The organism is Streptomyces sp. NPDC036984 (assembly GCF_055607665.1).
Genome location: NZ_JBVJRL010000008.1, coordinates 115,344 through 169,374, shown reverse-complemented (window position 1 = coordinate 169,374; position 54,031 = coordinate 115,344). Strand labels below are relative to the sequence as shown.

The 54,031-nt window shown below is 71.1% G+C and carries 54 protein-coding genes, 3 tRNA genes and 1 riboswitch (1 of these 58 running past the window's edge); of the genes, 25 read left to right on the top strand and 32 right to left on the bottom strand.

Annotated elements, in window-relative coordinates; translation table 11 throughout:
• A protein-coding gene (locus ACZ7DL_RS17555) for a GlxA family transcriptional regulator (RefSeq protein WP_470775048.1) crosses the window boundary here: on the bottom strand, positions 1 to 561 show its 5' portion. It extends 396 nt beyond the left edge of the window; the window shows 561 of its 957 coding nt (coding positions 1-561); the start codon lies at positions 559 to 561; the stop codon falls past the left edge of the window.
• A gap of 185 nt (positions 562 to 746) precedes the next feature.
• Between ACZ7DL_RS17555 and ACZ7DL_RS17550 the strand changes: the two genes are divergently transcribed.
• Positions 747 to 1,223, top strand: coding sequence for a hypothetical protein (locus ACZ7DL_RS17550; RefSeq protein WP_470775047.1), 477 nt, complete (start codon positions 747 to 749; stop codon positions 1,221 to 1,223).
• A 6-nt stretch (positions 1,224 to 1,229) separates the two neighbouring features.
• Here ACZ7DL_RS17550 and ACZ7DL_RS17545 read toward each other — a convergent pair whose 3' ends face one another.
• Complete coding sequence (locus ACZ7DL_RS17545; protein ID WP_470775046.1) at positions 1,230 to 2,768, bottom strand: MFS transporter; 1,539 nt, start codon at positions 2,766 to 2,768, stop codon at positions 1,230 to 1,232.
• A 63-nt stretch (positions 2,769 to 2,831) separates the two neighbouring features.
• Positions 2,832 to 4,145, bottom strand: a complete 1,314-nt coding sequence (locus ACZ7DL_RS17540; protein WP_470775045.1) for a DUF445 domain-containing protein — start codon at positions 4,143 to 4,145, stop codon at positions 2,832 to 2,834.
• 196 nt (positions 4,146 to 4,341) lie between these two features.
• Between ACZ7DL_RS17540 and ACZ7DL_RS17535 the strand changes: the two genes are divergently transcribed.
• On the top strand, positions 4,342 to 5,676 hold the full coding sequence (locus ACZ7DL_RS17535; protein WP_470775044.1) for an SGNH/GDSL hydrolase family protein: 1,335 nt from the start codon (positions 4,342 to 4,344) through the stop codon (positions 5,674 to 5,676).
• Between the two features lie 44 nt (positions 5,677 to 5,720).
• A complete protein-coding gene (gene rdgB / locus ACZ7DL_RS17530) occupies positions 5,721 to 6,323 on the top strand; it encodes an RdgB/HAM1 family non-canonical purine NTP pyrophosphatase (protein WP_470775043.1) in 603 nt (200 codons plus the stop codon).
• Positions 6,324 to 6,327: 4 nt separating this feature from the next.
• Here the strand turns inward: rdgB and ACZ7DL_RS17525 are convergent.
• Both ACZ7DL_RS17525 and bcp read right to left on the bottom strand, forming a co-directional pair.
• Positions 6,328 to 6,414, bottom strand: a tRNA-Leu gene (locus ACZ7DL_RS17525).
• Between the two features lie 39 nt (positions 6,415 to 6,453).
• Positions 6,454 to 6,921, bottom strand: coding sequence for a thioredoxin-dependent thiol peroxidase (gene bcp / locus ACZ7DL_RS17520; protein WP_470775042.1), 468 nt, complete (start codon positions 6,919 to 6,921; stop codon positions 6,454 to 6,456).
• A 103-nt stretch (positions 6,922 to 7,024) separates the two neighbouring features.
• Between bcp and ACZ7DL_RS17515 the strand changes: the two genes are divergently transcribed.
• The 3 genes from ACZ7DL_RS17515 to ACZ7DL_RS17505 all read left to right on the top strand — a co-directional run bounded on the left by ACZ7DL_RS17515 (position 7,025) and on the right by ACZ7DL_RS17505 (position 8,214).
• Complete coding sequence (locus ACZ7DL_RS17515; protein WP_470775041.1) at positions 7,025 to 7,354, top strand: DUF3618 domain-containing protein; 330 nt, start codon at positions 7,025 to 7,027, stop codon at positions 7,352 to 7,354.
• Between the two features lie 22 nt (positions 7,355 to 7,376).
• Entirely contained in the window at positions 7,377 to 7,736 is a 360-nt protein-coding gene (locus tag ACZ7DL_RS17510) for a GroES family chaperonin (protein ID WP_171155827.1), read from the top strand.
• A gap of 57 nt (positions 7,737 to 7,793) precedes the next feature.
• Positions 7,794 to 7,857: riboswitch (guanidine-III (ykkC-III) riboswitch) on the top strand.
• A 36-nt stretch (positions 7,858 to 7,893) separates the two neighbouring features.
• Complete coding sequence (locus ACZ7DL_RS17505) at positions 7,894 to 8,214, top strand: DMT family transporter (protein WP_225810301.1); 321 nt, start codon at positions 7,894 to 7,896, stop codon at positions 8,212 to 8,214.
• A gap of 9 nt (positions 8,215 to 8,223) precedes the next feature.
• Here the strand turns inward: ACZ7DL_RS17505 and ACZ7DL_RS17500 are convergent, their stop codons facing one another.
• Positions 8,224 to 11,043 (bottom strand): transglycosylase domain-containing protein, encoded by a 2,820-nt coding sequence (locus ACZ7DL_RS17500; protein ID WP_470775167.1) that lies wholly within the window; start codon positions 11,041 to 11,043, stop codon positions 8,224 to 8,226.
• Between the two features lie 1,431 nt (positions 11,044 to 12,474).
• Here ACZ7DL_RS17500 and ACZ7DL_RS17495 point away from each other — a divergent pair.
• The 4 genes from ACZ7DL_RS17495 to ACZ7DL_RS17480 are packed head-to-tail and all read left to right on the top strand — an operon-like array spanning position 12,475 to position 15,776.
• Entirely contained in the window at positions 12,475 to 13,275 is an 801-nt protein-coding gene (locus tag ACZ7DL_RS17495; protein ID WP_470775040.1) for an ABC transporter permease, read from the top strand.
• A 10-nt stretch (positions 13,276 to 13,285) separates the two neighbouring features.
• Positions 13,286 to 14,116 (top strand): ABC transporter permease, encoded by an 831-nt coding sequence (locus ACZ7DL_RS17490; protein WP_470775039.1) that lies wholly within the window; start codon positions 13,286 to 13,288, stop codon positions 14,114 to 14,116.
• A gap of 1 nt (position 14,117) precedes the next feature.
• Complete coding sequence (locus ACZ7DL_RS17485; protein WP_470775038.1) at positions 14,118 to 15,080, top strand: ABC transporter ATP-binding protein; 963 nt, start codon at positions 14,118 to 14,120, stop codon at positions 15,078 to 15,080.
• A 9-nt stretch (positions 15,081 to 15,089) separates the two neighbouring features.
• Positions 15,090 to 15,776: a DUF1707 SHOCT-like domain-containing protein gene (locus ACZ7DL_RS17480; RefSeq protein WP_470775037.1), complete on the top strand. Its 687-nt coding sequence runs from the start codon at positions 15,090 to 15,092 to the stop codon at positions 15,774 to 15,776.
• Between the two features lie 15 nt (positions 15,777 to 15,791).
• Here ACZ7DL_RS17480 and ACZ7DL_RS17475 read toward each other — a convergent pair whose 3' ends face one another.
• From ACZ7DL_RS17475 to ACZ7DL_RS17465, 3 genes are all read right to left on the bottom strand, one after another.
• Positions 15,792 to 16,193: a hypothetical protein gene (locus ACZ7DL_RS17475; RefSeq protein ID WP_470775036.1), complete on the bottom strand. Its 402-nt coding sequence runs from the start codon at positions 16,191 to 16,193 to the stop codon at positions 15,792 to 15,794.
• 115 nt (positions 16,194 to 16,308) lie between these two features.
• Complete coding sequence (gene rph / locus ACZ7DL_RS17470; protein WP_470775035.1) at positions 16,309 to 17,043, bottom strand: ribonuclease PH; 735 nt, start codon at positions 17,041 to 17,043, stop codon at positions 16,309 to 16,311.
• Between the two features lie 78 nt (positions 17,044 to 17,121).
• A complete protein-coding gene (locus tag ACZ7DL_RS17465) occupies positions 17,122 to 17,355 on the bottom strand; it encodes a PTS sugar transporter subunit IIB (RefSeq protein WP_014672981.1) in 234 nt (77 codons plus the stop codon).
• Between the two features lie 187 nt (positions 17,356 to 17,542).
• On the opposite strand from ACZ7DL_RS17465, the gene ACZ7DL_RS17460 reads away from it, so the two are divergent.
• Positions 17,543 to 18,844, top strand: a complete 1,302-nt coding sequence (locus ACZ7DL_RS17460) for a PTS transporter subunit EIIC (protein ID WP_470775034.1) — start codon at positions 17,543 to 17,545, stop codon at positions 18,842 to 18,844.
• Positions 18,845 to 19,027: 183 nt separating this feature from the next.
• Positions 19,028 to 20,293, top strand: coding sequence for a PTS transporter subunit EIIC (locus ACZ7DL_RS17455; protein WP_470775033.1), 1,266 nt, complete (start codon positions 19,028 to 19,030; stop codon positions 20,291 to 20,293).
• Positions 20,294 to 20,397: 104 nt separating this feature from the next.
• Here ACZ7DL_RS17455 and ACZ7DL_RS17450 read toward each other — a convergent pair whose 3' ends face one another.
• Complete coding sequence (locus ACZ7DL_RS17450) at positions 20,398 to 21,150, bottom strand: MBL fold metallo-hydrolase (protein ID WP_470775032.1); 753 nt, start codon at positions 21,148 to 21,150, stop codon at positions 20,398 to 20,400.
• A 238-nt stretch (positions 21,151 to 21,388) separates the two neighbouring features.
• On the opposite strand from ACZ7DL_RS17450, the gene ACZ7DL_RS17445 reads away from it, so the two are divergent.
• Complete coding sequence (locus ACZ7DL_RS17445; protein WP_470775031.1) at positions 21,389 to 21,850, top strand: type II toxin-antitoxin system PemK/MazF family toxin; 462 nt, start codon at positions 21,389 to 21,391, stop codon at positions 21,848 to 21,850.
• A 67-nt stretch (positions 21,851 to 21,917) separates the two neighbouring features.
• Here the strand turns inward: ACZ7DL_RS17445 and ACZ7DL_RS17440 are convergent, their stop codons facing one another.
• From ACZ7DL_RS17440 to clpS, 8 genes are all read right to left on the bottom strand, one after another.
• On the bottom strand, positions 21,918 to 22,364 hold the full coding sequence (locus ACZ7DL_RS17440) for a hypothetical protein (RefSeq protein WP_470775030.1): 447 nt from the start codon (positions 22,362 to 22,364) through the stop codon (positions 21,918 to 21,920).
• A gap of 195 nt (positions 22,365 to 22,559) precedes the next feature.
• Positions 22,560 to 23,510, bottom strand: coding sequence for a PLP-dependent cysteine synthase family protein (locus ACZ7DL_RS17435; protein ID WP_470775029.1), 951 nt, complete (start codon positions 23,508 to 23,510; stop codon positions 22,560 to 22,562).
• Between the two features lie 17 nt (positions 23,511 to 23,527).
• Entirely contained in the window at positions 23,528 to 23,806 is a 279-nt protein-coding gene (locus ACZ7DL_RS17430) for a MoaD/ThiS family protein (protein ID WP_470775028.1), read from the bottom strand.
• Between the two features lie 119 nt (positions 23,807 to 23,925).
• Entirely contained in the window at positions 23,926 to 24,021 is a 96-nt protein-coding gene (locus tag ACZ7DL_RS17425) for a putative leader peptide (RefSeq protein WP_360740339.1), read from the bottom strand.
• A 114-nt stretch (positions 24,022 to 24,135) separates the two neighbouring features.
• A complete protein-coding gene (locus tag ACZ7DL_RS17420; protein ID WP_470775027.1) occupies positions 24,136 to 24,558 on the bottom strand; it encodes a M67 family metallopeptidase in 423 nt (140 codons plus the stop codon).
• Between the two features lie 134 nt (positions 24,559 to 24,692).
• Complete coding sequence (locus tag ACZ7DL_RS17415; protein ID WP_470775026.1) at positions 24,693 to 26,129, bottom strand: amino acid permease; 1,437 nt, start codon at positions 26,127 to 26,129, stop codon at positions 24,693 to 24,695.
• Positions 26,130 to 26,459: 330 nt separating this feature from the next.
• On the bottom strand, positions 26,460 to 27,065 hold the full coding sequence (locus ACZ7DL_RS17410; RefSeq protein WP_470775025.1) for a DUF2017 domain-containing protein: 606 nt from the start codon (positions 27,063 to 27,065) through the stop codon (positions 26,460 to 26,462).
• Between the two features lie 12 nt (positions 27,066 to 27,077).
• Positions 27,078 to 27,386, bottom strand: coding sequence for an ATP-dependent Clp protease adapter ClpS (clpS, locus tag ACZ7DL_RS17405; protein WP_189294522.1), 309 nt, complete (start codon positions 27,384 to 27,386; stop codon positions 27,078 to 27,080).
• Between the two features lie 65 nt (positions 27,387 to 27,451).
• Between clpS and ACZ7DL_RS17400 the strand changes: the two genes are divergently transcribed.
• Together ACZ7DL_RS17400 and ACZ7DL_RS17395 are read left to right on the top strand one after the other, a co-directional pair.
• On the top strand, positions 27,452 to 28,798 hold the full coding sequence (locus tag ACZ7DL_RS17400; RefSeq protein WP_470775024.1) for a nicotinate phosphoribosyltransferase: 1,347 nt from the start codon (positions 27,452 to 27,454) through the stop codon (positions 28,796 to 28,798).
• Positions 28,799 to 28,893: 95 nt separating this feature from the next.
• On the top strand, positions 28,894 to 29,487 hold the full coding sequence (locus ACZ7DL_RS17395) for an isochorismatase family protein (protein ID WP_470775023.1): 594 nt from the start codon (positions 28,894 to 28,896) through the stop codon (positions 29,485 to 29,487).
• Between the two features lie 46 nt (positions 29,488 to 29,533).
• Here the strand turns inward: ACZ7DL_RS17395 and ACZ7DL_RS17390 are convergent, their stop codons facing one another.
• Both ACZ7DL_RS17390 and ACZ7DL_RS17385 read right to left on the bottom strand, forming a co-directional pair.
• Complete coding sequence (locus ACZ7DL_RS17390; RefSeq protein ID WP_470775022.1) at positions 29,534 to 29,860, bottom strand: hypothetical protein; 327 nt, start codon at positions 29,858 to 29,860, stop codon at positions 29,534 to 29,536.
• A 121-nt stretch (positions 29,861 to 29,981) separates the two neighbouring features.
• On the bottom strand, positions 29,982 to 32,339 hold the full coding sequence (locus tag ACZ7DL_RS17385; RefSeq protein ID WP_470775021.1) for an immune inhibitor A domain-containing protein: 2,358 nt from the start codon (positions 32,337 to 32,339) through the stop codon (positions 29,982 to 29,984).
• Positions 32,340 to 32,706: 367 nt separating this feature from the next.
• On the opposite strand from ACZ7DL_RS17385, the gene ACZ7DL_RS17380 reads away from it, so the two are divergent.
• Positions 32,707 to 32,943, top strand: coding sequence for a hypothetical protein (locus ACZ7DL_RS17380; RefSeq protein WP_470775020.1), 237 nt, complete (start codon positions 32,707 to 32,709; stop codon positions 32,941 to 32,943).
• Positions 32,944 to 33,037: 94 nt separating this feature from the next.
• On the opposite strand, the gene ACZ7DL_RS17375 is transcribed toward ACZ7DL_RS17380, so the two are convergent.
• Together ACZ7DL_RS17375 and ACZ7DL_RS17370 are read right to left on the bottom strand one after the other, a co-directional pair.
• Positions 33,038 to 33,799 (bottom strand): RDD family protein, encoded by a 762-nt coding sequence (locus ACZ7DL_RS17375; protein ID WP_470775019.1) that lies wholly within the window; start codon positions 33,797 to 33,799, stop codon positions 33,038 to 33,040.
• Between the two features lie 73 nt (positions 33,800 to 33,872).
• Entirely contained in the window at positions 33,873 to 35,576 is a 1,704-nt protein-coding gene (locus tag ACZ7DL_RS17370; RefSeq protein WP_470775018.1) for an RDD family protein, read from the bottom strand.
• Between the two features lie 232 nt (positions 35,577 to 35,808).
• Between ACZ7DL_RS17370 and ACZ7DL_RS17365 the strand changes: the two genes are divergently transcribed.
• Complete coding sequence (locus ACZ7DL_RS17365; protein ID WP_470775017.1) at positions 35,809 to 36,222, top strand: SsgA family sporulation/cell division regulator; 414 nt, start codon at positions 35,809 to 35,811, stop codon at positions 36,220 to 36,222.
• 11 nt (positions 36,223 to 36,233) lie between these two features.
• Here ACZ7DL_RS17365 and ACZ7DL_RS17360 read toward each other — a convergent pair whose 3' ends face one another.
• Positions 36,234 to 37,640 carry an FAD-binding oxidoreductase gene (locus tag ACZ7DL_RS17360; RefSeq protein WP_470775016.1) on the bottom strand — a complete coding sequence of 469 codons (1,407 nt, stop codon included), beginning with the start codon at positions 37,638 to 37,640 and terminating at the stop codon, positions 36,234 to 36,236.
• A gap of 92 nt (positions 37,641 to 37,732) precedes the next feature.
• Here ACZ7DL_RS17360 and ACZ7DL_RS17355 point away from each other — a divergent pair, with 92 nt between their 5' ends.
• Entirely contained in the window at positions 37,733 to 39,208 is a 1,476-nt protein-coding gene (locus tag ACZ7DL_RS17355) for a tetratricopeptide repeat protein (RefSeq protein ID WP_470775015.1), read from the top strand.
• A gap of 23 nt (positions 39,209 to 39,231) precedes the next feature.
• Here the strand turns inward: ACZ7DL_RS17355 and ACZ7DL_RS17350 are convergent, their stop codons facing one another.
• Complete coding sequence (locus tag ACZ7DL_RS17350) at positions 39,232 to 40,089, bottom strand: phage baseplate protein (protein ID WP_470775014.1); 858 nt, start codon at positions 40,087 to 40,089, stop codon at positions 39,232 to 39,234.
• Between the two features lie 35 nt (positions 40,090 to 40,124).
• The gene (gene hppD / locus ACZ7DL_RS17345; protein ID WP_470775013.1) at positions 40,125 to 41,270 is read right to left on the bottom strand and encodes a 4-hydroxyphenylpyruvate dioxygenase; all 1,146 of its coding nucleotides are present in this window, start codon (positions 41,268 to 41,270) and stop codon (positions 40,125 to 40,127) included.
• Positions 41,271 to 41,392: 122 nt separating this feature from the next.
• Here hppD and ACZ7DL_RS17340 point away from each other — a divergent pair, with 122 nt between their 5' ends.
• The 5 genes from ACZ7DL_RS17340 to ACZ7DL_RS17320 all read left to right on the top strand — a co-directional run bounded on the left by ACZ7DL_RS17340 (position 41,393) and on the right by ACZ7DL_RS17320 (position 45,718).
• Entirely contained in the window at positions 41,393 to 41,872 is a 480-nt protein-coding gene (locus ACZ7DL_RS17340) for an Lrp/AsnC family transcriptional regulator (RefSeq protein WP_470775166.1), read from the top strand.
• Between the two features lie 22 nt (positions 41,873 to 41,894).
• Positions 41,895 to 42,542 (top strand): ABC transporter permease, encoded by a 648-nt coding sequence (locus ACZ7DL_RS17335; protein ID WP_470775012.1) that lies wholly within the window; start codon positions 41,895 to 41,897, stop codon positions 42,540 to 42,542.
• Positions 42,535 to 43,782: a betaine/proline/choline family ABC transporter ATP-binding protein gene (locus tag ACZ7DL_RS17330; RefSeq protein WP_470775011.1), complete on the top strand. Its 1,248-nt coding sequence runs from the start codon at positions 42,535 to 42,537 to the stop codon at positions 43,780 to 43,782. Before ACZ7DL_RS17335 ends, ACZ7DL_RS17330 begins: the two co-directional genes overlap by 8 nt.
• Positions 43,779 to 44,693 carry an ABC transporter permease gene (locus ACZ7DL_RS17325; protein WP_470775010.1) on the top strand — a complete coding sequence of 305 codons (915 nt, stop codon included), beginning with the start codon at positions 43,779 to 43,781 and terminating at the stop codon, positions 44,691 to 44,693. The genes ACZ7DL_RS17330 and ACZ7DL_RS17325 overlap by 4 nt, the downstream gene beginning before the upstream one ends.
• Positions 44,694 to 44,836: 143 nt before the next feature.
• Complete coding sequence (locus tag ACZ7DL_RS17320; RefSeq protein ID WP_470775165.1) at positions 44,837 to 45,718, top strand: glycine betaine ABC transporter substrate-binding protein; 882 nt, start codon at positions 44,837 to 44,839, stop codon at positions 45,716 to 45,718.
• Between the two features lie 43 nt (positions 45,719 to 45,761).
• On the opposite strand, the gene ACZ7DL_RS17315 is transcribed toward ACZ7DL_RS17320, so the two are convergent.
• From ACZ7DL_RS17315 to ACZ7DL_RS17300, 4 genes are all read right to left on the bottom strand, one after another.
• Positions 45,762 to 46,553, bottom strand: coding sequence for a S16 family serine protease (locus tag ACZ7DL_RS17315; protein ID WP_470775009.1), 792 nt, complete (start codon positions 46,551 to 46,553; stop codon positions 45,762 to 45,764).
• A gap of 139 nt (positions 46,554 to 46,692) precedes the next feature.
• A complete protein-coding gene (locus tag ACZ7DL_RS17310) occupies positions 46,693 to 47,334 on the bottom strand; it encodes an IclR family transcriptional regulator (RefSeq protein WP_470775008.1) in 642 nt (213 codons plus the stop codon).
• A gap of 384 nt (positions 47,335 to 47,718) precedes the next feature.
• Positions 47,719 to 49,521 carry a DEAD/DEAH box helicase gene (locus ACZ7DL_RS17305; RefSeq protein WP_470775007.1) on the bottom strand — a complete coding sequence of 601 codons (1,803 nt, stop codon included), beginning with the start codon at positions 49,519 to 49,521 and terminating at the stop codon, positions 47,719 to 47,721.
• Positions 49,522 to 49,679: 158 nt separating this feature from the next.
• On the bottom strand, positions 49,680 to 51,128 hold the full coding sequence (locus ACZ7DL_RS17300) for an MFS transporter (RefSeq protein ID WP_470775006.1): 1,449 nt from the start codon (positions 51,126 to 51,128) through the stop codon (positions 49,680 to 49,682).
• Positions 51,129 to 51,304: 176 nt separating this feature from the next.
• Here ACZ7DL_RS17300 and ACZ7DL_RS17295 point away from each other — a divergent pair.
• Positions 51,305 to 51,402 (top strand) — tRNA-OTHER (locus ACZ7DL_RS17295).
• A gap of 18 nt (positions 51,403 to 51,420) precedes the next feature.
• Positions 51,421 to 51,495 (top strand) — tRNA-Cys (locus ACZ7DL_RS17290).
• On the opposite strand, the gene ACZ7DL_RS17285 is transcribed toward ACZ7DL_RS17290, so the two are convergent.
• The 3 genes from ACZ7DL_RS17285 to ACZ7DL_RS17275 form a co-directional block, all read right to left on the bottom strand.
• Entirely contained in the window at positions 51,464 to 51,610 is a 147-nt protein-coding gene (locus ACZ7DL_RS17285; RefSeq protein ID WP_470775005.1) for a hypothetical protein, read from the bottom strand. The two genes, ACZ7DL_RS17290 and ACZ7DL_RS17285, sit on opposite strands and share 32 nt — an antisense overlap.
• 860 nt (positions 51,611 to 52,470) lie before the next feature.
• Complete coding sequence (locus ACZ7DL_RS17280; RefSeq protein ID WP_470775004.1) at positions 52,471 to 53,712, bottom strand: tyrosine-type recombinase/integrase; 1,242 nt, start codon at positions 53,710 to 53,712, stop codon at positions 52,471 to 52,473.
• 80 nt (positions 53,713 to 53,792) lie between these two features.
• Positions 53,793 to 54,026, bottom strand: coding sequence for an excisionase family DNA-binding protein (locus ACZ7DL_RS17275; protein WP_470775003.1), 234 nt, complete (start codon positions 54,024 to 54,026; stop codon positions 53,793 to 53,795).
• Between the last annotated feature and the right edge of the window lie 5 nt (positions 54,027 to 54,031).

Sequence of the window (54,031 nt, the reverse complement as noted above, 5' to 3'; positions counted from 1 at the left end):
CGGCATCACCGACATCCGGGCCGCATGCGCGGCCACCGCCGAGCCGAAGTCCTTGCGGATCATGTGCAGGCACATGTCCAGGGCCGCCGCCGCCCCCGCCGAGGTGAGGAACTGGCCGTTGTCGACGTAGAGGACGTCCGGATCGACCGTCACCTCCGGGTGCCGCTCGGCCAGCTGCGGGGCCGCGAACCAGTGGGTCGTCGCGCGCAGGCCGTCCAGCAGGCCCGTCGCCGCGAACAGGAACGCGCCCACGCAGATCGACGCGATCCGGGTGCCGTTCGCCGCCGCCGCGCGCAGCGCCTCGGCGACCCCGGGGGGCAGCTCCTTTGGCGGTTCGGCGACCCCGGGCAGGATGATCGTGTCGGCCTCCGCGAGCGTCTCCAGGCCGTACGGCGCCCGCACCGTGAAGGCACCCGCGCTCACCTCCTCCCGCACCGAGCACACCCGCACCCGGTACGGCTGCCGGCCGTCGGGCAGCCGTGCCCAGCCGAAGGTGTCGATGGGGGCGGAGAGGTCGAACGGGACGACGCCGTCCAGCGCCAGTACGGCCACGGTGTGCATGGCAGGAACGTAGTCGTACGACGGGCCCTCGCCAACCGGCGGTGATGCGGCCGGCTTCTCGGCCGGGTGGGGCTGGGGTGCCCGGGGAGTGAGCCGGTCCCCGTGAGCGCCCGGTGGCGGGAATCCGTTGGGGTGTGGCAATCTCGCCACTTCTGCGAGGGGCCGCCGGACCCTACCGTCCCCTCGTGACCAAGTTCCTCCTCGCCGTGCACGTCATCGCCGCGATCCTCGCCGTCGGCCCGGTCGCCGTCGCCGCCAGCATGTTCCCGCCCGCCGCCCGCCGCGCCCTGGCCGCCGGGGCCGACGGCTCCGACGGCTCCGACGGCTCCGACGGCTCCGACGCCGGGACGCTTCGGCTACTGCACCGGATCTGCCGCGTCTACGCCGTCGTCGGTGTCGTCGTACCGGTCTTCGGGTTCGCCACCGCGAGCGAGATGGGGGTCCTCGGCAGTGCCTGGCTGGTCGTGTCGATCGTGCTGACCGCCCTCGCCGCCCTGGTCCTCGTCGCGTTGGTCCTCCCGGTCCAGAGCACCTTCGTCGAGGGCGGCGGTACAACCGCACCGATCGCGCGGCTCGCCATGTCCACCGGGCTGTTCAACCTGCTGTGGGCCGCCGTGACCGTCCTGATGATCGTCCGTCCGGGCTCCACGACAGGTGCGTGAGGGTCATCACGGCCTGCTCGCCGCCGGCGGTGCCGTGGGACCGCTGCCCGGAGTGCCCGGACGGGCGCTCCGCGCCGCCGTCCTCGCCCGGTCCGCCACCGCCGTCAGCGGGCGGGCGATGTCCTCCAGGGAGCGGCGTTCGGCCCGTACCGCCAGGGCCGCCGCGACCAGCCCCGCCGCGCACATCAGAGCCGCGCCGATCGAGAAGGCGAGGACCGTGTCGCCCACCTTGCCGGTGCCGGTGAGGTCGGCGAACAGCAGCGGGCCGCTGATGCCGCCGGCCGCGGTGCCGAGGGCGTAGAAGAACGCGATGGACATCGCCCGGGTCTCCATCGGGAAGATCTCCGAGACCGTCAGATAGGCGCTGGACGCGCCCGCCGAGGCGAAGAACAGCACCGCGCACCAGCAGGCCGTCAGGGTGGTCGCGGTCAGCGCGCCCCGGCCGAACAGCCAGGCCGTGGCGAACAGCAGCACACCCGACAGCAGATACGTCGAGGAGATCATGACCCTGCGGCCGACCGTGTCGAAGAGCTTGCCGAGCAGCAGCGGGCCGCAGAAGTTGCCGACCGCGATCACCGCGAAGTAGTAGCCGGTGCGGCCGGACGGCACGTCGAAGAACTTGGTCAGGATCGCGCCGAAGCCGAAGGTGATCGCGTTGTACAGGAACGCCTGGCCGATGAAGAGGGAGAAGCCGAGCACCGCCCGCCTGCGGTAGCGGCCGAAGACCGTGCGGGCGATCTCCAGGAAGGTCACGCTCTTGCGCTGGTGGATCTCCAGCTCACCGTGCGGCTCGGGCAGCGGCTCGCCCCGCTCGGCCTCGACCCGCCGCTCGATGCCGGAGACGATCTCCTCCGCCTCCCCGTCCCGGCCGTGGATCAGCAGCCAGCGCGGGCTCTCCGGGACGTGCCGTCGTACGAGCAGGATGACGAGGGCGAGAACGGCGCCGAGGGCGAAGGTCAGGCGCCAGCCGACGTTCGCCGCCAGCAGGTCGGTGTCGAGCGCGACGATCGACAGCAGGGAGCCGCCGACCGCGCCGAGCCAGAAGCTGCCGTTGATGATCAGGTCGACCCGGCCGCGGTAGTCCGCCGGGATCAGCTCGTCGATCGCGGAGTTGATCGCCGCGTACTCACCGCCGATGCCGAAGCCGGTCAGAAAGCGGAAGAGGAAGAACCACCAGGCTTCCCAGGAGACGGCCGTGAGCGCCGTCGCCGCGAGATACACCGCCAGGGTGATCATGAAGAGGTTCTTGCGGCCGAATCGGTCGGTCAGGCGGCCCCAGAACAGGGCTCCCGAGCAGGCGCCCGCCACATACAGCGCGGCGGCGACGCCGGTGATCTGTCCGGAGCTGATCGACAGGCCGCTGCCGGGCTCCGCGAGCCGGCCGGCGATGTTGCCGACGACCGTGACCTCCAGGCCGTCGAGGATCCACACGGTCCCGAGGCCGATGACGATCGTCCAGTGCCAGCGGGACCAGGGCAGACGGTCGAGTCGGGCGGGGATGTCGGTGGTGAGGGTCCGGCCGGTCCCGGCCTCGGCTGTACTCATGGGCGCTCCCTCCGCGTCGAAGGACGCAGTACCGTGTGCCCTGACCTGCCGGGAACAGTCCGGTCAGGCCCCCAGCCCCCGCGACACCGTGTAGATCAGCAATCCGGCCAGCGAGCCCACCACCGTGCCGTTGATCCGGATGAACTGCAGGTCACGGCCGATGTGCGCCTCGATCTTCCGGGTGGTGTGCTCGGCGTCCCAGCCCGCCACCGTGTCCGTGATCAGCGAGGTGATCTCCTGGCGGTACGTCGTCACGACGTGCACCGCCGCGCCCTCCACCCAGCTGTCGACCTTGTGCTGCACCTTCGGCTCGGTCGCCATCCGCCGGCCCAGCGACAGCAGCGCGGCCCGCACCCGCAGCCGCAGTTCGCTGCCCTCGTCCTCCGCCGCCGTCACGATCATCGACCGTACGGCGGTCCACGCGGAGGCGATCAGGTCCTGCACCTCGTCCCGGCCCAGCACCTCCCCCTTGAGCCGCTCCACCCGCGCCCGGGTGTCCGTGTCGGACTGGAGGTCGGCGGCGAAGTCGCCGAGGAAGCGGTCCAGCGCGCCGCGCGCCGGATGCGAGGGCATGTCCCGCATCTCGGTGACGAACCGCAGCAGCTCCTTGTAGACCCGCTCGCCGACCTTCCGGTCCACGAACCGCGGGGTCCAGCCCGGCGCGCCGCCCTCCACGGCCACCATCACATCGTCCCGGTGCAGCACCAGCCAGTCGTGCGCGCGGGCCACCACCAGGTCCACCACCCGGCGGTGCCCGCCGTCGGCGACGACCTTCTCCAGCATCTTGCCGAGCCCCGGCCCGATCTCCTGGGCGTTGGCCCGCCGGGTGATCGCCTCGCCGACGACCGCCTGCACATCCGAGTCACGCAGCACGGTCAGCGCCCCGCGCAGGGCCGTGGCCAGCTCCGCGGTCACCCGGTCCGCGTGCTCCGGCTCCGCCAGCCAGGCGCCGAGCCGGCTGCCGATGCCGACGGCGCGCAGCCGCTGCCGTACGACGTCCTCGGAGAGGAAGTTCTCCCCGACGAACTCGCCCAGCGAGACACCCAGCTGGTCCTTCTTGGTGGGGATGATCGCGGTGTGTGGGATGGGCAGGCCCATGGGGTGCCGGAACAGGGCCGTGACCGCGAACCAGTCGGCGAGCGCGCCCACCATGCCCGCCTCGGCCGCCGCCGCCACATAGCCCGCCCACTCCCCGGCCCCCGCGTGCCCGGCCGCCTTCGCCAGGACGTAGACCACCGCCACGAACAGCAGCAGGCCCGTGGCGGTGAGTTTCATCCGCCGTACCCCGCGCCGGCGCTCCTCGTCGGCCGGGGTGAACGCCGTCATGGTCCGGTACGAGGCGACCCGTCCCGGTGTTCCCGTCTCGGTAGGTTCCATCAGCTCCACCCGTTCGGTGATCCCGCACACAATTGTCCCTTCCTGACCGACTCCCGGAACGGAACGAGAGTTCCCGGCGTCTGTCTGGACGGGAGTAGTGGCAGGGTCCTGTCAGGTCTCCCGGGCCCATGACGCATCATGGACTCAGCATGATCGGAGCCTCGGGCTCCCATCGCCCGAGGAGAACAACACAAGAGTGACCAAGCGTCATGGTTATGCGGTGCTCGGCGCCCTCGTCGCCCTGGTCATCGCGGTGTCCGCCGGCATATACGTCACCGTGGCCGCCGACGACGGCACCCCCCGCGGCACCCTCGCCGCAGGCCGCCCGCACCGCGGCATGGGCGCCGCCCCCGCCTCCACCGGCACCTGGGTCGGCGCCTGGGCCACCGCCCCCGTCGGCGGCGAACCCGGCACCGAGGCGACCGGCCTCGCGGGCCACTCGGTCCGCAACGTGGTGCACGCGAGCACCGGCGGCACGAGCGCCCGGATCACGCTGTCCAACCTCTACGGCCAGTCCCCGCTCACCATCACGCACGCCTCGCTCGCCCTCGCGGCCGGCGACGGCACCGCCGCGGCCGATGCGGAAACGATGCGGCGCCTCAGCTTCAACGGCAGCACCAGCATCGTCATACCCGCCGGCGGACAGGCCGTCAGCGACGCCGTACGCCTCACCGTCGCGCACGGCACCGACGTCCTTGTCACCACCTACTCCCCCACCCCGTCCGGTCCCGTCACCTACCACCCGCACGCCCGGCAGGTGTCGTACGTCGCCACCGGCGACCGCACCGAGGACGCGACCGGTAACCCCTACACCGAACAGACGCCGTACTGGCGGTATCTGACGGCGCTTGACGTCCTCAGCAATGAGGCCGCCGGCACCGTCGTCGTCTTCGGCGACTCCATCACCGACGGCATCACCTCCACCATCGGCGCCAACCGCCGCTGGCCGGACGTCCTCGCGGGCCGGCTGCGCTCCGCGCTGGAGAACGGGCAGCAACTCCCGCGCTTCAGCGTCGTCAACGAGGGCATCAGCGGCAACCAGGTCCTCGCCGACGGCCTGGGCCGACCCGCCGAGAACCAGAGCGGCCTCGGCCGCTTCGGCCGCGACGCGCTCTCCCGCACCAACGTCAAGGTCGTCGTCATCGATCTCGGCGTCAACGACATCCTGCGCAACCGCAGGCTGGCCGACCCCGACCGCATCCTCACCGGCCTGCGCACCCTCGTCCGCCAGGCCCACGCCCGCGGCCTGAAGGTCGTCGGCGCGACCCTGATGCCCTTCGAGGGGCACCGCGGCTACACCCCGGCCCGGGAGGCCGTACGCCGGCAGGTAAACGCGGAGATCCGGGCCGGCGGTGTGTACGACGCGGTCGTCGACTTCGACAAGGCCCTCCGGGACCCCTACGACCCGCGCCGGCTGCGCTCCGAGTACGACTCCGGCGACCATCTGCACCCCAGCGACCTGGGCTTCGCCAGGATGGCCGAGGTCTTCGACCTCAGCGCGCTGAAGGGCGCGGGGCAGGCGGAGCTCTAGGTCCTGGCGACGCCGCGGCCCGGTGGCGAGGAATACTGGCGGTCATGACCCGCTTGATCCTCGCCACCCGCAACGCCGGAAAGATCACCGAGCTGAGGGCGATCCTCGCCGAAGCCGGGCTGCCCCACGAACTGGTCGGCGCCGACGCCTTCCCGGATGTCCCCGACGTCAAGGAGACCGGCGTCACCTTCGCCGAGAACGCCCTGCTGAAGGCCCACGCCCTCGCCCGGGCCACCGGCCTGCCCGCCGTCGCCGACGACTCCGGCCTCTGCGTCGACGTCCTGAACGGCGCGCCCGGCATCTTCTCCGCCCGCTGGGCCGGCCGGCACGGCGACGACAAGGCCAACCTGGAGCTGCTGCTCGCCCAGCTGTCCGACATCGCGGAGGAGCACCGGGGCGCGCACTTCGCCTGCGCGGCGGCGCTCGCCCTGCCGGACGGCACGGAGCGGGTGGTCGAGGGGAGGCTGCCGGGTACGCTGCGGCACGCTCCGGCCGGGACCAACGGCTTCGGCTACGACCCGATCCTCCAGCCGGAGGGCGAGAGCCGGACCTGCGCCGAGCTGAGCCCCGGGGAGAAGAACGCCATCAGCCACCGGGGGAAGGCGTTCCGCGCCCTCGTACCCGTCGTGCGGGAACTGCTCGGCTGAACTCTGGTGCGGCCGGAGGGACTCGAACCCTCACGGGAGTTACCCCACTGGGACCTAAACCCAGCGTGACTGCCAATTCCACCACGGCCGCCTGGTGCTGCCCGGCCATGCTAACGGCCGGGCAGCGCGTTCAGAGGCCGAGATCCTTGATGATCTTCGCCACGTGACCGGTGGCCTTGACGTTGTACAGGGCTCGTTCGACCTTGCCGTCCTCGTCCACGACGACCGTGGAGCGGATGACGCCGACGACCGTCTTGCCGTACAGCTTCTTCTCGCCGAAGGCGCCGTACGCCTCCAGGACCTGCTTGTCGGGGTCGGCCAGCAAGGTGACCTTCAGGGACTCCTGCTCGCGGAACTTCGCGAGCTTCTCCGGCTTGTCCGGCGAGATGCCGATGACGTCGTAGCCGGCGGAGGCCAGGACCTCCAGGTTGTCGGTGAAGTCGCAGGCCTGCTTGGTGCAGCCGGGAGTCAGGGCTGCCGGGTAGAAGTAGACGATGACCTTGCGGCCCTTGTGGTCCGACAGGGACACCTCGTTGCCGTCGGCGTCGGGGAGGGTGAAGGCGGGGGCAACGTCCCCGGGCTGGAGTCGCTCGCTCATCGGACTAGCGTAACCGGGGGGCCTTGCGGTGCGATGCGCGCATGAGCTGACAGACTGTCCGGAACAGCAGCAGCAGATTTCGGCAGACTTCGGAGGCCGTACGGTGGCGGACACGTCGGACACCAGAACCCCGGCGCAGATCGAGGCGGACATCAAGCGTCGCCGTGCAGTGCTGGCCGAGACGCTCGACGAGATCGGGATGCGGGTGCATCCGAAGACGATCGTCGGGGATGCGAAGGCCAGGGTCATCGCCCATGCCGATCACACGGTCGGCCGGGCGTACGTGCAGGTCAACCGGATGGTGAGCGAGGTCCGGGCGCAGCTCGTGGACGACGAGGGGGCGCCTCGACTGGAGCGCGTCGTGCCCGTCGCACTGGTCGTCGTCGGGGTCGTGGGGCTGCTGACCCTCGGGGCCCGGCGGCGCAGGGACTGACCAGGGCAGGTAGGTTCGAGGCGTGAGCGCCAACAGAAACCAGCACAGCACCCCCCATCACGACAAGCTGCCCATCCGGATGCTGCACGACCGGGTTCTCGTGCGGCAGGAGACCGGTGAGGGTGAGCGGCGGTCGGGGGGCGGCATTCTGATTCCCGCCACCGCGGCGGTCGGACGGCGGCTGGCCTGGGCCGAGGTCGTCGCGGTCGGCCAGAACGTACGGACGGTGGAGCCGGGCGACCGGGTCCTGTTCGACCCGGAGGATCGGGCCGAGGTGGAGGTGCGGGGCGTGGCGTACGTGCTGATGCGCGAGCGCGATCTGCACGCCGTGGCCGCGGACCGGTTCGAGGGGTCGGAGGACTCCACCGGGCTGTACCTCTAGAACACACGACAAAGAGGGCCGGTGACGATGGTCACCGGCCCTCTTTGTCGTGCTTTTGCTATGTTCGAAAAGGAACCCGACGAGACGCGCCGTACCGGGTCGAAGGCAAAGACGACGCACCCCGCGGAAGAGTCGTCACGTCTCGGAGGTGCCTGTCATGGCCTGGGTTCTGCTCGTCGTCGCCGGTCTGCTGGAAGTGGGCTGGTCGATCGGGATGAAGTACAGCGAGGGTTTCACCCGCCTCGTCCCCAGCCTGTTCACCGGCGCCGGCATCGTCGCCAGCATGGTCCTGCTGTCGTACGCCGCGAAGTCCCTGCCCATCGGTACCGCCTACGGCGTGTGGGTGGGCATCGGCGCGGCCGGTGCGGCGGTGCTCGGCATGGTGGTGCTGGGTGAGCCGGTCACCGCCGCCCGGATCTTCTTCGTGTGTCTGCTGCTGGTCGCCGTGGTCGGGCTGAAGGCGACCAGCGGTCACTGACCCGGCGCGTCAGGTGCCGGGGCCTCCTCCGATGTCTCCGCCCGTGCCGGTGGCACCGCCGCCGCCCGTGGTGTCACCGCCCGTGGTCCCGCCACCGGTCGTGTCACCGCCGGTGGTCGTCCCGCCGCCGGTCGTGTCACCGCCGGTGGTCGTCCCGCCGCCGGTCGTGTCACCGCCGGTGGTGGTGCCTCCCCCGTCGGTGGTCGTACCGCCGTCGGTCGGGGTGCCGGTGGTGCCGCCGTCGGTCGGCGTCGCGGTCGCACCACCGTCGGTCGGGGTCGCGGTCGCGCCGCCGTCGGTCGGGGTGGCGGTCGCGCCGCCGTCGTCCTCGTCGCCCGTGCCGGGCTCGGACGTGCCGGTGGCGGGCGGCTCCTGGATCCGGTCGGCGCCCTCTTCCAGCCGGAGGTCGAACTCGCCGACCGGCTTGCCCTTCAGCGCGTCACGCGTGTACTGGGCCCAGATCTGGGTGGGCGGGCCGCCACCGTTCATACGGGCCTGGCCGAGCGCGCCGTACAGCGGCATGTGCTTGGCCGTCACCGGGTCCTGGCCCATCACGGAGACCACCGTGGCCAGGTCGGGGGTGTAGCCGGCGAACCAGGCGGCTGTGTCGCTCTCGGCGGTACCGGTCTTGCCGGCCGCCGGGCGGCCCGCGGACTGCGCGGCGGTAGCGGTGCCGGACTGGACCACGCTCTGGAGGACCGCGGTGGTGGTGTCGGCGGCCTCCCGGCTCACGGCCTGCTTGGCCGACCGGTCGGGCAGCCTGACCTCGTCGGTGCCGTTCTTGGTGATCTTCTCGACCAGCGTGTACGTGCCGTGCTTGCCGTGGTTGGCGAGCGTGGCGTAGGCCTCCGCCATGTCCAGGACGCTGGCGGTGGCGGTGCCGAGGGCGACGGACGGGTACGGCTGGAGGTCCGGGGTGTCGGAGGGCACACCCAGGTCGATCGCGGTCTGCTTGACCTTGGCGGGGCCGACGTCGACGGCCATCTGCGCGTACACCGAGTTCACCGACAGGTCGGTGGCCTTGCGGACGGTGATCGGGCCGTACGACCGCTGGTCCTCGTTCTCGGGGGCGTAGGCGCCGCCGCTCCAGCCCTGGACGGGGCGCTGGTTGGTGCCGTCGTAGACCGTGTTCGGGGTGATGGTGCGGCCGTCCTGGGTGGTGGACCCGTTCTCCACGGCGGAGGTGAACACGAACGGCTTGAACGTCGAGCCGACCTGGAAGTCACCGCGGGTCGCGCCGTTGGTGTACTGCTTCACGTAGTCGATGCCGCCGTACATCGCGACGACCTTGCCGGTCTTGGGGTCGACGGAGGCGCCGCCGGCCCGGACGTAGGTGTCGGCCTTGCGGTTCTTCTTGTCCAGCTTGGACATCAGCTGGTCGTCGACCGCCTTGACGAAGGCGTCCTGCCTTTTCTTCTGGATGGTGGTGGTGATGCGGTAGCCGCCGGCCGCGAGGTGGTCGGCGTCGATGATGTTGTTCGTGGTCAGGTAGTGCTTGACCGCCTCCACGAGGTAGCCGCGCTGGCCGGACATGCCGGTGGAGGTCGTCTGCTCCTTCGGCATCGGGAACTTCATCCCGGCCCGCTCCGACGCGCTGAGCCAGCCCTTGGTGACCATGCCGTTCAGCACGTAGTTCCAGCGGGCGAGGGCCGCCTTCCTGTTCTCCGGGTGGGCCACGACGTCGTACTCGCTCGGCGCGTTGACGAGCGCGGCGAGGTAGGCGGCGCGGGCCGGGTCGAGGTCGGCGGCGTCCTTGCCGTAGTAGGCCTGGGCGGCGGCCTGGATGCCGTAGGCGTTGCGGCCGAAGTAGCTGGTGTTGAGGTAGCCCTCCAGGATCTCGTCCTTGGACTTGTTCTGGTCGAGCTTGATCGAGATGAAGAACTCCTTGGCCTTGCGGGTGAGCGTCTGCTCCTGGGCCAGGTAGTAGTTCTTCACGTACTGCTGGGTGATCGTCGAGCCGGACTGCTTGCCCTTGCCGGTCGCGGTGTTCCAGCCGGCGCGGATCATCGCCTTGGGGTCGACGGCGGACTCGGTGTAGAAGTCGCGGTCCTCGGCGGCCAGTACGGCGTGCTGGGCGTCCTTGGAGACCTGGGCGAGGCTGACGCTCTCGCGGTTGACCTCGCCGTCGCGGGCCAGCTGCGAGCCGTCGGCGTACAGGTAGACGTTGCTCTGCTTGGTCGCGAACGCGTTGGCCGGCGGGATCTTCACCAGGGAGTAGCCGAGGAAGAAGAGTCCGATGAGCAGCAGTACGCCGACGACGAAGGTGCCGAGCACCATGCGCCAGGTCGGAATGATCCGCCGCCACCCGGTCCGCTTGGGCCGCTTGCCCTTCTTGCCCTTGCCCTTGCCCTGGCCTCCGGCGGTCTCCCCGTCTGCCGCGGCGAGGGCGGTGGTCTCGGCCTCGGGGGAATCCGCGGCGGGGGACCCGGCGGGACGCGATCCGGCGGCGGCAGAGGGCGTGGCGGGGGCCGAGGGGGTGGCGGCGGCAGCGCGGCTCGCGGCGCCGGCCTGGGCGGCGGCAGCGCCGGCGGCGGCCTTGCCCGCCTGAGCGGCGGCAGCGCCGGCACCGGCACCTGCGGCCTGTGCGGAGGCGGCGCCTGCGGCGCCGGCCTTGCCGGCCGCGCGTGCGGCGCGGGCGGCCCGTGCGGCGGCCGCGGAGGGCTGAGCGGGGGAACCGGCCGACTGGGGCGCGCTCTTCCCGCCGCCGCCCGGGCGGGGAGCGTCGCCGCGCGACGTACCGCCGGTGGCGTTCGGCTCCGCCGGGGAAGCAGCCGCCGGGCCGGCACCGCCGGGCTCACCCGAGCGAGGAGCACTGACCCGCCGAAGCACCTGCGTGGTCTCGGCCGGCTGCCCGGCACCGGCGGCCTTGCCGGAGCCCTGGGCCGGGACACCGCCCTTACCGGCGCCCTGAGCCGGGACACCGCCCTTACCGGCGCCGTGAGCGGCACCGGCCGCCGCGCCGGAGCCCTGGGGCGCACCGGGGGCCTTGCCCGAGCCTGCGGGCGCGCCCGCCGTCTTGCCGGGCCGGTCCTGCCGGCCGGCCTCGTCGGACCGGCCCGCGGGCGCGGGACCGGCCGGGGTCGCCTGGGGTCCCCTGGGCGGGGTGATACGCCGGAGCACCTGCGTGCTCTCGGCCGACTGGGCCTGCTCGGAGCCGAGCGGGGCACCCGGGGCGGCCGGCTTCCTGGTGCCGGGCACCTTGCCGGAGGCCGAGGCACCAGAGCCTTCGGCACCACCGCGGGGATTCACACGACGACCGGACTCCGAGCCCCCGCCGGAGCCGGAAGCGCCACCGGAGGCCGAGGTACCTCGCGCCATCGATGCCCCGCCGGACGCCGAACCCCGGCCGGACGCCTGCGCACCACCGGAAGGCCCAGCGCTATCGGACGCCGGACCGCGACCGGACGCCGAACCGCGACCGGAGGCCGGACCACCGCCGGACGCCTGAGCGCCACCGGACGCCGAACCCCGGCCGGACGCCTGGGCGCCGTCGGAGGCCGTGGCCCCGCCGGCGCCCGCAGCCCCGGCAGCCCCCGTCTGCTCCGTCCGGGCACGAGCCGCCTGCCGGGCCCGGGCAATGGAAGCCGTCCGGTCCTGCGCCGCCGGGCCGGAGCCCTCACGGGCCGCCGCGCCCGCCGCACCGGAACCGTCCCGGGCCGCCGTCCCCGCCGCACCGGAACCGTCCCGAGCCGCCGAGCCCGCCGCACCGGAACCATCGCGGGCCGCCGCGTCCGCGTCAGTCCCGGGCGTCTGCTTCGCGGTGCGCCGGGGTGTTTGCGAGCCGCCCGGCCGGTTGCCCTCGGGGCCGGCCGTCCCGGCGCCACGGGCACCGTCGGCAGACCGCTCGGCACTGCCGGCCGGGCGGGCGCTCGTGCCCCTCGGGGCAGCCGCGTCCCGGCCGGCTCCCTCGTCCCTCTTGTCGCCCTCGGCGGCAGAGGTCGCGGGGCGCGCTGTCCTCTTCTTGTGGCCCCCCGGGTTCCCGGGCCCTTCAGCCGGCAGCGGCCGTTTCGGTGCCACGCCTTCGTTCGGCTGCTGCGGCTGCGGCTCGTCGCTCATCTCGTGCACGGACTCCTGTTTCGCGTCGTACGTTCCCGTACGCCTCGTACGCTTCTGCGCTCCCCCTGGTTTGAAGACTCTCGCACCCGGCGTTCCGTTCCCGGATTCCGGCACGCTTCCGGCCGGAAAACGCGTGGCCGGCCGTCGGCCTCCGGACTAGGCTCCTGCGCTTCGGTGTCGAGCGGTCCGAGGAGGTCGACCGGCGTGGGCGCGGAACGGTTGTACGCGGCCGTCGCGGCAGGGGGGTTCCGACGGTACGCGACCTATCGGGCCGCCACTGCGGCAGGGGTCTTCACGAACACGGTCTTCGGGCTGATCCTCGTGTACACGTACCGCGCCCTGTGGGACGCGAAGCCGCATCTCGGCGGGTACGACCAGGCACAGGCCATGACCTATGTCTGGCTCGGACAGGCCTTCTTGTCGACGCTCGCGATCGGGGGTGGCGGTGTCGAGGACGAGTTGATGGAACGCATCCGTACGGGGGATGTGGCGATCGACCTGTACCGGCCCGTCGATCTTCAGCTGTGGTGGCTGGCGGCGGATCTCGGCCGGGCCTTCTTCCAGTTGCTGGGGCGTGGGGTCGTACCGTTCGTGCTCGGCGCGCTGTGCTTCCCGGTGTATCTGCCGGCCGACGCCGGCACCTGGGCGGCGTTCCTCGTCGCCGTCGTCCTCGCGATGCTGGTCGGCTTCGGCATCCGCTACCTGGTGGCGCTGAGCGCGTTCTGGCTGCTGGACGGCACCGGGGTGGCGCAGATGGCGTGGCTGCTGGGCTTCTTCTGCTCGGGGATGCTGCTGCCGCTGAACGTGTTCCCGGGCACCCTCGGCGAGGTCGTGCGGGTGCTGCCGTGGTCCTCGCTGCTCCAGGCGCCGGCGGACATCCTGCTCGGGGCGGGGGACCCGGTGCGGACGTACGTCTTCCAGGCGGCGTGGGCGGTGGTGCTGCTGGGTGCCGGGCGGCTGGTGCAGTACGCGGCGACGCGCCGGGTGGTGGTGCAGGGTGGCTGAGGGAAGCCCGGTGGCGCCGCAGACGCGGGCGCGGCGGCTGGCCGAGGGTGTGCGGGCGTACCGGCTGATCGCGGCGATGTGGGTGCGGTCCACGATGGCCTATCGCACGTCCTTCGCCATGACCACGTTCGGGAACTTCGCGGCGACCTTCCTCGACTTCGTCGCGATCATGCTGATGTTCTCCCGGGTGGACGCGCTGGGCGGTTACCCGCTGCCCGAGGTGGCGTTCCTGTACGGGCTGTCCGCGGTCCCCTTCGGGCTGGCGGATCTGGTGATCGGGTCGATGGACCGGCTGGGCCGGCGGGTGCGGGACGGCACGCTGGACACGCTGCTGGTGCGGCCGGCGCCGGTGCTGGCGCAGGTGGCGGCGGACCGGTTCGCGCTCCGGCGGCTGGGCCGGGTGACCCAGGGGGCGCTGGTGCTGGGCTGGTCGCTGACCCGGGTGGACATCGACTGGACGCCGGGCAGACTGCTGCTGATCCCGGTGATGGTGCTGAGCGGCTGCGGGATCTTCTGCGCGGTGTTCGTGGCGGGGGCGGCGTTCCAGTTCGTGGCGCAGGACGCCTCGGAGGTGCAGAACGCCTTCACGTACGGCGGTACGACGCTGCTGCAGTATCCGCCGACGGTGTTCGCGAAGGAGCTGGTGCGCGGGGTGACGTTCGTGCTGCCGCTGGCCTTCGTCAACTGGCTGCCCGCGAGCTACGTGCTGGGGCGGCCGTATCCGCTGGGCGTGCCGGAGTGGGTCGCGTTCACACCCCCGCTGGTGGCGGTGGCCTGCTGTGCGGCGGCGGGACTGGCCTGGCGGGCGGGACTTCGTTCGTACCGCAGCACAGGGAGCTAGCGTGAGTGACTTCATCGCACTGGAGAGGGTCGAGAAGGTCTTCGAGGTGCGCCGCAGGACCGGGTTTCTCAGACGGGAGCGGCGCGAGGTGCGGGCGGTGGACGCGCTCTCGTTCACCGTGGCGCGCGGGGAGATGGTCGGATACATCGGGCCGAACGGCGCCGGGAAGTCGACCACGATCAAGATGCTGACCGGGATTCTGACGCCGAGTGCCGGGCGGCTGCGGGTTGCGGGCATCGATCCGGCGCGGGAGCGGACGCGTCTGGCGCACCGGATCGGGGTGGTATTCGGGCAGCGGACCACGCTGTGGTGGGACCTGCCGCTGATCGACTCCTACCGGCTGGCCCACCGCATGTACCGCATTCCGGACGCCCGTTACCGGGAGAACCTGGACCGTCTGGTGGAACTGCTGGAGCTGGGCGCCCTGCTGGACGTGCCGGTGCGGCAGCTGTCGCTGGGGCAGCGGATGCGCGGGGACATCGCGGCGGCCCTGCTGCACGATCCGGACGTGCTGTACCTGGACGAGCCGACGATCGGCCTGGACGTCGTGTCGAAGGCCAAGGTGCGGGAGTTCCTGCGCGAGGTGAACACCGAGCGGGGCACGACCGTGCTGCTGACCACGCACGACCTCCAGGACATCGAGCAGTTGTGCTCGCGGGTGATGGTGATCGACCACGGGCGGCTGGTGTACGACGGCGCGCTCGCGGGGCTGCACGAGGCCGCGGAGAGCGAACGGACGCTGGTGGTCGATCTGGAGCGGGAGCTGCCGCCGGTGGAGGTGCCGGCGGCGCGGGTGGTGCGGGTGGACGGGCCGCGGCAGTGGCTGGCGTTCCCGGCGGGGCAGTCGGCGGCGCCGGTGGTCGCGCATCTGGCGGCCCGTTATCCGCTGGTGGACCTGTCGGTGCGGGAGCCGGACATCGAGGCCGTCATCGCCCGGATGTACGCCGAGAGGGCGGTCTCATAGGCTGCCGGCATGAGCGACGACGCAGCCCCGGACCTCCGGGCGTCCGACGCCGACCGTGAACGGGTCGCCGAGGTCCTGCGGGACGCCCTCGCCGAAGGCCGGCTCGACATGGACGAGTTCGAGGAGCGGCTGGAGGCGGCCTACAAGGCGCGGACGTACGGCGAGCTGGCACCGCTCACCCGCGACCTGCCGGCGTCCGGCGCGGTGGCCCCGCGCGTCTCCTTCGCGAAGGACCCCGTGGCGAACGGCGGTTGGGCGGGCCGGATCACCGGCGGCGAGGGGTCGTCGACGGGTGCGGTGGCGATCCTGTCTGGGTTCGAGCGCAGGGGCCGCTGGACCGTACCGAGGCGGTTTACCTGTTTCACGTTCATGGGTGGCGGCGAACTCGACCTGCGCGAGGCGGACTTCGCCGACCGCGAGGTCGAGATCAACTGCGTGGCGATCATGGGCGGAGTGCAGGTGATCGTCCCGCCGGGCGCCGAGGTCGTCGTACGGGGCATCGGCGTGATGGGCGCCTTCGAGCACCCGAGAGACGACACCCCGCCCGAGCCGGGCGCCCCCCGCGTGATCATCGGCGGTTTCGCCTTCTGGGGCGGGGTGGGCGTGGAACGCAAACTCCCGCGCGCTCAGCGGCAGCGGCTGAAGGAACAGCGCCGGCAGGAGAGGCTGGAGCGCCGCCGCAACGGGGGGCACTGAGCGCGCCCCCACGAGCTACGACGTGCAGACCTTCGTCAGCTCGCCCGCCGCGTCCGTCACCGGACCGACGTCCGGCGTCTCGTCACCGTTCTTGACGGCCGTACGCACGTTGTCCACAGCCTTGCGCAAGTCGTCCACGGCCTTGTTCACATCGGCGTCGTCCGTCTTGTCGCCGATCTTCCGCAGGCTCTTGTCTATGGAGTCGAGTGACTCGTCGGTCTGGGAGGGATCCTTCGCGGCGTTCTCCACGGCCTGCTGGAGGTCGGTGACGCTGTCGGCGATGGCATCGGCGGTCTGCACGCAGTCCAGTGCCTTGTCCACGGCGTCGCAGCCGGTGGTGAGGCCGGCGGTGAGCGCGGCGGTCGCTACGGCGGCGGCGACGGCGATGAGCCGGCCTCGGCGTCGGCTGGCGGCCATGGTGGGTTCCCTCCCCTGGTACGGCTGGCCGGGCGCACGCTGGTGAGCTGTGCGCCCGTACCCAGAGGGACGCCGGAGAGGCCCGGGGGGTTGCCCCCGGGCCTTGAAGGATTCTTTACGCGAGGGTGGCGGCCAGCGCCGCCTGCTGGACCGCGGCCAGCTCGGTGCAGCCGGTGACGGCGAGGTCGAGCAGGGCGTTCAGCTCCTCGCGGTCGAACGGCTGGGCCTCGGCGGTGCCCTGGACCTCGACGAAGCGGCCGTCGCCGGTGCAGACGACGTTCATGTCCGTCTCGGCGCGCACGTCCTCCTCGTAGCAGAGGTCGAGCAGCGGGACGCCGCCGACGATGCCGACGGAGACGGCGCTCACGGTGCCGGTGAGCGGCTGCCGGGCCGCCTTGATCAGCTTCTTGCGCTGGGCCCAGGCGACGGCGTCGGCGAGGGCGACGTAGGCGCCGGTGATCGCCGCCGTGCGCGTGCCGCCGTCGGCCTGGAGGACGTCGCAGTCGAGGACGATGGTGTTCTCGCCGAGCGCCTTGTAGTCGATGACGGCGCGCAGGGAGCGGCCGATGAGCCGGGAGATCTCGTGCGTCCGGCCGCCGATCTTGCCCTTGACGGACTCGCGGTCGCCGCGGGTGTTGGTGGCGCGGGGCAGCATGGCGTATTCCGCAGTGACCCAGCCCTCGCCACTGCCCTTGCGCCAGCGCGGGACTCCCTCGGTGACCGAGGCGGTGCAGAGGACCCTGGTGTCGCCGAAGGAGACGAGGACGGAGCCCTCGGCGTGCTTGCTCCAGCCGCGTTCGATGGTGACCGGGCGGAGCTGTTCGGGGGTACGGCCGTCGATGCGAGACATGCCGACGAGCCTAGCCTGAGCTGCGCAGGGGGCTCCTCCCGCATCGGGAGGAGCCCCTTTCACGGTGAGCCCGGCGGCTCACATCATGTCTTCGATCTCCGCGGCGATCGGGTCGGCGTCGGTGCCGATGACGACCTGGATGGCGGTACCCATCTTGACGACACCGTGGGCGCCGGCGGCCTTCAGGGCGGCCTCGTCGACCAGGGCGGGGTCGGACACCTCGGTGCGCAGCCGGGTGATGCAGCCCTCGATCTCCTCGATGTTGTCGATGCCGCCGAGCCCGGCGACGATCTTCTCAGCCTTGCTGGCCATGTTCCTTCTCCCTGATCCGAACCGCTTTGTCGCAGTAACCCACAGTTGGCCCATCTTCGCGAGCGGTCATGCCGTCCGTGCCGAATGATGGCGATCACGACAGCGGAACCGTCCGCCGACTGGTCTACACCACCGTGGGGAAGGTCGCCAAACCGCGTCCCGGTGCAGCGGCCCGGAAAGGACGCGCATGAGCGCCGAGAACACGGTCAGCCCCGCCCGCGCGCGCTGGAACACCCTGTTCCAGGGCCTGCAGAAGATGGGCCGGAGCCTCCAGCTGCCCATCGCGGTGCTACCGGCGGCGGGCATCCTCAACCGGCTGGGCCAGCCCGACGTGTTCGGGGCCGACGGCCTGGGCTGGACCGACGTCTCGAAACTGATGAAGGGCGCGGGCGGCGCGCTGCTCGACGGCTCCCTCGGCCTGCCCCTGCTGTTCTGCGTAGGTGTCGCGATCGGCATGGCCCGCAAGTCGGACGGCTCGACCGCGCTCGCGGCGGTGGTCGGCTTCCTTGTCTACTGGAGCGTCCTGCACCAGTTCCCCGAGCGGTGCCCGGGCGGCTCGAAGGCGGTCCCGGACGTCGGTTGCCAGGTGAGCGTCGGGGCGGGCGTCGGCGCGGTGACCGCGTTCACGTTCCAGAACCCCGGGGTGTTCGGCGGCATCGTGATGGGACTGCTGGCCGCCTTCTTCTGGATCCGGTTCCACCGCACGAAACTGGTGGACTGGCTGGGCTTCTTCAACGGCCGCCGGCTCGTGCCGATCATCATGGCGTTCGTCGCCATCGTCTTCGCGGCCCTGTGCCTGTGGGTCTGGCCGCCCATCGGTGACGCCCTGGAGAGCTTCGGCCGCTGGCTGCGGGACGCGGGCGCCTGGGGAGCGGGCGTCTTCGGCATCGCCAACCGGGCGCTGCTCGTCATCGGCCTGCACCAGTTCCTGAACGTGCCCATCTGGTTCCAGTTCGGCACCTATACCCCGCCGGGCGGCAAGCCCGTCCACGGCGACATCAACATGTTCCTCGCGGGCGACCCGAACGCGGGCCAGTTCACCTCGGGCTTCTTCCCGATCATGATGTTCGCGCTGCCGGCCGCCGCCCTGGCCATCACGCACTGCGCCCGGCCGGAGCGCCGCAAGGAGATCGGCGGCCTGATGCTGTCGGTCGCGCTGACCTCGTTCGTGACCGGCATCACCGAGCCGATCGAGTACTCGTTCCTGTTCATCGCGCCCGCCCTGTACGCCGTGCACGCCGTGCTCACCGGTGTCTCGATGGCGGTGACGTGGGCGCTCGGGGTGCACGACGGCTTCAGCTTCTCCGCGGGCCTGATCGACTACGTCATCAACTGGCCCCTGGCCACGAGACCGTGGGCGATCATCCCCATCGGCCTGTGCTTCGCGACCGTGTACTACGTCGTCTTCCGCCTCGCGATCACGCGGTTCGACCTGAAGACGCCGGGGCGGGAGCCGGTGGACGAGGTCGAGGACGTCACCAAGGTCTGAGGGCGCACAGCGCGTAGCACCGCGGTAGCGGATTCGTGGGTTCCTTATGCCGCCTTCATCGTGCTAGAACAGGTCTACACCACAGGTGGTGTAGACCAGAGACGCTGCCGTCCCCTTCCATGGTTCCCGGGCGGCGCCCTGCCCTTCCCAGCCCCGGCTGGGCGGTACCCCCAGGAGGAACTTATGACCACGGCCACCGCCGCTCCCGCGGCCGAGAAGAAGAAGGGCGCCGGAGTGATGGCTGTGCTCCAGCGCATCGGCCGCAGCCTGATGCTGCCGGTGGCCGTCCTGCCGGCCGCCGCCCTCCTGGTGCGCCTCGGCAACACCGACATGCTGGGCCGCCCCTCCTTCCCGACCTTCCTGACGAAGATCGCGTCCTTCATGGCGGCCGGCGGCAACGCGATCCTCGACAACATGGCGCTGCTGTTCGCCGTGGGCATCGCGATCGGCTTCGCGAAGAAGTCGGACGGCTCGACGGCCCTCTCGGCGGTCGTCGGCTACCTGGTCTTCAAGAACGTCCTCGCCACGTTCACCGACAAGAACCTGCCGAAGGTGGCGACCGTCGTCGACGGCAAGATAGTCATGCAGAGCGCCCCGGTGGACGCCAAGGTCCTCGGCGGTGTGGTGATGGGCATCGTCGTGGCCCTGCTGTACCAGCGCTTCTACCGCACCAGGCTGCCCGACTGGGCGGGCTTCTTCGGCGGCCGCCGGCTCGTCCCGATCCTGTCGGCCTTCGCCGGCCTGGTCATCGGCATCGTCTTCGGTTACATCTGGCCGGTCCTCGGCACGGGCCTGCACAACTTCGGTGAGTGGCTGGTCAAGTCGGGCGCGATCGGCGCGGGCATCTTCGGTGTCGCCAACCGTGCGCTGATCCCGATCGGCATGCACCACCTGCTCAACTCGTTCCCGTGGTTGCAGGCGGGCGAGTACCACGGCAAGAGCGGTGACATCGCGCGCTTCCTGGCCGGCGACCCGCACGCGGGCCAGTTCATGACCGGCTTCTTCCCGATCATGATGTTCGCCCTGCCGGCCGCCTGCCTCGCCATCGTCCACTGCGCCCGGCCCGAACGCCGCAAGGTCGTCGGCGGCATGATGTTCTCGCTGGCCCTGACGTCCTTCGTCACCGGCGTCACCGAGCCCATCGAGTTCACCTTCATGTTCATCGCGCCGGTCCTGTACGCGATCCACGCGGTCCTCACCGGTGTCTCGCTGGCGCTGACCTGGGCGCTCGGCATGAAGGACGGATTCGGCTTCTCGGCGGGCGCGGTCGACTTCGGCCTGAACCTGGGCATCGCGAGCAACCCCTGGGGCCTGGTCCTGGTGGGCCTGTGCTTCGCGGCCGTCTACTACGTGATCTTCCGGTTCGCGATCATCCGGTTCAACCTGCCGACGCCGGGCCGCGAGTCCGACGAGGAACTGGCCGAGCTTCAGAAGGCCGAGGCCAAGTAACCCGGAACAACCGCCGAAGGCCCCCGGAACCGAGAAGGTCCCGGGGGCCTTCGGCACTCCCGAGGGGTGCGGGGCCGCGTCTGATGTGCGATGCCGCCGGCTCGTCAGATCTCGTACGTGACCCGGGGCGCGGCCAGTTCCACCGGCCCGGCGAACACCTCGCGGGCGTCCCTCAGGTTGACCTCGGGGTCGGTCCACGGCGGGATGTGGGTGAGGACCAGGCGGCGCGCGCCCGCGCGGGCCGCCGACTCGCCCGCCTCGCGACCGTTGAGGTGCAGGTCGGGGATGCTCTCCTTGCCGTGCGTGAACGCCGCCTCGCACAGGAAGAGATCGGTGTCCCGGGCCAGCTCGTCCAGCACCTCGGTGACGCCCGTGTCGCCGGAGTACGTCAGCGACCGCCCCGCGTGCTCGACACGGATGGCGTACGCCTCCACGGGGTGCCGGACCCGCTCGGTGTGCACCGTGAACGGGCCGATCTCGAACGTGGACGGCTTGACCGTGTGGAAGTCGAAGACCTCGCTCATCGAGGAGGCCGAGGGGGTGTCCGCGTAGGCCGTGGTCAGGCGGTGTTCGGTGCCCTCGGGGCCGTAGACCGGGATGGGCGCGCAGCGGCCGCCCTCGTGGCGGTAGTAGCGCGCGACGAAGTACGCGAGCATGTCGATGCAGTGATCGGCGTGCAGATGACTCAGGAAGATCGCGTCGAGGTCGTAGAGACCGCAGTGGCGCTGCAACTCGCCGAGGGCGCCGTTGCCCATGTCGAGTAGCAGCCGGAAGCCGTCGGCCTCTACGAGGTAGCTCGAGCAGGCCGATTCCGCGGACGGGAACGACCCCGAGCAGCCGACGACGGTGAGCTTCATGAAGCAGAAACCTCCGTTGGCGGGAAACCGATGGGACGGGACGAAGGGCCACTCGGGTTGAGGGCTGACAGGGGTCGTGCGGTTCGTCGAGCGTAAGGCGCGAAAGCACGGGTCGCTCCTCCGCCAGGGGCCGTTGTGGGCGAACTCACCTGTGCTGTCACCGGTTCGGCTGGACGTGGGACGCACAAGGATGGGGAGAGGGCGCGCAATGTTCGACGAGCGCCGGTAACGTCGTCGTATGGACACGTCCTGGTGGCTGGCGCTCGCTGCGGTGGTGCTGCTCGCACTGGTCGCCACGCTCGTCGACGGCTGGGGCCGCGGCGGCCGCCGGCCGGGCGGGCGGCGGCTCAGGCCGCCGGGCCGGGCGGGCACCCGCGTGCCGCACGCGATGCGCCCGACGCCCGGCGACATCTGGTGGGCCGATGTCCCGTACGAGGACCGGACCGGGGTCAAGGACCGGCCCTGTCTGGTGCTGGCCGTACGCGGCAACCGGGCCACGGTCGCGAAGATCACCAGCAAGTACCACGACGAACGCAGCGGGGTGATCCCGCTGCCCCCCGGCGCGGTCGGCGACGCCCAGGGCCGGCCCAGCTTCCTGGAGACCGACGAGCTGCGCGAGGTGCCGGTGGACGGCTTCCGGCGCCGGGTCGGCGTGGTCGACCCGGTCCTGTGGGACCAGGTACGGCACCTCGCCCGCTAGGGACACACCGCGCCCGCAGGCCGGCCCCCGATCAGCCCGCTGTCACCGACGTCGTGGCCGAGTACACCTAGCTGACCCGGACGGTGACCGTCCAGTCCTCGATGCCCTTGCAGGAGACCTGGCCCGGGGCGGTGGGCTCGGCGCACAGCGGCCGGGAGGAGGTGAGCTTCACCGTCCCGGCGGCCACCGCCCGGTACGCGGCCGTGGCGTCACCCGGCTGGAGTACGAAGCCCGCGTTGATGGCCTCGAGTCCCGAGCCGCTCGCGGTGACCGGCTTCCAGGAGCGGGCCTTGGTGCCGTCCAGGGTGAGCCGGACCTCGCCGCCCTTGCTCACGCAGACCGTACGGCCGTGGTCGTCGGCCGTCAGCTCCGCACGGGAGGCACAGCCGCCGGCGGACCGGGACGGGGACGGCGGCGCGGACTCCTTGCCGCTGCTCCCGGCGTCCTGCTGGGAGCCGCAGCCCGCGAGGAGCAGCGCTGCCGCCGCGAGGGCGAAGGGCGTGGTACGGCGCATGGGGAGGTCCGCCTTTCTGCGTCCGCTGCCGGGCCGGGCGGTCCGGCAGCCTGGTGCAGATGTGACGTACCACCGGAACGAACGGATCCACCGCCGGGTCCGCCGACCGGCCCGCCGCCGGACCCGTCGCCAGGCCTGTGGTCGAACTCCCGCCCGCCCCGCCCTTCGGGGACGACGGGAGTTCGGCGACAGGACCTAGGCCCAGAGCTGGCCCTGGACCGTCTCGATGGCCTCCTCGGTGGTGGCCGCGGTGTAGACGCCGGTGGACAGGTACTTCCAGCCGCCGTCGGCCACGATGAACACGATGTCGGCGCTCCGGCCCGCCGAGACCGCCTTCCTGCCGACGCCGATCGCCGCGTGCAGGGCGGCGCCGGTGGAGACGCCCGCGAAGATGCCCTCCTGCTGGAGGAGCTCACGGGTGCGGGTGACCGCGTCGGCCGAGCCGACCGAGAAGCGGGTGGTGAGGACCGAGGCGTCGTACAGCTCCGGGACGAAGCCCTCGTCGAGGTTCCTGAGCCCGTACACCAGGTCGTCGTAGCGCGGTTCGGCGGCGACGATCTGGATGTCCGGCTTGTGCTCGCGCAGGTAGCGGCCGACGCCCATCAGGGTGCCCGTGGTGCCGAGGCCCGCCACGAAGTGCGTGATCGAGGGCAGGTCGGCGAGGATCTCCGGGCCGGTGGTGGCGTAGTGGGCGCCCGCGTTGTCCGGGTTGCCGTACTGGTAGAGCATCACCCAGTCGGGGTGTTCGGCGGCCAGCTCCTTGGCCACGCGCACGGCGGTGTTGGAGCCGCCGGCGGCCGGCGAGGAGACGATCTCGGCGCCCCACATGCCGAGCAGGTCCCGGCGCTCCTGCGAGGTGTTCTCCGGCATCACGCACACCATCCGGTAGCCCTTGAGCTTGGCCGCCATGGCGAGGGAGATGCCGGTGTTGCCGGAGGTGGGTTCGAGGATCGTGCAGCCCGGGGTCAGCCGGCCGTCCTTCTCCGCCTGCTCGATCATGTGCAGCGCGGGACGGTCCTTGACCGAACCGGTCGGATTGCGGTCCTCCAGCTTCGCCCAGATACGGACGTCCGGGGACGGCGACAGCCGCGGCAGGCGCACCAGAGGGGTGTTGCCCACCGCGGCCAGCGGAGAGTCGTAGCGCATCGCTGCTCAGCGACCGATCAGCGCATGCCGCCGGCCACGGCCGGCAGGATCGTCACGTTGTCGCCGTCGGACAGCTTGGTGTTGATGCCCTCCAGGAAGCGGACATCCTCGTCGTTCAGGTAGACGTTGACGAAGCGGCGCAGCTGGTCGCCGTCCACGATGCGGGCCTGGATGCCCGCATGCCGGGTCTCGAGGTCGGCGAAGAGCTCGGCGAGGGTGCTCCCGCTGCCCTCCACCGCCTTCTGACCGTCGGTGTACTGGCGGAGGATGGTGGGGATGCGGACCTCGATGGCCATGGCTCAGGGCTCCTGTCGGAAGGTGTCTGGTCGGTGGGCGCGCGGCGGCGCGGAACGCACGGGCGACGTACGCGGGTCTGGGCGCCGCGGCTCACGGCCGTACGGCGGCAGGGCCGGCGTCAACAGATGGCGCTGGCGAGCCTGCACAAATCGACGTGCAGCCGCGCCACGAGCAGCGTGCCCGGCGTCTTCTCGCTCACGTCGTCGAAAACCATGGGCTCATCGTATCGATTCCCGCTTCGTTTCCCGGAGTGTGATCCCACATCCCGGACGCAATCGGTCCGAGCAGCGAGACGCACACCTATCCGGAAGGGTTCGGAGCCGGCGGATCAGTAGGCGTCCACGATCTTCACGTCCTCCTCGGTGACCACGCCGTCGACGATCCGGAACGAGCGGAACTGGAACTCGCCCAGGCCGTCCGTGTCGGCGGTGGAGACGAGGACGTAGTGGGCGCCGGGCTCGTTGGCGTAGGAGATGTCCGTACGGGACGGGTAGGCCTCGGTCGCCGTGTGGGAGTGGTAGATGACCACCGGCTCCTCGTCGCGGTCGTCCATCTCGCGGTAGAGCTTGAGCAGGTCGCCCGAGTCGAACTCGTAGAACGTGGGCGACATGGCCGCGTTCAGCATCGGGATGAAGCGCTCGGGGCGGTCCGAGCCGGCCGGGCCCGCGACGACGCCGCACGCCTCGTCCGGGTGGTCCTTCCGCGCGTGCGCGACGATCTGGTCGACCAGTGCCTGGGTGATGGTCAGCATGTCCGTCAGGATAAGCAGAGGGGCCGTCCCGTACCGAGGTGCGGTACGGGACGGCCCACATTGCGGACGTCCTGAGCGGCGGCCGCCGGGAGAACCACGAGTGCTCCCGGCGGCCGGACGTCCTTTTCCGGGGGTCAGCGCTTGCGGAAGGCCGCGGCCTCCGGGTTGCGGCGCTTGAGCACCAGGTAGGCGACGCCGAGGATCAGAGCCCACAGCGGTGCACAGTACAGCGAGACCCGGGCGTCCTTGTCGATGCCCATCATCACGATCACCATGCCGATGAAGGCGAGCGCGAACCAGCTGGTGAACGGGGCACCCGGCGTGCGGAACTCCGAGCGGGGCAGTTCACCGCGGTCGGCCTTGGCGCGGTAGCGGATCTGGCAGAGCAGGATGACGATCCACGCCCACATGCCGGAGATGGTCGCGAAGGAGACGACGTAGTCGAACGCCTTGCCCGGCCACTGGTAGTTGATCCAGACGCCGACCAGCATCAGCGCGGCGGAGACCGACGTGCCGACGAGCGGAGTGCCGCTGGACGTCAGCTTGGTGAAGAGCTTCGGGCCCTGGTTGTTCAGGGCGAGGTCGCGCAGCATGCGGCCGGTGGAGTACATGCCGGAGTTGCAGGACGACAGGGCGGCCGTGAGGACGACGAAGTTGACGATGCCCGCGCCGGCGGCCAGGCCCATCTTCTCGAAGGCGGCCACGAACGGGCTCACGCCCGGCTGGAAGTGCGTCCACGGCACGACCGACAGGATCATGATCAGCGCGCCGACGTAGAAGACGGCGATGCGCCACGGCACGGTGTTGATCGCCTTGGGCAGCACGGTCTTGGGGTCCTTGGACTCGCCCGCGGTCACACCGACCAGCTCGACGGCGAGGAAGGCGAACATGACCATCTGCAGGGTCATCAGCGTGTTGCCGACGCCGTGCGGGAAGAAGCCGCCGTCGCTCCACAGGTGGCTGACGGAGGCGGTGTCACCGGCGTCGGAGAAGCCGATCGTGAGGATGCCGGCGCAGATCAGGATCATGCCGATGATGGCGGTGACCTTGACCATGGAGAACCAGAACTCCAGCTCACCGAAGAGCTTCACGGAGATCAGGTTGGCGCCGTACAGGATGATCGTGAAGATGAGCGCCGAGACCCACTGCGGGATGTTCCACCAGTACGTCATGTAGGCGGCCGCGGCGGTGACCTCGGTGATGCCCGTGACCACCCAGAACAGCCAGTACGTCCAGCCGGTGACGAAACCGGCGAACGGGCCGATGAACTCGCGCGCGTACTCGGAGAACGAACCCGACACCGGGCGGTACATCAGCAGCTCGCCGAGCGCCCGCATGATGAAGAAGATGACGAGGCCCGCGATGGCGTACGCCAGGATCAGGCTGGGGCCGGCCTTGGAAATGCCCTTGCCCGCACCGAGGAACAGACCGGTGCCGATGGCACCGCCGATGGCGATCATCTGGATCTGCCGGGCACCGAGCCCGCGCTGATACCCCTCGCCGCCCTCGCTGTCCTCGGCCCGCACGGCCTCATTGCCGTCGCGATGCTGGTCGACCTGCGCTGAGGTCATGTGTGGTGCGCCTTTCTCCATGCCGACCCGGGCCTTTCGTCGGCCTCGGATCGGGTTTCGATCCCCCCGGATTGCTGGAGCTGTTGCCTGGCCGACGGTCGTCGGCTCGGTGGCGCACCCGGCCGAACATGGGTGGTGTTGGCCGGGCGGTCGTGAAGATTTATCACGGCCGCAATACTGATCACAGGGACGCGTTGTGGCGCACCGCACAGGTAAAAGCGGACAAAGACCGCCCGAATGCGGCAAACCAGGCCGCAACGGTGACGGGATCGTTATCCGGATTTGAGCGTCCTCTGAGCGAACACTCCAGGCGGGACAAAGCCGCCCGGATCACGGCATAAAGGTCGTCACCAGCGTCTCCTGGAGCCCGCCCAGCCACAGGTAGGCCAGCACCATCGGCTTGCGCGGGTCCTCCTCGGGGAGCCGGTAGAGCAGATCGGTGTCGTCCTCGTCGGTGATCTCCAGCCGGGCACCGATCGCCAGCCGCAGGTCGTTGAGGGCGCCGAGCCACCGCCGGGACTCCTCCGGGGACAGCTTGAGCACCGCCCCGCCCTCGTCCACCGGGGCGAGCGCGTCCAGGGTGCGGATCACCGCGAGCGCGTTCTCCCGCTTGCCGGCGCGCAGGTCGTTCTCGGTGTAGCGGCGGAACTCGGCGGAGTGCGCCCGCCGCTCCTCGGCCTCGGCGGGCGAGCCGGGCGCCTGCTCGGGGTCGCTGTAAGCGTCCGGGAAGAGCCTGCGCAGCACGGGGTCGGCCGGCGGCTCGCTCGGGCCCTCGGCGAACAGCTCGGCGAGCGGGTCGTCCGGGGCGTCGGCGCCGGGGCCGGGGCCGATCAGCTCCAGGAGCTGGACGGCCAGCGACCGGATGATGGAGATCTCGACGTCGTCGAGTGCGACGGCCGCGCCGCCGCCGGGGAGCGGTTCGAAGTGTCCGGGCATGTAAGTCGGTCGCTACTTCCGGTCCTGCTGGAGGGTGGCCCACAGACCGTAGCCGTGCATCGCCTGCACGTCGCGTTCCATCTCCTCGCGGCTCCCGCTGGAGACGACCGCCCGGCCCTTGTGGTGGACGTCGAGCATGAGCTTGGTGGCCTTGTCCTTGGAGTAGCCGAAGTACGTCTGAAAGACGTACGTCACATAGCTCATGAGGTTGACCGGGTCGTTGTGGACGATCGTGACCCAGGGGACGTCGGGCTCGGGTACGGCGAAGACCTCCTCCGCCGACTCGGTGCGTTCGATCTCTACGGGCGCGGGTGACGTCACACAGCCATGCTGCCACGACCCCCATAAATCGTCACACCGACGAAAAGGGAGTACGATCCATGGTCATGAACACAGCGGACCTTGGGCTGCCGGTGGACGTTCCCTCGACGGCGCTCTTCACGGACCAGTACGAGCTGACCATGCTTCAGGCCGCCCTGAAGGCCGGTACGGCCGAACGGCGCAGCGTGTTCGAGGTCTTCACCCGGCGGCTGCCGAACGGGCGCCGCTACGGCGTGGTGGCGGGCACCGGACGCGTCCTGGACGCGGTGGAGAACTTCCGCTTCGACCCGGCCGTCCTCGGCTTCCTGCGCGAACGGAAGATCGTCGACGAGGAGACCCTGAAGTGGCTCGCCGACTACCGCTTCAGCGGGGACGTCTGGGGCTACCCCGAGGGCGAGGTCTACTTCCCCGGCTCGCCGATCATGCGGGTCGAGGGCACGTTCGCCGAGTGCGTGCTGCTGGAGACCGTGATCCTCTCCATCCTCAACCACGACTCCGCGATCGCGGCCGCCGCCTCCCGCATGGCCTCCGCAGCCGGAGACCGCCCGCTGATCGAGATGGGCGCCCGGCGCACCCACGAGCTGGCGGCGGTGGCCGCCTCCCGCGCCGCCTACGTCGGCGGCTTCGCGACCACCTCCGACCTGGCCGCCGGATTCCGCTACGGCATTCCGACCGTGGGCACCTCGGCCCACGCCTTCACCCTGCTGCACGACCGCGAGCGGGACGCCTTCCAGGCCCAGGTGAACACCCTCGGCCGGGGCACGACCCTGCTCGTGGACACCTACGACGTCACCGAGGCGGTCCGTACGGCGGTGGAGGTGGCCGGCCCCGAGCTGGGCGCGGTCCGCATCGACTCCGGTGACCTGCTGCTGGTGGCCCACCGGGTGCGGCAGCAGCTGGACGAGCTGGGCGCGACGAACACGAAGATCATCGTGACCTCCGACCTGGACGAGTACGCCATCGCCTCGCTGGCCGCGGCCCCGGTGGACGCGTACGGCGTCGGCACCCAGCTGGTGACCGGCTCCGGGCACCCGACCTCCTCGATGGTCTACAAGCTGGTCGCCCGGGCCGACTCCGCCGACCCCAAGACACCGCTGCTGCCGGTCGCGAAGAAGTCCAGCGGCGGCAAGACCTCCATCGGCGGGCGCAAGTGGGCCGCGCGCCGGCTGGACGCAGAGGGGGTCGCGGAGGCCGAGGTCGTGGGCACAGGACCGGTCCCGGCCGAGCTGGCCGACCGGCAGCTGCTGGTGCAGCTGATCAAGGGTGGCGACGTGATCGCCCGGGAGCCGCTGGACGTGCCCCGGGACCGCCATATCGCGGCCCGCGCGAACCTGCCTCTCTCCGCTACCCAGCTGTCCCGGGGGGAACCCGTCATTCCGACGGAGTATGTCCAGGGGCGCTCGGGTAGCTAGAGCGGGACCGACGTCCGCCCTCGAACGCCCTCTCCCGTCCGGGCCCGGAAGTCTCTAGGCTCAGTTACTTAACTCTCAGTCGAAGGACACCCACCATGCGCCGCGCCTTGATCGTCGTAGACGTGCAGAACGACTTCTGCGAAGGGGGCAGCCTCGCGGTCGCCGGCGGTGCGGACGTGGCCGCCGCCATCACCGAGCTGATCGGCCAGGCGGGGGGCACCGGGTACCGGCATGTGGTGGCCACCCGCGACCACCACATAGCGCCCGGCGGTCACTTCGCGGACAACCCCGACTACGTCCGCTCCTGGCCCGCGCACTGTGTCGCGGGCACCGAGGGCGTCGGCTTCCACCCGAACTTCGCCCCGGCCGTCGCCTCCGGCGCGGTCGACGCGGTGTTCGACAAGGGGGCGTACTCGGCGGCCTACAGCGGTTTCGAGGGCACCGACGAGAACGGCGTCCTGCTGGCCGACTGGCTCCGGGCCCGGGAGATCACCGAGGTGGACGTGGTGGGCATCGCCACGGACCACTGCGTGCGGGCCACCGCCCTGGACGCCGCGGAAGCGGGTTTCCGGACCCAGGTGCTGCTGGACCTGACGGCCGGGGTGGCGGGAGAGACCACCGAGCGGGCCCTGGAAGAGCTGCGCGAAGCGGGCGTGGAACTGACGGGCAAGCCCGTGGTGAGCGGCTAGGGGACGTCGGGCGGGGGCCTGGGCCGGTTCGGCCCCCGCAGCGGCGTCACCCCTGCTGCACCACCGCTGACGTGCGCAGCAGGGCTCGGATCGGATGCCACAGCTCGTTCACGATGACACCGTTGTCGGCAGGGGCCGTGCGCCATATAAGGCCGTCGGGATGGTGCAGGACCGCCGTGATCTCGTCCGGCGTCGGAGGCGCGGCGTTGCCCCGCAGGTATATCGCCCGCAGCCCCAGGTTGCGGAGCCTGGTCAGGGCCCGGGCCCGGTTCTGGGCGTGCACCAGCACCCGCACCGCGGCGGAGCCGTAGGGCAGATTCAGCGCCACCACCACGGTGCCGTTCGGTAGCTTGCAGAAGCCTCCAGCGGCCATGCGGTCACATCCCCGTTTCGGTCGGTGTCAATAAGCGGTCCACAGGACGCACCTAAACACGACCGGCGGCAACCCGCCAAGGGGTTGCCGCCGATACGCGCCTGACCTGCGGTTTTGTGGACTACTTCACCGCGGGACCGACCTTGAGCTGGATCGTGGAGCCGTCCTTGGCCTCCTTGACGATCGTGATCTTGGTGTTGGTGTCAGTGACCTTGACGCCCCCGGTGGGGTTCTTCGGGTCCCAGTAGGTGCTCGTGTGGTCGTTGAAGACCGAGACACCCTTCGACGCCTTGATCTTCAGGGCGACGTCGGCCTTGTGCAGGGTGATGCCGTCCGTGCCGTAGAGGCTGAACGGGGAGTCGTACGCCTGGACGCGGTTGCGCAGCAGCGTGCCGTCGGCCCACTTCAGCGCCTTCCAGTGCGAGTCGACCGGCAGGATGAGACCGGTGCCCGGGTGGCCGTTGGTCTCGTTCGTGTTGTCGTCCGCCTGGGAGGTGTCCCACTTCCAGATCAGCAGGCCGTTCTGGTACGGGTAGTGCTCCACCCAGTCCGGGCGCGACGCGAAGCCGAAGTTGTACGGGCCGGTCTTCAGCGTCTTGTCGTACGACACGTACTGCCGGTTCTCGGCGATGTAGTACTGCTTGTAGTCCTTGGTGAAGGACGCGCCGATGCGGGAGAAGCCGGCCGCGGTCCAACCGGCGTCCGCGGTCTCGGCGTTGTCCGAGAACAGCGGGGTGCCGTCGGCGGTCACGGTGATCTCGTCGGCCGTGAAGCCGTTCTCCGCGACACCGCCGTCGGTGGCGTAGCGGAAGCGCACGTCGATCTTCTTGCCCGCGTAGGCGTCGAGCGGGAACGACAGCTTCTTGTGCGTCTGCGAGAAGCCGCTCAGCGCCGGCTTGCCACTGGCGTCACGCGGGAGGGCCTGGCCGTCCGCCGTGCCGTCCAGGGCGGTGAAGTTGGCGCCACCGTCGGTCGACACCTCGGTGTAGACGTAGTCGTAGCCCTCCTCGGTGGCCCACCAGCCGTCCAGGGTGAGGCTCGCCGAGGACTTGCCCGTCAGGTCCACGGAGCGGGTCAGCGTGTTCTTCAGGTCGTTGCCGCTGCCGCTCCACCACTGGGTCGAGCCCTGCGCCGGCTCGGTGATGGTGGTGGTGACCGCCTTGTCCGGCAGGGTCACCAGCAGGGCCTGCTTGTCCCAGGTGTTGTACTCGGCGACGCCCAGCTTGTGCGTGGACTGCTTGCCGGCCTTGGCGGTGTCGTAGTTCAGCCAGCCCAGCTGGAGCTTGTCCCAGGCGTTCATGTCGCCGGGCAGGTTGCCGATGGACTCCTTGCCCGTGCCGAGCCAGGAGCCGGAGGACATCAGGGTCCAGAAACCGGTGGAGTTGTCGCCGCCGGCGGTGTCGTACTCGTCCGGCAGGCCGAGGTCGTGGCCGTACTCGTGGGCGAAGACGCCGAGGCCGCCGTTCTCCGGCTGGATGGTGTAGTCGCCGACCCAGATGCCGGTGGCGCCGACCTGCGTGCCGCCGAGCTTGTTGCTCTCGGGGCCGGTGGCGCCGGCGTCGGTGCCGAAGGCGTACCAGCGGTGGGCCCAGATCGCGTCCTTGCCCTGGGCGCCGCCGCCCGCGGACTCGTCCTCACCGGCGTGCACGATCTGGAAGTGGTCGACGTAGCCGTCCGGCTCGTTGAAGTTGCCGTCGCCGTCGAAGTCGTACCGGTCCCACTGGTCGTACTTGGCGATGGCCTTCTTGATGTCGGCGTCGGTGCGGCCGGCCTTCTTCTGCTGGGCGACCCAGGCGTTCAGGCCGTCGCTGACGACGTTCCACACGCTCGGGCAGTTGGTCTGGCCGCAGGCGTTGTTGCCGTAACGGGCCTCGTTGTAGGGGACCTTGACCCAGTCGGTGACCTCACCGGCGACCGAGTAGCGGCCCGAGGACTGCTTCTCGTAGTACTTCTTCAGCGACTCGGTCTTCTTGCCGGTGCCGAAGTAGAGGTCCTGGTAGTGCTTCTTGCTGTAGTCCTTCTGCCAGGCCGTCGAGTTGTCCTTCGTACGGTCCGGCGCGGCGATCTTGTTGTGCAGCGGTCCCGCGGTACCGCCGTACTTGGGGTCGGTCTGGTCCCCGAACTCCACCAGGATGGTGAAGATCTTGTCGGTCTTCTCGCGGCCCAGCTCGACGTACTTGCTCTGGCCCTTGCGGCTCTTGAGCTTGACGACCTTGGAGCCGTTGCGCTCCTCGGCCTTCGCCTTGCCCGATATGAGCTGCTTCAGGGCCTCCTGGCGCTGCGCCTCCTGAGTCTTGCTCAGCGGGCCGTCCAGGTCGTGCTTCTGCTGGTTCACCGGGGCCGGGTCGTGCCGGTTGGCGGCCGCGGACCGGGCCGGGGTGCTCGCCTCGGCGACGGCATACGTCGCGAACGTGGCGGAGGCCGCGGCGAGCGTCACGCCGATGGCGGCCGCTCTGAACGTCCAGGATCTGCTGGTCACTTGAGTTCCTCCCCCGCGCCGCGCACACGGACAGGGGGTTCCGGGTCATGGAGGAATCCGTGCGCGCACGATCAACGCGTGTAATCAAGTGACGACATTTGACTAGAGGTTTAGCGGAAAAGACAGACCTTGACTTGAGCAGGACAAGTGCACTATGCGGAGATGGCGTCCGCTTTGCGAACACGTTGCGGCTCGCCCAACCGGCGCAGGCGTCCGCCCGTTTGGCCGGACCGGTGACTCCGTGCGCCCCCCGTGCACCGGTACCGTGGGTTAGGTCACGCTTACCGGCCGTCCCGCTCGGGCATGCACGCCAAGAGAGCCGAACGGCACCCCCCATCCCCCGACGACTGCCGAGGACACGATTGCCATGCCTCGTCCGACCGCCGCACAGCTCGCCTACGGTTCCTGCACCGTGGTCCTCTCGACGCTGGCCATGCTGCTGCTGTCCCAGACGACTTCGGGACCCGGGATCACGGTCATCGCCCTCGCGGCACTCGCGCTGGGCCTGCTGGTCGCCCTGACGGTCCCCGCACCCGGGGCACGCCCGGTGCAGGCGCCCGCGGAGCCCGTGGCCGACGAGGAGCGCGTGCCCACCACCCTGTGACCGCACGGCACGACAGCGGCGGGCCCGTGTACGTCACGGACCCGCCGCTCTCGTATGGGCACCCATCACATTCACGGTGCCTCTCACGCGCCGCTCAAGGGACGCTGACCACCACCGTCTTGGCCGCCTTGTCGTGCAGACCCTGTTTGTACGGCTTGTCGAAGAAGCTCCAGCCGCCGCAGATCACCGTCCAGATGCAGGCGCAGCAGAAGGCGAACGGCACCCACAGCACCAGGGCACGGGTCAGCGAGGACTGCGTGGAGGGGGTGGCGCCGTCGTCCAGGTTGGCCACCCGCAGGCGGAGCCACTTCTTGCCGAGGGTCTGCCCCGACTTTCTGATCATGAAGGTGTCGTACGCGACATAGAGCACGGCCGCGATGAAGGACTGGGCGACGGACCGGCCGACCTCGATGCGGTCGCCGTCGACGGAGTACTCACGCACCCCGAACGCCCAGGTCAGCAGCCAGACGACGATACCGACGAGGATCATGTCGATGATCCGCGCGAGCGTCCGCTTGCCGCTGTCGGCGAGCGGGGGCATGCCGGCCAGCGGGTCGGCGGGATAGCCGCCGGCGTCGTAGGGGCCACCGCCGTAGGGGCCGCCCGGGCCGCCTCCGTACGGGGAACCGCCGTAGGGGCCGCCGCCGTAGGGGGGCGGCTGCTGACCGCCGTACGGAGGTGGCTGACCGCCGCCCGGGGGCGGGTGCTGGCCGCCGCCGGGCGGCGGGGGCTGCTGGGCGCCGCCGTACGGGGTGTCGTACGGCGAGCCCGACCCCTGGTCCGACGGGGGCCGCTTCCTGAAGGGGTCGTCCTCGGGGGGCTGCTCTCCGGAGCCGGGGGGTGGTTCGCTGCTCATGGCCCGAGTGGAACCCGAACCCCCCTGCCTCCGCATCCGGCAGACGGCCGTACGGAGTACGCGCGCCCCGCGGTCAGCCCGCGACGAAGGTGTGGGCCGCCTTGTCGTGCCAGCCCTGGCGCCAGGGCCGGTCGAACAGGCACCACAGCACGCCCACGACTCCGACGACCAGCAGCGCCGGCACGCTCAGGACCAGCCAGCGGCGCAGCGCCGGGCCGAAGGACGGGGGCTCGTGCCCCTCGATGTCCCGCACCTCCAGACCGCACAGCTTCTTGCCGAGGGTGCGGCCCCACTTGGCGGTGGGCAGCGCCTCGTACAGGACGCCGGTGAGGAGCAGGACGGCGAGGACGATGCCGAGGCTGGTGCCGGTCGTGCCGTCGAGCAGCCAGACGGTGACCTCACGGCCGGACAGCCGGGCCGCGTCGATCTTCTGCTGGACGTGGTCCACGGCCCGCATGCCGAGCGGAACGCCGGCGGCCGCCGTCACCACGCCCATGGCCAGCGTGTCGATCAGCCGCGCGGCGAGCCGCTTGCCCAGTCCGGCGGGCCGGGCGGCGGCCTGCCGGCGCGCGGCGGCCTGGAAGATGTCCTCCACCGGCGGCTTCCAGGGCGCCACGGGCTGCTCGTCCCCGCCGGCCGCCAGCCGGTGCACCTGCTGCGCCCAGGACGCCTGCCCGCCACCGGGACCGGCGGTCAGCGGAGTGGCGGGAGCACCGCCCTGCGGGGGCACCGAGGGGGCTGCGGCAGCCGGGGCCGGGGCCTGCGGAGTGTGCGGCGCCGGGGAGGGCTGCGGGGTCTGGGGTGCGGCCTGGGCCGACTGCGCCGGAGTCTGGGGTGCCTGGGCGGCGGAGGCGCGGGCAGCGGCGGCCTTCCCGGCGCCGAAGCCGGAGTTCGCGGGCGCGCCGACCGGCCCCTGCGTACCGAAGCCGGCCGGTCCGGAACCGCCGGGGGCGGCACCGCCCTCGGCAGGGCCGGACGGTACCGGGCGGAACGTCATCGTGCCGTCGTCGGTGCGGGCCGCCGCCGGGCCGGGGATCGGGCGGCGGAAGATGAAGGTCCCGGGGTCCGGGGCGGCGTCCTCCGCCGGGGGGATCGTCGCGGTGCCGTCGGCACGGCCGGTGGCCTGGTCGTCGGGCTGTGCCGGGGCCTCGGCCGGCACCCGCGGGTCGGCACCCCGGGCCCCACCGCGGCCGTCAGCGCCGAGCCCCGACGACGGGGCGGCCTGGGCGGAGTTTCCGGAGTGGGTGGCCTGGGCGGGGATTCCGGGCGGGGCGGACTGGGCGGGCTGCCCGGCACCGGCCCACTGACCGGCACCGCCGGACTGGGCCGGGCCGCTCGACTGACCCGGCTGATCCGACTGGCCCCACTGCGCACCCTGCGCGGACTGCCCGGCACCGCCGGACTCGCCGGGTCGGCCCGGCTGACCCGACTGACCCCACTGCGCGGCCTGCGCGCCCTGACCGCTCTGCGCGGGCCGGCCCGCCCGGCCCCACTCGTCGGACGGGGTGGCCGGGGACTGCCCGTCGGTGCCGGGCTGCCTGCTCGTGTCGGCCGGGTCCTCGTCGAAGAAGTGGGGGCCCGTCTCCTCCACGGACGGGGCTGCCGGGCGGACGCCGGGCGGCGGGGTGAGCGGTTCGCCGTCCTTCGGCGCCGGGCGGCTCGTGCCGGGCACCCAGGAGGCGCCGTTCCAGTACCGGACGTAGCCGGGGATGGACGGGTCCGGGTAGTAGCCCTCGCGGGGCCGGTCGTCACCTGGGGCCGGGGTTGGGGCGCTCATGTCCGTCGTCCCGTATCTGCTCGGGGGTGGGATGGGAGCCTCCACATCTATCAGACCCGGGCATCCCCCACCGCCAGTCCCGCAGGACCCGCCCCTTTCCGGGCATCGCCGCACCGGACTCTCACGGTCCGCGAAAAAAATCCCCGAACCCGCGTAATGGCCCCGCCGCTGCCCCCTCTCCCCTGGTGCGGGCCCGGTCCGAGCGGCCCCGAACCGAAAGGAGACGCAGGTCATGCATCACACCGTGGTGGAGCGGGAGCTGGAGCTGAGGCTCGTCCTGTCGCCGGAACGGAGCGTCCCGGTCCCGGCCCGGCTCAGCTACCGCTCCGACGACCCCTACGCCGTCCACGTCGCCTTCCACATCAACTCCGAGCACCCCGTCAACTGGACGTTCGCCCGTGACCTGCTGGTGGAGGGGGTGTTCCGGCCGTGCGGGCACGGGGATGTGCGGGTGTGGCCGACGAAGCTGGACGGGCGCAGTGTCGTGCTGATGGCGCTGAGTTCGCCGGACGGCGACGCGCTGCTGGAGGCGCCGGTGCCGCAGGTGTCGGCCTGGCTGGAGCGGACGCTGCGGGCGGTACCGCCGGGGACGGAGGGCGGGCAGCTGGGCATCGACGACGCGCTCGACCAGCTGCTCGCCCGGTGAGGGCGGCCGCCTCAGAACAGCTTGCCGGGGTTGAGGATGCCCAGCGGGTCGAAGACCTGCTTCACCGCCCGCTGCATCTCCAGCCCGACCGGGCCCAGCTCGCGGGCGAGCCACTCCTTCTTGAGCACGCCGACGCCGTGTTCGCCGGTGATGGTGCCGCCCAGCTCCAGGCCGAGGGCCATGATCTCGTCGAAGGAGTCACGGGCCCGGCGGGTCTCGTCGGGGTCCTGCGCGTCGAAGCAGACGACGGGATGGGTGTTGCCGTCGCCGGCGTGTGCGCAGACGCCGATCGTCAGGCCGTACTTCTCGGCGATCCGCTCGGTGCCCTCGATCATCGCGCCGAGCTGCGAGCGCGGCACGCACACGTCGTCGATCATCGTCGTGCCCTTGGCCGCCTCCAGCGCGGGCAGCGAGAGCCGCCGGGCCTGGAGGAGGAGTTCGGACTCGGCGGCGTCCTCGGCAGGGACGACCTGTGTGGCGCCGGCGGCCTGGCACAGGGCCTCGACGGCGGCGAGGTCGGCGGCGGGGTCCGGGGTGTCGAAGGCGGCCAGCAGCAGGGCCTCGGTGGTCTCGGGCAGACCCATGTGGGCGAGGTCGTTGACTGCCTTGACCGTCGTACGGTCCATCAGTTCGAGGAGGGAGGGCACGTGGCCGCCCGCCATGATCCGGCAGATGGCGTCGCAGGCGGCGGCCGCGGAGGCGAATTCGGCGGCCAGCGCGAGCTGCTGCGGCGGCTTGGGCTTCAGCGCGAGGACCGCCCGGACCACGATGCCGAGCGAGCCCTCGGAGCCGACGAAGAGGCGGGTGAGGTCGTAGCCCGCGACGCCCTTGGCGGTCCGGCGGCCGGTGGACATGAGCCGGCCGTCGGCGAGGACGACGTCCAGGCCGAGCACGTACTCGGCGGTCACGCCGTACTTGACGCAGCACAGGCCGCCGGAGGCCGTGCCGATGTTGCCGCCGATCGTGCACGTCTCCCAGCTGGAGGGGTCCGGCGGGTAGTACAGGCCGTGTTCCTCGACCGCGCGGGAGAGGGTCGCGTTGATCACGCCCGGTTCGACCACGGCGATCCGGTCGACGGGGCTGATCTCCAGGATGCGGTTCATCTTGGTGAGGGACAGCACGATGGAGCCGTCGGTGGCGTTGGCGCCGCCGGACAGGCCGGTGCGGGCGCCCTGCGGGACGACCGGGACGCGCAGTTCGCCGGCGGTGCGCATGACGTGCTGGACCTGCTCGACGGTGCGCGGCAGCACCACGACGGCCGGGCTGCCCGCGGGGCAGAAGCTCGCCATGTCGTGCGCGTAGGAGGCCAGGACGTCGGGGTCGGTCAGGACGGCCTCGGGCGGCAGGCCGGCCAGGAGCCGGTCGGTGAGGTTCCCCGTGAGTTCGTCGCGCGGTGCTTCGATACGGCTCATGATCACAGCGTGGCACTCGCGGCCATCGGTGTGAACCCCGCCCGCGCCGTCCTTGGGCCACCCGGATGTGCTCGTCGTATTGACGCACAGTGAGCGCCATGGACAACCGACTGTGCGTGCCGGGTACGTCCCTGCCGGCCGGGCCGCCCGCGCCGCGCCGCCGCAGGCGGGTGCTGCGGCGGGTGCTGGTCGCCGTGCTGGCGGGTGGGGTCGTCGCGGGCACGGCGCTGACGCTGCTGCCACAGGAGCGGCAGCAGCGCGTGGCCGCACCGCCCGCCGCCGGTCCGCAGGCGCAGGCCCGGACGCAGGCGCTGACGACGGTGACCTACGGGGTGCCGGCCGCGCTGCCCGGTCTGACGGCGCTCATCGGACGGCAGGAGGCGCGGGTGCGGGCGCAGCCGCGGGACGCCCGGGCGTGGGCGGTGCTGGGGTCCGCTTATGTGCAGCGGGGGCACCGGGCGGGCGACGCGGCGGACTACCCGCGGGCGGAGCGGGCGCTGCGGACCTCGCTGGAGGTGCGCGGCTCGCGCAACACCGAGGCGCTGGACGGCCTGGCCGCGCTGGCGCTGGCGCGCCGGGACTTCCCGGCGGCGAAACGGTACGGCGAGCAGGTGCTCAAGGCGGCGCCGAAGCGGTGGACGGCGTACCCGCCGCTGATCGACGCGTACACCGGGCTCGGCGACTACACGAAGGCCCGCTCCACCCTCGACAAGCTGCTGGAGCTGCGCACCGGCGCGGCGGAGCGGCCGGCCGTGAAGGCGCGGGCCGCGGCGGTGTACCGGGACCGGGGCTGGCGGGAGGACGCGGTGGCCCAGCTGACCGACGCGGCGGCCGCCGCCCGTACCCCCGCCGAGCAGGCCGCATGGCTGGCCGGGCTCGGGCAGCTGGCCTGGGAGCGCGGGGACCTGCCGGTCGCGCTGCGGCACTTCGAGGCCGCGCTCCGGCTCGATCCCGACCAGCGGCCGGCGCAGGTCGGGCGGGCGCGGACGCTGGCCGCGCAGGGGCGCACGACCGAGGCACTGGCCGCGTACCGGGCGGCGCTCGCCCGGCAGCCGGACCCGGAGGGTCTGCTGGAACTGGGCGAGTTGTACGAGTCGCTGGGGCAGACCGGGACCGCCGAGGAGCAGTACGCGCGGCTGAAGGCGGCGGTGCGGCAGGCGGTGGCCGGCGGGGTCGACGAGGCGCTGGTGATCGGGCGGTTCGAGGCGGACCACGGGGACCCGTGGGACGCCGTGGAGCGGCTCCAGGAGGAGTGGGCGCGGCAGCCGGGGATCGAGGTGGCCGACGCGCTGGGCTGGGCGCTGCACCGGGCCGGCGAGGACCAGGACGCGCTGGCCTACGCGTCCGCCGCGACGGACAAGGCGAAGGGGGGCGGGGTGCGCAGCGCGCTGTACGCGTTCCACCTGGGGGTGATCGAGGCGGAGCTGGAGCGGTTCGGGCCCGCGCGCCGGCATCTCCAGGAGGCGCTGCGGATCAATCCGTACTTCTCGCCGCTCGGGGTCACCGAGGCCCGCAGCGCGCTGGCCTCCCTCGGGGAGGTGCCGGACGAGCCGCTGCCCGCGGAGGCCCCCTAGCTCCCGGGCTTGCAGCGGAGACCCTAGCTCCCGGGCTTGTAGTAGATCGAGAACCTGCGGGCTCCCTCCTGCCCCGACGCGAACCCCAGGTACAGGCGCGGGGTGCCCGTGCGGCGCACCGCCAGGCCCTCCGGCTCGCGGTGGTCGAGGGAGTGGGCGGCCTCCGTGCGGTGGCGGTCGAGGAGTTCGCCGGTGCGGATGTCCAGGCAGGACAGGTAGGTGTTGCCGTGGCCGGCGGGCGGGTTGGTGCGGGGATCGTAGGCGTTGCCCGCGAGCTGGTAGAGGTGGTCGCCGTGCAGGGCGAAGCCCTGGAAGGGGGCGCCCGGATCGGGGTGGGCGCCGGTCTGCGGGAAGTCGGCGAGCGGGGAGGCGTAGTCCCGGGTGGTGAAGGCGGCCAGGTCCCAGACGCGGTAGCGCGGGACGCTCCGCAGCCGGTGGCGGACGGCGATGCGGCCGGTGGCCGGACAGACCGTGGGCTGGTTGGCGCGGGACCCCTCGATGGGGTGGCGGACCTTGACGTCGTCGGACGTGCGGGTCGCGTCGCGCGCGAACCGGAAGCGGGTGACGCCCCGGCCGAAGCCGCCGAGGGCGTCCGTCTCGGTCCAGATCCACACCGTGCCGTCGGTGTCGTGCTGGACGCCCATGCTCACGCCGTGCCCGAAGCCCTTGAGGTACATGTGGCCCAGGCGTCTGCCCGCGAGGTCCAGGCGGTTGAGGCACAGGTCGCCGGTGTCCCGGCCGCCCGGGGTGAGCTGGAGGACGTAGAGGTGGTGGTGGACCTCGTCGAAGGCGAAGGACTGGAGGACCGTGGGTTCGCGCAGCGTGTCCAGCTGCCGCAGCCAGCGGGCGGCGGGTGCGGCGAGGTCGATGCGCTGCTCCACGGTCCCCCCTGGTCGTCCGGCGGGGGACCCGTCGGTTACAGGTTGCCCCGCTTGGCCTGCTCGCGTTCGATCGCCTCGAACAGTGCCTTGAAGTTGCCCTTGCCGAAGCCCATCGAACCGTGCCGCTCGATGAGTTCGAAGAACACGGTCGGCCGGTCCTGGACCGGCTTGGTGAAGATCTGGAGCAGGTAGCCGTCCTCGTCGCGGTCGGCCAGGATCTTCAGTTCGCGCAGGGTCTCGATGGGCACGCGGGTGTCGCCGACCCACTCGCCGAGGGTGTCGTAGTAGGAGTCGGGGGTGTCGAGGAACTGGACACCGGCCGCGCGCATGGTGCGGACCGTCTGCACGATGTCGTTGGTGTTCAGCGCGATGTGCTGGACGCCGGCGCCGCCGTAGAACTCCAGGTACTCGTCGATCTGGGACTTCTTCTTGGCGATGGCGGGCTCGTTGATCGGGAACTTGACCTTGAGGGTGCCGTCCGCGACCACCTTCGACATCAGCGCGCTGTACTCGGTGGCGATGTCGTCGCCCACGAACTCCTTCATGTTCGTGAAGCCCATGACCTTGTTGTAGAACCCGACCCACTCGTTCATCTTGCCGAGCTCGACGTTGCCCACGCAGTGGTCGATGGCCTGGAAGGTGCGCTGGGCGGGCGGCTCGACGATCGGCTCGGCGGCGGCGTAGCCGGGCAGGTAGGGGCCGTCGTAGCCGGTGCGCTCGACCAGGGTGTGGCGGGTCTCGCCGTAGGTGGCGATCGCGGCGAGGACGACGGTGCCGTGCTCGTCCTTCACCTCGTACGGCTCGGCGACCGGGCGGGCGCCGTGCTCGATCGCGTAGGCGTACGCGCGGCGGGCGTCCGGGACCTCGATGGCCAGGTCGACGACGCCGTCGCCGTGCTCGGCCACGTGCTGGGCGAGGAAGTGACCCCAGGTGCTGCTCGGCTTGATCACCGAGGTGAAGACGAAACGGGCGGAGCCGTTCTCCAGCACGTAATTGGCGGTCTCGCGGCTGCCGTTCTCCGGTCCGGAGTACGCGACCAGCTTCATGCCGAAGGCGGTGGAGTAGTAGTGCGCCGCCTGCTTGGCGTTGCCCACGGCGAAGACGACCGCGTCCATTCCCTTGACCGGGAAGGGGTCGGCCTGCCGTGCGGTGTCGGGAGTGTGGTGTGTGGTCTGCGTCATAGCGGAAGGGTGGCTCTGCTCTGCAAGGTGCGCAATAGTTTCCTTGTTCGCTGTGCAATCTGCTTGGTGTTACGGCCGTTTCGGCGGCCTTTCTGTACAGGATGACCACCTCAGGGGGTGCCGTGGCGATCGATCATCTGGACGGGCGCATCATCGTGCTGCTGGCCGAGCAGCCGCGCATCGGCGTGCTGGAGATGTCCCGCCGGTTGGGCGTGGCGCGGGGGACCGTGCAGGCGCGGCTCGACCGGCTTCAGTCGAACGGAGTCATCCGCGGCTTCGGCCCGCAGGTGGATCCGGCGGCCATCGGCTACCCGGTCACCGCGTTCGCCACGCTCCAGATCCGGCAGGGTCAAGGGCCCGACGTCCGCGCGCACTTGGCGACGGTGCCGGAGGTGCTGGAGCTGCTGACCACCACCGGCAGCGGGGACATGCTGTGCCGTCTGGTGGCCCGCTCGAACGCCGACCTTCAACGGGTGATCGACCGGGTTGTCGGTTTTGATGGCATTGTCCGGGCCTCCACGGCGATCGTCATGGAGAACCCCGTTCCGCTGCGGGTCATCCCGCTGGTGGAGCAGGCGGCCCGGGACAGCGAAGGGACCTAGGCCGATCCGGGGGTGAGCGCGGGTGAGCTTCTGGGAGTACCTGGGCAGCCGGCACCAGCAGCTGCTCACGGACGCCTGTCAGCACGCCAGCGCGGTCTTCCAGTGCATGGTCCTGGCGACCCTGCTCGGCGTGCTCGTCGGTGTCGTCACCTACCGCGCCGAGTGGGCCGGGAACCTCGCCACCACCGCCACCTCCACCCTCCTCACCGTCCCCTCGCTCGCCATGATCGGTCTGCTCATCCCGGTCGTCGGCCTGGGCGTGCCGCCCACGGTGATCGCGCTGACGCTGTACGGACTGCTGCCGATCGCGCGGAACGCGATCGTGGGCCTGCGCGGGGTGGATCCGGCGCTGGTGGACGCGGCGCGCGGCATCGGCATGTCGGGGCCGACGCGGCTGTTGCGGGTGGAGCTGCCGCTGGCCTGGCCGCCGATCCTGACCGGCATCCGGATCTCCACGCAGATGCTGACGGGCATCGCCGCGATCGCCGCCTACGCCTCCGGTCCCGGCCTCGGCAACGAGATCTTCCGCGGGCTCGCCTCGCTGGGCAGCAAGAACGCGCTGAACCAGGTGCTCGCGGGCACTCTCGGGATCGCCATCCTCGCCCTGCTGTTCGACGCCGCGTGCGTGCTGATCGGGCGGCTGACCATTCCCAGGGGGATCCGTGTCTGAGCCGACCTCCGCCGCCTCGCACGGGGCCACGATCGAGCTGGAGAACCTGAGCAAGCGGTACGCGGGCAATCCGCAGCCGGCCGTGGACAACGTGAGCATGGAGATCAAGGCGGGCGAGACGGTCGTCTTCGTCGGTCCGTCCGGCTGCGGGAAGTCCACGACACTCAAGATGATCAACCGGCTGATCGAACCGACCGGCGGGCGCATCCGCATCAACGGCGAGGACGTCACCGGCATCGACCCGGTGAAGCTGCGCCGCAAGGTCGGGTACGCCATCCAGTCCTCGGGCCTGTTCCCGCACCTGACCGTCGGCCAGAACATCGCCCTGGTACCCCGGATGACCGGCTGGCCGAAGGGGCGGATCCGGGAGCGGGTCGAGGAGATGCTGGACCTCGTCGGTCTCGATCCGGGCGAGTTCCACGGCCGCTATCCGTGTCAGCTCTCCGGCGGCCAGCAGCAGCGCGTCGGCGTGGCCCGGGCGCTCGCCGCCGATCCGCCGGTGCTGCTGATGGACGAACCGTTCGGCGCGGTCGACCCGATCACCCGCGATGACCTCCAGGACGAGCTGATCCGGCTCCAGCGCGAACTGCACAAGACGATCGTGTTCGTCACCCACGACTTCGACGAGGCGGTCAAACTGGGCGACCGCATCGCGGTGCTGCGCGAACGCTCGCGCATCGCCCAGTTCGACACCCCGGAAGCGATCCTCACCAACCCCGCCGACGACTTCGTCTCCGGTTTCGTCGGCGCCGGCGCGGCCCTGAAGCGGCTCAACCTGACCCGGGTGCGGGACGTGGAGATGCGGGACTACCCGACGGTGACCGTGGACACCCCGCTCCAGCAGATCTTCGGCTTCCTGCGCGGCAGCGGCACCAACGAGATCCTGCTCCTGGACAGGCGCCGCCGGCCCTACAAGTGGCTGCGGCGCGGCGACCTGATGCGGGCCCGCGGCTCGCTGGCCCGCGCGGGCACGCCGGTGCACGACACGGTGACCCGGGACGCCACCCTCCGGGACGCGCTGGAGGCCGTACTCACCGACAACGCGGGCCGGGTCGCGGTGACCGGGCGGCGCGGCGAGTACATCGGCGTGGTCGACATGGAGACGCTGATGAACTCCGTGCACGAGCTGCTGGAGGCCGACCGGCTGGAGGCCATGGAAGCCCAGCACGAGCTGGTGGCGGCCCGCGTCCAGCAGACGCACCTGGACCAGGAGGGCCCCGGAGGGGTGGCGAAGGCGTGAGCACCGCCGGACGCCCCGAGGGCGAACACGAGGTGAAGGGGCTCGCCTTCCGCGGCGAAGGCGGCCCGAAGGTGCTCGACCTCCGTGGCAAAGGCGAGCCGAAGGGGCTCGACCTCCGCGACGCGGGCGAGGGGGAGCAGGAGGCCCCGCCGGCGCCCCGGCGCCCGCCGGGGCGCCGGCTGTCCTGGCCGCGGCTGACCGTGCTGCCCGCGTTCCTGATCGCCGTACTCCTCGCGACCTGGCTGTGGTTCCGGCAGGCCGACCTGGACACGATCTCCGCGAACGCGCTGTCGGGCGGCAAGGTCTCCAAGGCGCTGTGGCAGCACGTGCGGCTGACGGTGATCTCCACCTTCTTCGTGCTGGTCATCGCCATCCCGCTGGGCATCCTGCTGACCCGGCGGGCGTTTTGCAGGGCCTCCCCGGCGGCCATGGCGCTCGCCAACACTGGCCAGGCCACCCCGGCGATCGGCCTGCTGGCCCTCCTCGTCATCTGGCTGGGCACCGGCACGAAGGCGGCCCTGATCGGCATCATCGTCTACGCCGTCCTGCCGGTGCTCTCCAGCACGATCGCCGGTCTCCAGGCCAACGACCCGACCCTGCTGGAGGCGGCCCGGGGCATCGGCATGTCCCCGCTCGGCGTGCTCACCCGGATCGAACTCCCCCTCGCCGTCCCGCTGATCCTCGCGGGCATCCGCACCGCGCTGGTCCTCAACGTCGGTACGGCCACCCTGGCGGTCTTCGGCGGGGGCGGCGGCCTCGGCACGCTGATCACCACCGGCATCACCACCCAGCGCATGCCGGTGCTGGTGCTCGGCTCGGTGCTGACCGTGGCGCTGGCCCTGCTGGTGGACTGGCTGGCCTCGCTGGCGGAGGTGCTGCTGCGGCCGCGGGGGCTGGAGGTGGGCACATGAGACGCACACCGGCCCGTGCCGTGTCCTCGGCGCGTGCGAGAGCCCGCCCCGCCCTGCTCGTACGCACGAGCCGCCGTACCCGCCTGCTGCTGGCCGCGCTGCTCGTCGTACCGTCCGGCTGCGGGCTGTCCAGCGGCTCCCCCATGGTCGACGGCGTCGAGCCCGGCTCGATCGGGCAGGGCCGGCCGCTCGCGGGCGCCCGCCTCACCGTCACCTCCAAGGAGTTCACCGAGCAGCTGATCCTCGGCGCGATCATGGGGATCGCGTTCCAGGCGGCCGGCGCGGACGTCGTCGACCGGACCGGGATCCAGGGGTCCATCGGGTCCCGGGAGGCGGTCCGGAACGGGGACGCGGACGCCCAGTTCGAGTACACGGGCACCGGCTGGATCACCTACCTGGGCAACAGCAGGCCGATCCCCGACCCGGAGCGGCAGTGGCAGGCCGTGCGGGACGCCGACCTGCGCAACGGGCTGACCTGGCTGCCGCCCTCCCGGCTGAACAACACCTACGCCCTCGCCATGAACCAGGCCCGTTTCCGGCAGTACGGCACCCGGACCCTGTCGGAGGTGGCCGCACTGGCCAGGAAGAACCCGGGCGCGGTCACCCTGTGCGTGGAGGGCGAGTTCGCCGACCGGGCCGACGGGCTGCCCGGCATGGAGAAGGCGTACGGAATGAGCCTGCCGGCGCGGAACGTCACCCAGATGGACACCGGGATCATCTACACCCAGGTGGCGAAGGCCGCCTGCACCTACGGTGAGGTGTTCACCACCGACGGCCGCGTCAAGTCGATGCACCTGGTGGTGATGGCCGACGACAGGAAGTTCTTCCCCGACTACAACGCCACGCCCGTGGTCGACACGGAGGTCCTGAAGAAGTGGCCGGCCATCGCCGCCGTCATCGAACCCGTCACCAGGAAACTCGACAACACGGTGGCGCAGACCCTCGACGCCGAGGTGGACGTCGCCGGCGAGGACCCGCACCAGGTGGCGCTGGACTGGATGAAGCAGGAGGGGTTCGTGAAGTAGGCGCCCTCCCTCGGCCCGGGTGACCTCGGCCAAGAGGCGGGTCCTAGCAGCTCGGTACCGAGCCCTTACCCCTCTCCAGGGCGACCAGGGAGTCGACCGCGCTCTTGAGGGTGGTCACCGGAACCAGCCGCAGCCCCTTCGGCAGTTTCGCCTCGGCGTCGGCGCACTCCGCCTTCGGGACGAGGAAGACGCTGGCCCCGTCCCGGCGCGCGGCCTGTGTCTTCAGGGCGACCCCGCCCACCGCGCCGACCTTGCCGGCGGCGTCGATCGTGCCCGTGCCGGCGATGGTGCGGCCGCCGGTGAGGTCGCCGCCGCCGCCGTCGCCGTCGAGCTTGTCGATGATCCCCAGGGTGAAGAGCAGCCCCGCGCTGGGCCCGCCCACATCGGCGAGCTTCAGCTCGACCTTCACCTTCTTCGGGCTCAGGTCCAGGTACTTCAGCGCCGCCTGGGTCGCCGCATCCTGGGACTCCTGCATCTGCTCGACGTTGTGCTTCTCGATTTCTTTGACGGTGTCGCCGCTCGGGTAGACCGCGTCGCGGGGCATGACCGCCCGGTCCGTGCGGAACCAGTTGCCGAGCACGTCCCCGAGGGACATCCGGGCGTCCGGGCCGGTCGCCACGATGGTCGTCATCCGCAGCTGCCCGCTCGTCTTCCGGGTCGCCGCGCCGGAGACGGTGATCACCGGGGTGCCCTGGTTCTCGCCGAGCACGTTCACCGTCGTGCCGGGCTGCGCCACCGAGAACGGCAGCGGCGCGAACACCGCCGTGGCGAGCAGGGCCGCGACGGGCAGTGCGCAGACGGCGAGGGCCTGGGGGCGTGTGAGACGTGAGAGCACGGGGTCAATCTAACCCGGCGTCTCCTGCCGCCCCCCGGCCCCTCACCGCCGCCTCCTTTCGGCCCCGGCCCCTGAGGACCGGCTCGACCGGCTCGACCGGCTCGACAGGGCCGCCACGCCGCTGCGCTGTGCCGCTCGCTCAGCGCAGGGCTTCGGCGACCTCCTGTGCCGCCTCCACCACCCGCGGTCCCACCCGCTCCGGCACGGAGTCCGCCAGCATCACCACGCCGACGCTGCCCTCGACGCCGGTCACCCCGACCAGCGGCGCCGCGGCCCCGCTCGCTCCCGCCTCCAGCTCACCGTGGGTGAGCGTGTACCCGGGATCGGCGGACGGCGACTGCCGGGCGGCGAGAATGGCCCTGCCGGCCGCTCCGCGGTCCAGCGGGTGCCGGAACCCGGCCCGATAGGCCACGTGATAGTCGGTCCAGGTGGGTTCCACCACCGCGACGGCCAGCGCTTCGGAACCGTCCACGAGCGTCAGATGCGCCGTCGCCCCGATGTCCTCGGCCAGCGACCGCAACGCGGGCAGCGCGGCCTCGCGGACCAGCGGATGCACCTGCCGCCCGAGCCGCAGCACCCCGAGCCCGACCCGGGCTCGCCCGCCGAGATCACGCCGTACGAGCGCGTGCTGCTCCAGCGTGGCAAGCAACCGGTACACCACGGTCCGGTTCACGCCCAGTTTGGTGGACAACTCGGTGACGGTCAGCCCGTGGTCGGTGTCGGCCAGCAGTTTGAGGACACGCAGTCCCCGGTCGAGCGTCTGAGAGGTCTCCGCGGTCACGACGCCCACTCCTTTGGTGGTGAGGTCGGCGGGCCCTCTGAGCGACGGATGCGTCGCCGAGTCCCGTCGGCGACGCGCTTCAGAGGCCGCCGATCGGCAGAACGGTCCGGCGGCTCCGGGCCATGTCGCTTCACGGCTGCGCTCCGCGGCGGCGCTGCCACGGGGCGTTGCGTAGCGGGACAGTAGCGAAGGCGGTTCGCTGAGCGGAAGTCTTCGTCCAGAATCCGGGCAAGGCCAGATCCGGCCTGCCTGCATTCGTCCGGATACGCACACCGGGGCTCGGCCTCGGGCCGGGGCGGTCAGCCGTGCCCGGGGCCCTGCCGGGGCCCGGGCGGAGCCCCGGGCGGTGACTTCTCGGGCGGTCGGGTCGGGCGGGTGGGCTCGTCACCTCATCCGCGTGGCCCACTCCCGCATCTTGTCGATTCGCTGCCGCAACTGCCCCGCCGTCGCCTCCGCGCTCGGCGGCCCCCCGCACACCCGCCGCAGCTCGGTGTGGATCACTCCATGCGGCTTGCCGCTCTGGTGCACATACGCGCTGACCATGGTGTTCAGCTGCTTCCGCAACTCCATCAGCTCCTTGTGCGTGACCACCGGCCGCCGCTCGGCGGGCAGCTCCAGCAGGTCGGCCTCGGTGTCCGGCTTCTTCCGGCTGTGCGCGATCTGCCGTGCCTGCCGCTTCTGGAGGAGCAACTGCACCTGCTCGGGCTCCAGCAGCCCGGGAATCCCCAGGTAGTCCTGCTCCTCCTCGCTCCCGGGGTGGGCCTGCATGCCGAACTCGGCGCCGTCGTACAGCACCCGGTCGAACACGGCGTCGGACTCCAGCGCCTCGAAGGGCAGCATGTCCTGCTCGCCGGTGTCCTCGTCCTGCTCCTTGTTCGCCTCCTCCATCTCCTTCTCGGATTCGGCGTACGGGTCCTCCTCGCCCTCCTTCTTCGGCTTGTCGAGGGCGTGGTCCCGCTCCTTCTCCATCTCGTTGGCGAAGGTCAGCAGGTCGGGCACGGTCGGCAGGAACACGGACGCGGTCTCGCCGCGCCGCCGGGACCGCACGAAACGCCCGACGGCCTGCGCGAAGAAGAGCGGGGTCGAGATGGTCGTGGCGTAGACGCCCACCGCGAGCCGCGGTACGTCGACGCCCTCGGACACCATCCGCACCGCGACCATCCAGCGGTCGGTGCCGTCGCTGAACTCGTCGATCTTCTTCGAGGCGCCGGCGTCGTCGGAGAGCACGAGCGTCGCCTTCGTACCGGTGATCTCCCGGATGAGCTTGGCGTACGCGCGCGCGGAGTCCTGGTCGGAGGCGATGACGAGGGCACCCGCGTCCGGGATGGCCTTGCGGACCTCGGTCAGCCGCTGGTCGGCGGCGCGCAGCACGCTCGGCATCCAGTCACCGCGCGGATCGAGGGCCGTACGCCACGCCTGGCTGATCGCGTCCTTGGTCATCGGCTCGCCGAGCCGGGCGGCGACCTCGTCACCGGCCTTCGTACGCCAGCGCATGTTGCCGCTGTAGGAGAGGAAGATGACGGGCCGGACGACTCCGTCCGACAGGGCGGACCCGTAGCCGTACGTGTAGTCGGCGGCGGACCGCCGGATCCCGGCGTTGTCCTCCTCGTACGTCACGAAGGGGATGGGGTTGGTGTCGGAGCGGAACGGCGTACCGGTCAGCGCGAGGCGGCGGGTGGCCGGCTCGAACGCCTCCAGGCAGGCCTCGCCCCAGGACTTGGAGTCACCGGCGTGGTGGATCTCGTCGAGGATGACGAGGGTCTTGCGCTGCTCGACGCGGTTGCGGTGCAGCATGGGCCGTACGCCGACACCGGCGTAGGTGACGGCGACGCCGTGGTACTCCCGGCCGAGCGGGCCCGCGCTGTACTCGGGGTCGAGCTTGATCCCTATCCGGGCCGCGGCCTCCGCCCACTGCTTCTTCAGGTGCTCGGTGGGCGCGACCACGGTCACCTGCTGCACGACGTGGTGGTGCAGCAGCCAGGAGGCCAGCGTCAGGGCGAAGGTCGTCTTGCCGGCGCCGGGCGTCGCGACGGCGAGGAAGTCACGCGGCTGCTCCTGGATGTACTTCTCCATCGCCCCCTGCTGCCAGGCACGCAGCTTGCTGGCGGTACCCCAGGGGGCCCGGCCCGGGAAGGCGGGCGACAGATGGTGGGAGGAGGTAGCGGAGGATGCGGCGGTGGTAGTCACGGTCTCCGTAGATCAGGGTCGGCGGCTCGGCTACGTATGACAACCGGGCCACCCTACCGGCGCCGCTGTGCCGTCAACGCGCGAACAACCCCGGGTCGCCGCCGGGTGGGAGCCACATCACAACAGCCGCAACCGCCCCACGATCACCGGCCCGTCACTCAGCGCACCGGCGCCCGTTCCCGCAGCCGCCGGGTCACCCAGGCCCCCGCCAGCGCCACGGCCGCCGTCGGCAGGAAGACGGCGGCGAAGGCGGCGGGATGGCCGGCGCCGGCCGCCGCGGCCGTGGTGGACGCCGAGCTGCCGCCGCCCAGAGCCGCGAAGGCCGCGCCGGTCGTCGCCAGGAGGACGACGTTGGAGAGGGCGTCGGAGATCTGCAGGGCGGCGGAGTTGGCACCGGCCTCCTCGGGGGCGGACAGCGTCAGCATCAGCACGCCGGCGGACGAGATCACCAGCCCCATCCCGAAGCAGCCGAACGCCCAGGCGACGGCGACGGTCCACACGGGCACGGCGTGCACGAGCACGCTCGGCGCCGTGACGATCGCCGCGGCGACCAGCACCATGCCCAGGGTCATCAGCCGCTCCCGGTACGGCGTCACCCGCGGCCGCGACTGCACGAACGACCCCAGCGCCCAGGTCGCGCCGCCGGCCGCCAGCGAGAACCCGGCGAGCGTCGGCGACATCCCGCGCTGGGTGACCAGCATCAGCGGCACGAAGGACTCCGCGGCGACGAAGGAACCGGCGGCCAGCCCGCGCAGCAGGACGACGGAGGGCAGGCCGCGGGCGGCCCGGTAGGTGCCGCGCGGCAGCAGGCCGAGGACGGCGGGCACGAGCAGCGCGGCACCGGCCAGTCCGGGCAGCAGCGCGAGGGGCCGCAGGTCCTGGGCGGCGTACTGGAGGAGCCCGGCGCCGAGGGAGATCCCCAGCGCGAGCCGGATCCGCCGCCGGTCGAAGGCGGCGGCGCCCGCCTCCGCGTCCACCGGCCCGGACGCCCGCCGGCGTATCTGCGGCAGGGCGAGGGCGAGCGGGAGGACGACGAGGGCCGGGATGCCGAGGAACACCCAGCGCCAGCCGAGGTGCTCGGTGACGGCGCCGGAGGCGAGGGGGCCGACGATGGACGGTACGACCCAGCCGGCCGCGAAGGAGGCCATGATCGCGGGCCGCAGCCGCTCGGGGTAGGCGCGGCCGACGACGACGTACAAGGCCACGATGACCAGCCCGCCCCCCAGCCCCTGCACGGCCCGCCCGAGGATGAAGACCCACATGGCCTGCGCGGTCCCGGCGACGACCAGCCCCGCGGCGAAGGCGCCGATGCCGGTCGTCAGCGCACCGAGCGGTCCCCGCCGGTCGGACCACTGCCCGGCGAGCACCATCCCGAAGAGGCTGGTCGTGAAGTAACCGGAGAAGGCGAACGCGTACAGCGCCACGCCGTGCAGTTCCCGCGCGGCGACGGGCATCGCGGTACCGACGGCGGTCGCCTCGAAGGCGATCAGCACCACGACGGACACGATTCCGATGCTGAGCGCCCGGTACGCCCGGCTCAGCACCCCGTCGTCCCGCGCGGCGGAGGAGGCGAGGACGGCGGGGTCACGGGAGTCGAGGGCGCTCATGCCGTCAGAGTAAGGCCCGCAACCCTGCTTGGCCCCTGTCAGGAGACCGATCCTCGCTCCACCGTCGGTCGTACACCCCACCCCGCTTCATGAACGCCGTATGGCAGTCCCGTTGCAGCCCCCCGGATTCCCTTGAGCCCCTCTCCGGCGGCGCCGTACGTTCTTCTCACGCACACGGCCGTGTGCCCGAGTGGTTCAGGGGCTCGCCTGCCCTGCATCCGACAGCGAGCTCCGCTCGCGGGGAGTTACGCGGGTTCCATTCCCACCACGGCCGAGAACAACAACAAAACACGGCCGTGTGCCCGAGTGGTTCAGGGGCTCGCCTGCAAAGCGAGTTACGTGGGTTCGAATCCCGCCACGGCCTCCAGCGCCTTCACCAGGCAGAACGACAGGGCGGCACCCATGGAAGGGGTGCCGCCCTTCTGGCCGTCCGTCTCAGTTTCCGTCTCAGTCGACGCTCCCAACCCATCCGGAGCGCTCACTCGCTGCTTCCTCAAGCGCACAGCAAGACCGCCAGCGATGCCTGCGGCCAACGGAGCCGAGCATCGGCTCGCAGGAAGCCCTGACCGCAATGGGCCAGCAACTGAAAGCTGCAACGCTCCGCAGAGAGCGTCCTCAAGCAAGCACATTGCCCCCGAGCCGATAAGCGGAGGAGGCAATTCTGTATGGTTGACGGCGTTACATCTGGGGAACGCGCCGCTTTTAAGCTATCCCTCGCTAACATCGCACGCCCCCTGACCCGTCAAAAAAGTAGCCAAACTGGAGCCCGATATATATCTTTTGTGACTTAAGCCCGTTTCGCTTTGCCCTAAAATATGGGCATAGATCGATAAATCTCCGGTCATGCCTCGTCCAGAACTCTCGTCCGATTGACCTGTTGCAGAGACACCCGAAGGGCTTACATTCCCCTTTGACCGACAGACCCTCCCACAGGTCCGCGCTAGCGGGATCTGTACCGCAGAAGACAATGCGTGATTGCGATTCGGGAGGTAAATCGGTGCCAGAAAGGAATGGAATCAGTCGCCTTGGAGGGAAAGTTGCGGATCAGCTCCGGAAGCTAAGTCCCGGGGTGCGCCGCTGGGCGCCGACGGTGAGTGCTGTCGCGTCAACCGCCCTGGCGATCTATCGGTTCCTGAATGAGCACCTGATTGGCTCTTGAACCAATCAGGTGCCCACCTTAGGTAGCTCTCACCTGCGTGAAGCTTGGCCAGCCCGCTCAGGTGAGGGCTACCTGCACCTCGTACAAGGCACGCCAGCACTCTTGCATCTGTTCTGGGGGTAAGCAATCCCTTTGTGTCGGTCTGACGCGACTGTAAGTGCGTTTTCAGGACGCTATTGGGCTTCACATTGGCGGTCGTTTGTCCTCCGGTTGCCAGATTAGACCGTCCACCTGCCTCGCAACGTCGGCTCGCACGGCATCCACCATGTGCTGATAGCGGGCGGCCATGGCCGTGGTCGACCACCCCATGAGGCCCATGACGGCCCGCTCGGGGACACCAAGGATGAGTAGGACCGTGGCGGCCGTGTGGCGGGCGTCGTGCAGACGCCCGTCCCGGACGTTCGCCTCTGCCAGCAGCGCCTTCCACTCGGCCCAGTCCCGCCGGTGGGAGGGGCTACGGCCGTACTCGTCCGGGAACACCAGGCCGTTTTCCTCCCAACGCTTCCCGGCCGCCTCCCGCTCTGCCTCCTGCGCTTTCAGATGAGCCCGCAGTAGGTCAACGAGCTGTTCCGGGAGACCGACCGCGCGGCGGCCCGCACGTGACTTGGTGGTGGAGATCTCCGGGTTGGTGCGCCGCCTCTCCGGGCAGTAGCCGGCGGTCTTGCGTCCGCAGGGCGCCACGCACCCGTGTGCGTACTGCGGCCGGTGGCGACTGCGGCGGACCACGAGGAAACCACCGTCGAGGTCCACGTCATCCCACTTCAGGGCAAGCACTTCCCCTTGCCGCAATCCGAGGGCGAGGGCGACAGCCCATCGTGCGGAATTGCGATGCTGGTCGGCGGCCTTCAGCAGCCGCTGTACGTCCTGCACGCTGTAGGGCTCCACCTCGTAATCCCCCGTCTTAGGCGCCTTGGCCAACTGGACCGGGTTCTTGCCGAGATGGCCGCGCCGTACGGCCTCGTTGAGGGCGGTGCGGAAGGTGCGGTGCACCTGGTGGGCGGTCGCGGGCTTGCTGCCGTTGGCCTGCATCTTCGCGTAAAACGCCTCGATGTGCTCGGGCTTGAGCTTGTCGAGCCGGTGAGCGCCCAGCCCGGGGATGAGGTGCTTCCGCACGGCTACGCCGTACCCCACCATCGTGTTGTCGTTGACCGCGAGGGGGGCAACGTTCTCAATCCAGTGCGTCAGCCACGCTTTGACCGTCCAGGGCTTCCCCGGCTTACGCACGGTGCCGGCGTCGCGCTGTCGCTCCAGTTCCCGCACGGCGGCGACCGCTTCCGCCTTGCTCTTCCGCTCAACGTGGCGACGGTCGGGCGTGCCGTCGTCGCGGACGCCGACGGTAACTCGGCCGTGCCACTTGCCGTCCTTGCCGAAGTAGATCGAGCTTCGGCCGTTCGGCTGTCGAGTGCGCTTCTTGTCTTCCACCACAGCAGACTCCTTGGGGTTGAAGCGGGCGGGAACGGCCGGAGCGCTGCCAACGGCGTGGCAGCGCTCCGGCTAAGGGTTGGTCAGGCGGCCTGCCGCTCAGCGCGGCGACGTGCGAGGTAGGCGGCGGGGGCATCGGCGGGGACGCGTCGGAGCCCCCCGACCATCAGGGACTCCAGCTCACCCGAGCGAATGAGGGCGAAGCAGGTGGTTCGACCGACCCGGAGGCAGCGGGCGGCCTCTTCGACGGTCAGCAGGACGGGCGCCGGGACGTCAACGTCGGCGCATCGGTTGCTGTCCACGCTGGCGATGCTCATGTGGG

What these genes read in the sequence shown, in the direction of transcription:
- ACZ7DL_RS17545 (WP_470775046.1), bottom strand. Translation starts at nt 2,768, where the DNA reads ATGAGTACAGCCGAGGCCGGGACCGGCCGGACCCTCACCACCGACATC.
- ACZ7DL_RS17540 (WP_470775045.1), bottom strand. Translation starts at nt 4,145, where the DNA reads ATGGAACCTACCGAGACGGGAACACCGGGACGGGTCGCCTCGTACCGG.
- rdgB (WP_470775043.1), top strand. Translation starts at nt 5,721, where the DNA reads ATGACCCGCTTGATCCTCGCCACCCGCAACGCCGGAAAGATCACCGAG.
- bcp (WP_470775042.1), bottom strand. Translation starts at nt 6,921, where the DNA reads ATGAGCGAGCGACTCCAGCCCGGGGACGTTGCCCCCGCCTTCACCCTC.
- ACZ7DL_RS17505 (WP_225810301.1), top strand. Translation starts at nt 7,894, where the DNA reads ATGGCCTGGGTTCTGCTCGTCGTCGCCGGTCTGCTGGAAGTGGGCTGG.
- ACZ7DL_RS17480 (WP_470775037.1), top strand. Translation starts at nt 15,090, where the DNA reads ATGAGCGACGACGCAGCCCCGGACCTCCGGGCGTCCGACGCCGACCGT.
- ACZ7DL_RS17475 (WP_470775036.1), bottom strand. Translation starts at nt 16,193, where the DNA reads ATGGCCGCCAGCCGACGCCGAGGCCGGCTCATCGCCGTCGCCGCCGCC.
- rph (WP_470775035.1), bottom strand. Translation starts at nt 17,043, where the DNA reads ATGTCTCGCATCGACGGCCGTACCCCCGAACAGCTCCGCCCGGTCACC.
- ACZ7DL_RS17465 (WP_014672981.1), bottom strand. Translation starts at nt 17,355, where the DNA reads ATGGCCAGCAAGGCTGAGAAGATCGTCGCCGGGCTCGGCGGCATCGAC.
- ACZ7DL_RS17460 (WP_470775034.1), top strand. Translation starts at nt 17,543, where the DNA reads ATGAGCGCCGAGAACACGGTCAGCCCCGCCCGCGCGCGCTGGAACACC.
- ACZ7DL_RS17455 (WP_470775033.1), top strand. Translation starts at nt 19,028, where the DNA reads ATGACCACGGCCACCGCCGCTCCCGCGGCCGAGAAGAAGAAGGGCGCC.
- ACZ7DL_RS17450 (WP_470775032.1), bottom strand. Translation starts at nt 21,150, where the DNA reads ATGAAGCTCACCGTCGTCGGCTGCTCGGGGTCGTTCCCGTCCGCGGAA.
- ACZ7DL_RS17445 (WP_470775031.1), top strand. Translation starts at nt 21,389, where the DNA reads ATGGACACGTCCTGGTGGCTGGCGCTCGCTGCGGTGGTGCTGCTCGCA.
- ACZ7DL_RS17440 (WP_470775030.1), bottom strand. Translation starts at nt 22,364, where the DNA reads ATGCGCCGTACCACGCCCTTCGCCCTCGCGGCGGCAGCGCTGCTCCTC.
- ACZ7DL_RS17435 (WP_470775029.1), bottom strand. Translation starts at nt 23,510, where the DNA reads ATGCGCTACGACTCTCCGCTGGCCGCGGTGGGCAACACCCCTCTGGTG.
- ACZ7DL_RS17430 (WP_470775028.1), bottom strand. Translation starts at nt 23,806, where the DNA reads ATGGCCATCGAGGTCCGCATCCCCACCATCCTCCGCCAGTACACCGAC.
- ACZ7DL_RS17425 (WP_360740339.1), bottom strand. Translation starts at nt 24,021, where the DNA reads ATGGTTTTCGACGACGTGAGCGAGAAGACGCCGGGCACGCTGCTCGTG.
- ACZ7DL_RS17420 (WP_470775027.1), bottom strand. Translation starts at nt 24,558, where the DNA reads ATGCTGACCATCACCCAGGCACTGGTCGACCAGATCGTCGCGCACGCG.
- ACZ7DL_RS17415 (WP_470775026.1), bottom strand. Translation starts at nt 26,129, where the DNA reads ATGACCTCAGCGCAGGTCGACCAGCATCGCGACGGCAATGAGGCCGTG.
- ACZ7DL_RS17410 (WP_470775025.1), bottom strand. Translation starts at nt 27,065, where the DNA reads ATGCCCGGACACTTCGAACCGCTCCCCGGCGGCGGCGCGGCCGTCGCA.
- ACZ7DL_RS17400 (WP_470775024.1), top strand. Translation starts at nt 27,452, where the DNA reads ATGAACACAGCGGACCTTGGGCTGCCGGTGGACGTTCCCTCGACGGCG.
- ACZ7DL_RS17395 (WP_470775023.1), top strand. Translation starts at nt 28,894, where the DNA reads ATGCGCCGCGCCTTGATCGTCGTAGACGTGCAGAACGACTTCTGCGAA.
- ACZ7DL_RS17390 (WP_470775022.1), bottom strand. Translation starts at nt 29,860, where the DNA reads ATGGCCGCTGGAGGCTTCTGCAAGCTACCGAACGGCACCGTGGTGGTG.
- ACZ7DL_RS17380 (WP_470775020.1), top strand. Translation starts at nt 32,707, where the DNA reads ATGCCTCGTCCGACCGCCGCACAGCTCGCCTACGGTTCCTGCACCGTG.
- ACZ7DL_RS17375 (WP_470775019.1), bottom strand. Translation starts at nt 33,799, where the DNA reads ATGAGCAGCGAACCACCCCCCGGCTCCGGAGAGCAGCCCCCCGAGGAC.
- ACZ7DL_RS17370 (WP_470775018.1), bottom strand. Translation starts at nt 35,576, where the DNA reads ATGAGCGCCCCAACCCCGGCCCCAGGTGACGACCGGCCCCGCGAGGGC.
- ACZ7DL_RS17365 (WP_470775017.1), top strand. Translation starts at nt 35,809, where the DNA reads ATGCATCACACCGTGGTGGAGCGGGAGCTGGAGCTGAGGCTCGTCCTG.
- ACZ7DL_RS17355 (WP_470775015.1), top strand. Translation starts at nt 37,733, where the DNA reads ATGGACAACCGACTGTGCGTGCCGGGTACGTCCCTGCCGGCCGGGCCG.
- hppD (WP_470775013.1), bottom strand. Translation starts at nt 41,270, where the DNA reads ATGACGCAGACCACACACCACACTCCCGACACCGCACGGCAGGCCGAC.
- ACZ7DL_RS17320 (WP_470775165.1), top strand. Translation starts at nt 44,837, where the DNA reads ATGGTCGACGGCGTCGAGCCCGGCTCGATCGGGCAGGGCCGGCCGCTC.
- ACZ7DL_RS17300 (WP_470775006.1), bottom strand. Translation starts at nt 51,128, where the DNA reads ATGAGCGCCCTCGACTCCCGTGACCCCGCCGTCCTCGCCTCCTCCGCC.
- ACZ7DL_RS17275 (WP_470775003.1), bottom strand. Translation starts at nt 54,026, where the DNA reads ATGAGCATCGCCAGCGTGGACAGCAACCGATGCGCCGACGTTGACGTC.